This is a genomic window from Paralcaligenes ureilyticus (assembly GCF_004346225.1).
In the GTDB taxonomy this organism is placed as follows: Bacteria; Pseudomonadota; Gammaproteobacteria; order Burkholderiales; family Burkholderiaceae_B; genus Paralcaligenes; species Paralcaligenes ureilyticus.
The window spans coordinates 113,494-171,164 of record NZ_SMAJ01000003.1 but is presented as its reverse complement, the minus strand read 5'-3'; the positions used below and the strand labels follow the sequence as shown (position 1 = coordinate 171,164).

Annotated in this window: 51 protein-coding genes and 1 other RNA gene (2 of these 52 only partly in view); 9 read left to right on the top strand and 43 right to left on the bottom strand. The window is 58.1% G+C overall.

What is annotated here, in order from left to right; genetic code table 11:
* Window positions 1–1,075: the 5' portion of a polyphosphate kinase 1 gene (ppk1, locus tag EDC26_RS05430; RefSeq protein ID WP_132580272.1), read on the bottom strand. 998 nt of this gene lie to the left of the window's left edge; the window shows 1,075 of its 2,073 coding nt (coding positions 1–1,075); it begins with the start codon at window positions 1,073–1,075; its stop codon lies beyond the left edge, outside the window.
* A 199-nt stretch (window positions 1,076–1,274) separates the two neighbouring features.
* On the opposite strand from ppk1, the gene EDC26_RS05425 reads away from it, so the two are divergent.
* On the top strand, window positions 1,275–2,765 hold the full coding sequence (locus EDC26_RS05425; RefSeq protein ID WP_132580270.1) for a Ppx/GppA phosphatase family protein: 1,491 nt from the start codon (window positions 1,275–1,277) through the stop codon (window positions 2,763–2,765).
* A gap of 120 nt (window positions 2,766–2,885) precedes the next feature.
* Here EDC26_RS05425 and EDC26_RS05420 read toward each other — a convergent pair whose 3' ends face one another.
* The 5 genes from EDC26_RS05420 to EDC26_RS05400 all read right to left on the bottom strand — a co-directional run bounded on the left by EDC26_RS05420 (window position 2,886) and on the right by EDC26_RS05400 (window position 8,618).
* Window positions 2,886–3,689 (bottom strand): GNAT family N-acetyltransferase, encoded by an 804-nt coding sequence (locus EDC26_RS05420; RefSeq protein WP_132580268.1) that lies wholly within the window; start codon window positions 3,687–3,689, stop codon window positions 2,886–2,888.
* Between the two features lie 69 nt (window positions 3,690–3,758).
* On the bottom strand, window positions 3,759–5,105 hold the full coding sequence (gene glmM, locus EDC26_RS05415; protein WP_132580266.1) for a phosphoglucosamine mutase: 1,347 nt from the start codon (window positions 5,103–5,105) through the stop codon (window positions 3,759–3,761).
* A complete protein-coding gene (gene folP, locus EDC26_RS05410) occupies window positions 5,102–5,938 on the bottom strand; it encodes a dihydropteroate synthase (RefSeq protein WP_132580264.1) in 837 nt (278 codons plus the stop codon). The genes glmM and folP overlap by 4 nt, the downstream gene beginning before the upstream one ends.
* 22 nt (window positions 5,939–5,960) lie before the next feature.
* Entirely contained in the window at window positions 5,961–7,865 is a 1,905-nt protein-coding gene (gene ftsH / locus EDC26_RS05405) for an ATP-dependent zinc metalloprotease FtsH (RefSeq protein ID WP_132580262.1), read from the bottom strand.
* A gap of 117 nt (window positions 7,866–7,982) precedes the next feature.
* A complete protein-coding gene (locus EDC26_RS05400) occupies window positions 7,983–8,618 on the bottom strand; it encodes an RlmE family RNA methyltransferase (protein ID WP_132580260.1) in 636 nt (211 codons plus the stop codon).
* Window positions 8,619–8,635: 17 nt separating this feature from the next.
* Between EDC26_RS05400 and EDC26_RS05395 the strand changes: the two genes are divergently transcribed.
* A complete protein-coding gene (locus EDC26_RS05395; RefSeq protein WP_132580258.1) occupies window positions 8,636–9,214 on the top strand; it encodes a YhbY family RNA-binding protein in 579 nt (192 codons plus the stop codon).
* A 5-nt stretch (window positions 9,215–9,219) separates the two neighbouring features.
* Here EDC26_RS05395 and greA read toward each other — a convergent pair whose 3' ends face one another.
* Together greA and EDC26_RS05385 are read right to left on the bottom strand one after the other, a co-directional pair.
* Complete coding sequence (gene greA / locus EDC26_RS05390; protein ID WP_132580256.1) at window positions 9,220–9,696, bottom strand: transcription elongation factor GreA; 477 nt, start codon at window positions 9,694–9,696, stop codon at window positions 9,220–9,222.
* Between the two features lie 386 nt (window positions 9,697–10,082).
* Window positions 10,083–11,414, bottom strand: a complete 1,332-nt coding sequence (locus tag EDC26_RS05385; RefSeq protein WP_132580255.1) for a solute carrier family 23 protein — start codon at window positions 11,412–11,414, stop codon at window positions 10,083–10,085.
* Window positions 11,415–11,506: 92 nt separating this feature from the next.
* Here EDC26_RS05385 and EDC26_RS05380 point away from each other — a divergent pair, with 92 nt between their 5' ends.
* Window positions 11,507–11,794, top strand: a complete 288-nt coding sequence (locus EDC26_RS05380; RefSeq protein ID WP_132580254.1) for a hypothetical protein — start codon at window positions 11,507–11,509, stop codon at window positions 11,792–11,794.
* Window positions 11,795–12,144: 350 nt separating this feature from the next.
* On the opposite strand, the gene EDC26_RS05375 is transcribed toward EDC26_RS05380, so the two are convergent.
* From EDC26_RS05375 to EDC26_RS05320, 12 genes are all read right to left on the bottom strand, one after another.
* Complete coding sequence (locus tag EDC26_RS05375) at window positions 12,145–12,903, bottom strand: SDR family oxidoreductase (protein WP_207915078.1); 759 nt, start codon at window positions 12,901–12,903, stop codon at window positions 12,145–12,147.
* A gap of 34 nt (window positions 12,904–12,937) precedes the next feature.
* Window positions 12,938–16,180, bottom strand: a complete 3,243-nt coding sequence (carB, locus tag EDC26_RS05370; protein WP_132580252.1) for a carbamoyl-phosphate synthase large subunit — start codon at window positions 16,178–16,180, stop codon at window positions 12,938–12,940.
* A gap of 12 nt (window positions 16,181–16,192) precedes the next feature.
* Window positions 16,193–17,347 (bottom strand): glutamine-hydrolyzing carbamoyl-phosphate synthase small subunit, encoded by a 1,155-nt coding sequence (gene carA, locus EDC26_RS05365; protein ID WP_165930916.1) that lies wholly within the window; start codon window positions 17,345–17,347, stop codon window positions 16,193–16,195.
* Window positions 17,348–17,401: 54 nt separating this feature from the next.
* Window positions 17,402–18,196 carry an ABC transporter permease gene (locus EDC26_RS05360; protein ID WP_132580251.1) on the bottom strand — a complete coding sequence of 265 codons (795 nt, stop codon included), beginning with the start codon at window positions 18,194–18,196 and terminating at the stop codon, window positions 17,402–17,404.
* A 1-nt stretch (window position 18,197) separates the two neighbouring features.
* The gene (locus EDC26_RS05355; protein ID WP_132580250.1) at window positions 18,198–19,007 is read right to left on the bottom strand and encodes an ABC transporter ATP-binding protein; all 810 of its coding nucleotides are present in this window, start codon (window positions 19,005–19,007) and stop codon (window positions 18,198–18,200) included.
* A complete protein-coding gene (locus EDC26_RS05350; RefSeq protein WP_132580249.1) occupies window positions 19,000–20,040 on the bottom strand; it encodes a substrate-binding domain-containing protein in 1,041 nt (346 codons plus the stop codon). The genes EDC26_RS05355 and EDC26_RS05350 overlap by 8 nt, the downstream gene beginning before the upstream one ends.
* A gap of 132 nt (window positions 20,041–20,172) precedes the next feature.
* Window positions 20,173–20,781, bottom strand: a complete 609-nt coding sequence (recR, locus tag EDC26_RS05345; protein WP_132580248.1) for a recombination mediator RecR — start codon at window positions 20,779–20,781, stop codon at window positions 20,173–20,175.
* Complete coding sequence (locus tag EDC26_RS05340; protein ID WP_132580247.1) at window positions 20,781–21,107, bottom strand: YbaB/EbfC family nucleoid-associated protein; 327 nt, start codon at window positions 21,105–21,107, stop codon at window positions 20,781–20,783. The genes recR and EDC26_RS05340 overlap by 1 nt, the downstream gene beginning before the upstream one ends.
* Before the next feature lie 39 nt (window positions 21,108–21,146).
* Entirely contained in the window at window positions 21,147–23,186 is a 2,040-nt protein-coding gene (gene dnaX / locus EDC26_RS05335) for a DNA polymerase III subunit gamma/tau (RefSeq protein ID WP_132580246.1), read from the bottom strand.
* 102 nt (window positions 23,187–23,288) lie between these two features.
* An RNA gene (gene ffs / locus EDC26_RS05330) (signal recognition particle sRNA small type) lies at window positions 23,289–23,386 on the bottom strand.
* Between the two features lie 72 nt (window positions 23,387–23,458).
* Entirely contained in the window at window positions 23,459–26,806 is a 3,348-nt protein-coding gene (locus tag EDC26_RS05325) for a UvrD-helicase domain-containing protein (protein WP_132580245.1), read from the bottom strand.
* On the bottom strand, window positions 26,796–29,540 hold the full coding sequence (locus EDC26_RS05320) for a PD-(D/E)XK nuclease family protein (protein WP_243700794.1): 2,745 nt from the start codon (window positions 29,538–29,540) through the stop codon (window positions 26,796–26,798). Before EDC26_RS05320 ends, EDC26_RS05325 begins: the two co-directional genes overlap by 11 nt.
* A 51-nt stretch (window positions 29,541–29,591) precedes the next feature.
* Here EDC26_RS05320 and EDC26_RS05315 point away from each other — a divergent pair, with 51 nt between their 5' ends.
* Window positions 29,592–30,422: a TOBE domain-containing protein gene (locus EDC26_RS05315; RefSeq protein ID WP_132580244.1), complete on the top strand. Its 831-nt coding sequence runs from the start codon at window positions 29,592–29,594 to the stop codon at window positions 30,420–30,422.
* Between the two features lie 164 nt (window positions 30,423–30,586).
* On the opposite strand, the gene EDC26_RS05310 is transcribed toward EDC26_RS05315, so the two are convergent.
* Genes EDC26_RS05310 through modA form a run of 3 tightly spaced genes read right to left on the bottom strand, consistent with a single transcriptional unit; the run spans window position 30,587 to window position 32,678 of the window.
* Window positions 30,587–31,288: a sulfate/molybdate ABC transporter ATP-binding protein gene (locus EDC26_RS05310; RefSeq protein ID WP_132580243.1), complete on the bottom strand. Its 702-nt coding sequence runs from the start codon at window positions 31,286–31,288 to the stop codon at window positions 30,587–30,589.
* Entirely contained in the window at window positions 31,285–31,974 is a 690-nt protein-coding gene (modB, locus tag EDC26_RS05305) for a molybdate ABC transporter permease subunit (protein ID WP_132580745.1), read from the bottom strand. Before modB ends, EDC26_RS05310 begins: the two co-directional genes overlap by 4 nt.
* Entirely contained in the window at window positions 31,974–32,678 is a 705-nt protein-coding gene (gene modA / locus EDC26_RS05300) for a molybdate ABC transporter substrate-binding protein (protein ID WP_425012316.1), read from the bottom strand. Before modA ends, modB begins: the two co-directional genes overlap by 1 nt.
* Before the next feature lie 202 nt (window positions 32,679–32,880).
* On the opposite strand from modA, the gene xerD reads away from it, so the two are divergent.
* Window positions 32,881–33,807, top strand: coding sequence for a site-specific tyrosine recombinase XerD (gene xerD / locus EDC26_RS05295; RefSeq protein ID WP_132580241.1), 927 nt, complete (start codon window positions 32,881–32,883; stop codon window positions 33,805–33,807).
* 17 nt (window positions 33,808–33,824) lie between these two features.
* A complete protein-coding gene (locus tag EDC26_RS05290; protein WP_132580240.1) occupies window positions 33,825–34,319 on the top strand; it encodes an aminoacyl-tRNA deacylase in 495 nt (164 codons plus the stop codon).
* A 47-nt stretch (window positions 34,320–34,366) separates the two neighbouring features.
* Here EDC26_RS05290 and EDC26_RS05285 read toward each other — a convergent pair whose 3' ends face one another.
* The 17 genes from EDC26_RS05285 to EDC26_RS05205 all read right to left on the bottom strand — a co-directional run bounded on the left by EDC26_RS05285 (window position 34,367) and on the right by EDC26_RS05205 (window position 52,603).
* Complete coding sequence (locus tag EDC26_RS05285) at window positions 34,367–34,546, bottom strand: hypothetical protein (protein WP_132580239.1); 180 nt, start codon at window positions 34,544–34,546, stop codon at window positions 34,367–34,369.
* A 192-nt stretch (window positions 34,547–34,738) separates the two neighbouring features.
* On the bottom strand, window positions 34,739–35,557 hold the full coding sequence (locus EDC26_RS05280; protein WP_132580238.1) for a M55 family metallopeptidase: 819 nt from the start codon (window positions 35,555–35,557) through the stop codon (window positions 34,739–34,741).
* A 1-nt stretch (window position 35,558) separates the two neighbouring features.
* Window positions 35,559–36,623, bottom strand: a complete 1,065-nt coding sequence (locus tag EDC26_RS05275) for a DmpA family aminopeptidase (RefSeq protein WP_132580237.1) — start codon at window positions 36,621–36,623, stop codon at window positions 35,559–35,561.
* Between the two features lie 9 nt (window positions 36,624–36,632).
* Window positions 36,633–37,550, bottom strand: a complete 918-nt coding sequence (gene gsiD / locus EDC26_RS05270; protein WP_132580236.1) for a glutathione ABC transporter permease GsiD — start codon at window positions 37,548–37,550, stop codon at window positions 36,633–36,635.
* 8 nt (window positions 37,551–37,558) lie between these two features.
* Complete coding sequence (gsiC, locus tag EDC26_RS05265; RefSeq protein WP_132580235.1) at window positions 37,559–38,479, bottom strand: glutathione ABC transporter permease GsiC; 921 nt, start codon at window positions 38,477–38,479, stop codon at window positions 37,559–37,561.
* 52 nt (window positions 38,480–38,531) lie between these two features.
* Entirely contained in the window at window positions 38,532–40,082 is a 1,551-nt protein-coding gene (gene gsiB / locus EDC26_RS05260) for a glutathione ABC transporter substrate-binding protein GsiB (RefSeq protein WP_132580234.1), read from the bottom strand.
* A 51-nt stretch (window positions 40,083–40,133) separates the two neighbouring features.
* A complete protein-coding gene (locus EDC26_RS05255) occupies window positions 40,134–42,038 on the bottom strand; it encodes a dipeptide ABC transporter ATP-binding protein (protein ID WP_132580233.1) in 1,905 nt (634 codons plus the stop codon).
* Between the two features lie 17 nt (window positions 42,039–42,055).
* The gene (locus EDC26_RS05250; protein ID WP_132580232.1) at window positions 42,056–43,021 is read right to left on the bottom strand and encodes an isoaspartyl peptidase/L-asparaginase family protein; all 966 of its coding nucleotides are present in this window, start codon (window positions 43,019–43,021) and stop codon (window positions 42,056–42,058) included.
* Window positions 43,014–43,892 (bottom strand): MurR/RpiR family transcriptional regulator, encoded by an 879-nt coding sequence (locus tag EDC26_RS05245; RefSeq protein ID WP_132580231.1) that lies wholly within the window; start codon window positions 43,890–43,892, stop codon window positions 43,014–43,016. The genes EDC26_RS05250 and EDC26_RS05245 overlap by 8 nt, the downstream gene beginning before the upstream one ends.
* A gap of 272 nt (window positions 43,893–44,164) precedes the next feature.
* On the bottom strand, window positions 44,165–45,328 hold the full coding sequence (locus tag EDC26_RS05240; protein WP_132580230.1) for a mandelate racemase/muconate lactonizing enzyme family protein: 1,164 nt from the start codon (window positions 45,326–45,328) through the stop codon (window positions 44,165–44,167).
* A gap of 62 nt (window positions 45,329–45,390) precedes the next feature.
* Entirely contained in the window at window positions 45,391–46,110 is a 720-nt protein-coding gene (locus tag EDC26_RS05235; protein WP_243700793.1) for an SDR family NAD(P)-dependent oxidoreductase, read from the bottom strand.
* On the bottom strand, window positions 46,110–47,183 hold the full coding sequence (locus tag EDC26_RS05230; RefSeq protein WP_207915064.1) for an ABC transporter substrate-binding protein: 1,074 nt from the start codon (window positions 47,181–47,183) through the stop codon (window positions 46,110–46,112). Before EDC26_RS05230 ends, EDC26_RS05235 begins: the two co-directional genes overlap by 1 nt.
* Before the next feature lie 24 nt (window positions 47,184–47,207).
* Window positions 47,208–48,113 (bottom strand): ABC transporter permease, encoded by a 906-nt coding sequence (locus EDC26_RS05225; RefSeq protein WP_207915063.1) that lies wholly within the window; start codon window positions 48,111–48,113, stop codon window positions 47,208–47,210.
* Window positions 48,110–48,922, bottom strand: a complete 813-nt coding sequence (locus EDC26_RS05220) for an ABC transporter ATP-binding protein (RefSeq protein ID WP_132580733.1) — start codon at window positions 48,920–48,922, stop codon at window positions 48,110–48,112. Before EDC26_RS05220 ends, EDC26_RS05225 begins: the two co-directional genes overlap by 4 nt.
* A 90-nt stretch (window positions 48,923–49,012) precedes the next feature.
* Window positions 49,013–49,957 carry a dihydrodipicolinate synthase family protein gene (locus tag EDC26_RS05215; protein ID WP_132580229.1) on the bottom strand — a complete coding sequence of 315 codons (945 nt, stop codon included), beginning with the start codon at window positions 49,955–49,957 and terminating at the stop codon, window positions 49,013–49,015.
* 43 nt (window positions 49,958–50,000) lie between these two features.
* On the bottom strand, window positions 50,001–50,843 hold the full coding sequence (locus EDC26_RS05210; protein WP_243700791.1) for an IclR family transcriptional regulator: 843 nt from the start codon (window positions 50,841–50,843) through the stop codon (window positions 50,001–50,003).
* Between the two features lie 245 nt (window positions 50,844–51,088).
* A complete protein-coding gene (locus tag EDC26_RS05205) occupies window positions 51,089–52,603 on the bottom strand; it encodes a CoA-acylating methylmalonate-semialdehyde dehydrogenase (protein ID WP_132580228.1) in 1,515 nt (504 codons plus the stop codon).
* Between the two features lie 107 nt (window positions 52,604–52,710).
* Here EDC26_RS05205 and EDC26_RS05200 point away from each other — a divergent pair, with 107 nt between their 5' ends.
* Window positions 52,711–53,634: a LysR family transcriptional regulator gene (locus tag EDC26_RS05200; protein WP_132580227.1), complete on the top strand. Its 924-nt coding sequence runs from the start codon at window positions 52,711–52,713 to the stop codon at window positions 53,632–53,634.
* A 17-nt stretch (window positions 53,635–53,651) separates the two neighbouring features.
* On the opposite strand, the gene arfB is transcribed toward EDC26_RS05200, so the two are convergent.
* The 3 genes from arfB to prpF form a co-directional block, all read right to left on the bottom strand.
* Window positions 53,652–54,047: an alternative ribosome rescue aminoacyl-tRNA hydrolase ArfB gene (gene arfB, locus EDC26_RS05195; RefSeq protein WP_132580226.1), complete on the bottom strand. Its 396-nt coding sequence runs from the start codon at window positions 54,045–54,047 to the stop codon at window positions 53,652–53,654.
* 7 nt (window positions 54,048–54,054) lie between these two features.
* A complete protein-coding gene (locus EDC26_RS05190) occupies window positions 54,055–55,296 on the bottom strand; it encodes a hydantoinase/carbamoylase family amidase (protein WP_132580225.1) in 1,242 nt (413 codons plus the stop codon).
* Window positions 55,297–55,374: 78 nt separating this feature from the next.
* Window positions 55,375–56,547, bottom strand: a complete 1,173-nt coding sequence (prpF, locus tag EDC26_RS05185) for a 2-methylaconitate cis-trans isomerase PrpF (RefSeq protein WP_132580224.1) — start codon at window positions 56,545–56,547, stop codon at window positions 55,375–55,377.
* Window positions 56,548–56,731: 184 nt separating this feature from the next.
* Here prpF and EDC26_RS05180 point away from each other — a divergent pair, with 184 nt between their 5' ends.
* Together EDC26_RS05180 and EDC26_RS05175 are read left to right on the top strand one after the other, a co-directional pair.
* Window positions 56,732–57,079, top strand: coding sequence for a hypothetical protein (locus EDC26_RS05180; protein WP_132580223.1), 348 nt, complete (start codon window positions 56,732–56,734; stop codon window positions 57,077–57,079).
* Window positions 57,080–57,166: 87 nt separating this feature from the next.
* On the top strand, window positions 57,167–57,671 hold the 5' portion of the coding sequence (locus EDC26_RS05175; protein WP_132580222.1) for a DUF2569 family protein. The gene runs 68 nt beyond the window's last position; 505 of the gene's 573 nt are visible here — the first part of the coding sequence; it begins with the start codon at window positions 57,167–57,169; the stop codon falls past the right edge of the window.

Sequence of the window (57,671 nt, the reverse complement as noted above, 5' to 3'; positions counted from 1 at the left end):
GCTGGAAGGACTGATAGGGATGATGCAACAAACGGTCACGCTGGGCAATCGCTGCAAACAGCTCATCGGGCCTGTCCGACACTTCATCAAAGGGGGCCGGGACCCTGGGACGATAGTCGGGAAATATCAGATCGGGACGCTCGACAGCGTTGCAAAGCTGCATCAATCGCGACAAATTGACCGGCCCGCTGACCCGATAGGTATCGCGCGGTTCCAGAGAAAACTCGCCCTGCAGAAACGACGCCAGATCAACCGGCATCAGATGATCAATTTCCAGCCTGACGGCCGCGCCAAAATTGCGTTGCGACAACTCGCCTTGCAAAGCCTGGCGCAAATTGGTGATTTCTTCTTCGTCGACAAACAGGTCGCTGTTGCGAGTAACACGCCACTGATGGCAACCTTTGACTTCAAGCCCCGGGAACAATTCGCCCACATATTCGCTGATCAGCGCGGTCAACAGCATATAGCCGTCGGCAATACCGGCGATCTCGGGTGGCACTTTGATTACCCGCGGCAAGGCGCGCGGTGCCTGAACAATCGCAATCGAGGCCCGGCGGCCAAAGGCATCCTGCCCAGCCAGGGAAACGATAAAGTTCAGGCTCTTGTTGTAGACGCGCGGAAACGGATGCGCCGGATCCAGGCCGATCGGAGTCAGCATGGGCATGACATCGCGAAGGAACGTGGCGTGCGCCCACTCGCGCAGCGCCTCGGTCCAGGCCGGAGGTTCCAGCAAGCCGATGCCTTCGGCCATCAGTTTGGGCAATATCTGGGCCGTCAACAGGAAATTTTGACGCTCGACCAGGCTATGCGCGGCCAACTGAACCCGCTCAAACGCTTCGGCGGGCGTGAAACCATCGTCGCCCACCAGCGAGGAGTTCTGGCGCTGCTGTTCTTTCAGGCTCGAGATACGAATTTCAAAGAATTCGTCGAGATTCGAGCTGACAATGCATAAATAGCGCAAACGCTCCAGCAAAGGAGTGCTGCGGCTTTCGGCCATCGCCAACACCCGTTCGTTGAACTTGAGCAAGGAGAGTTCGCGATTCAGGAGCGTCGATTTGGGAGGAAGAAGAGGCATACGTAAACCCATGATGGCACAGTGCGCAAACTTTTACTGCATTTTTTTTACAGTTATATGACAGTCTACGAGATTGTGGGAAATCGGGCCAAATCGGGACATGATCGATTTTTTTTTGGCCCCCTGAGCGCCCGCGACCTGGCACAGAGGGTTTCGGTCTTTATAATCCGGAAGTATTTATCACGGACGCTTCCCAGGAATGGATCAACTACTTGCTGCGGTCGACCTCGGCTCCAATAGCTTTCGGCTCTCTATAGGCCGAGTCGTGCAAAACGAGGGTATCGCGCAGATTTACGCCATCGACCGGCTCAAGGAGTCTGTACGCCTGGCGGCGGGGCTTGGCCCCGACAAACGGCTCAACCAGGAAGCGATCGAGCGCGCCATTACGGTATTGAAGCGGTTCGGTGAGCGTATCTCAGGTTTTCACCCGGATCGCGTACGGGCCGTCGCCACCAACACCTTCCGGGTTGCGCGCAACGTGGCCGAGTTCCTGCCCCGAGCCGAAGCCGCTTTGGGCTTTCCCATCGAGGTCATCGCCGGCCAAGAGGAGGCGCGCCTGATTTTCTCGGGCGTCGCCAACGAACTTGCGCCCTCGGCCAACAGACGGCTGGTGATCGACATCGGCGGGGGTTCGACCGAACTGATCATCGGCCGGGGCTACGAGCCCATACGCATGGCCTCGCTCTACATGGGCTGCGTCAGCTATGAGCAGCTGTTTTTCCCCGATGGACGCATTACCGAGGCGCGCATGGAACAAGCGCAACTGGCCGCGCGGCGCGAGATCGAGGCGATCTCCAGGCAATACCGTCAAACGGGCTGGCAGGAAGCCTACGGCTCGTCAGGAACGGCCAAAGGCCTATATGCCATTCTGACCGAGAGCGGCTTGTCGAAAAAAGGCATTACACTGGCCGGCCTGGAAGGAATCAAGGCCAAGCTGATACACGACGGCAAAGTGGTTGCAAGCTCCCTGCCGGGGCTAAAGCCCGACAGGGCCATGGTGCTGGCGGGCGGGCTGGCCATTATGCTGGCGGCGTTCCACGAGCTGAAGATCAAGCTCATGATGCCCGGAGAAGGCGCTCTGCGCATGGGCGTACTGTACGATTTGCTGGGCCGGGACTCGCCGCACGACAAACGCGACGAGACCGTGCGTCAATTCATCAAACGCTATCAGGTCGATACGCACCAGTCTTTACGGGTCAAAAAGCTTGCGCTGGCGCTCTTTGATCAATTGGACCTGGCCGGCGACGAAAAGCAGGAGCTCATGCGCAGCCTGTCCTGGGCCGCCGATCTGCACGAGGCAGGCATTTCAATCGCGCATGCCGACTATCACAAGCACAGCGCCTACATTCTCGCTCACGCCGATATGCCGGGCTTTTCCAACGACGCGCAAGCCCTGCTCGCCTGGCTGGTCCTGGGGCATCACGGCAAGATCAACAAATTGCGGGCGCAGGAATCAACCCGGGCGCAATGGCTGACGCTTCTTTGCCTGCGCCTGGCCGTGCTGCTATCACGGCGGCGAGAAGATATGGATACGCTGCCGTTAAAGGTCAGCGCCAACCACGACACCATTTCCGTCCGGGCTCAAACCTCGTGGCTCACCAACCACCCCTTGTCTGCCTATACCCTGCGCGGCGAAATGACCGAGTGGGGCAAGAGCGATTTTAAATTCGAGCTGGTCGAAGCGGCGTAGAGGATTTTTGTAGCGATTTGTGCAGTGGGAAGATGGCAGCCACAAGGGCTGCCGCCACATGAGCGACCGGTAGGTTTTTGTAGCGGCACCCCTTGTGGCTGCCATCTAAACAAACAAAAACTACGACACCATCGCCGGCGTCCGATCAAGACCGAAGTGGCGGCGATAACGGGTGTCCATGCGCGCCATATCCAACAGTACGGGAAAATCGGCCGTATTGAAATCAGGATCCCAGGCGGGCTCGCCGCAAATGGTGGCGCCCAGCTTCAAATAACCTTTGATCAGGGGCGGCACACGCGCAGGCAAGGTATGGTCCAGCCGTTCAACCGGATACCGATGACGCGGCACCACCACCGGCAGTTCAGGAGTCTTTTGCAGGGCTTTGCTCGCCGCGCGCCAAACCTCGGCGGCCGTCACCCCGTCGTCGCGCAGGCTGACGCTGGCGCAGCCCAGAACATAGCGCGCACCGTAATCATGCACCCGCCTGGCGACGCCCGACCACAACAGCATGATTACCGAACCGCTGCGATAATCGGCATGAATGCAGGAACGTCCAACTTCCACCAGACTGTTGCGCACCGGCGCCAGGCTGCTGATATCGAATTCCGATTCGGAATAATAGCCGCCCGCCTTGACGGCATTGGCCGGAGTCAGCAAACGGTAGGTGCCCACCACCCGGCCTGTATCGATTTCTTTCACCATCAGATGCTCGCACCACGTATCGTAGTGGTCGCAATCCAGGCCATCGACGGCATCGGGAAAGACCGCATTCAACTCGTCGGTGAAAATGTTGTAGCGCAAACGCTGAATCGCCTCCAGTTCTTCATTGTTGCGGGCAACGCCCATAACAAGGCCACCGGCTGATGAGCACGGCCAGCCCCCCCCGGCCACCACATCAGACTGTATACGCGCTAGCTCCAACATAAGGATCGCTCCGAGAACATTTCACGACTGATTATGTGCGTTAGATGCTACAGATGTTTGAACGACACATTACCTTTTCATTAAATTTACCGCAACCAATTGCCGCACCCCTTGCTCAGCCAAGGCCGCATCTTCAGCCTCGACCATCAGACGTAATTTGGGTTCCGTCCCCGAGGCGCGAATCAACACGCGGCCACGGCCGTTCAATTGCGCCTCGACCTGGGCCTTGGCCTGGATCAGGCCCGGATGGGATTCCCACTGAACGCCTGCGGCAAGAGGCACATTCACCATTTTCTGCGGATACATTCTTAATCCGGCCACCTGGCTGGCCAGCGTCTCGCCGGCGCGCCGCATGCCCGTCAATACCTGCAAGGCCGCGATAATGCCGTCGCCGGTCGTGTGGCAGTCGAGACACAAAAGGTGCCCCGAACTCTCGCCGCCATAAAGCCAGCCACGCTGCAACATGCGTTCAAGCACATAGCGATCGCCCACGCGAGCGCGGTCGAAACCCACGCCCAAGGCCTGCATCTGCTTCTCAAAACCGAAGTTTGTCATCAGGGTGCCCACCACCCCATCTACCTTGCGCTGGGCCATGCGCCCCCGCACAATCACATAGAGCAGTTCATCACCGTTATACAAGCGCCCGGAGCCGTCCACCATTTGCAGGCGATCAGCGTCGCCGTCCAGGGCAATTCCGATGTCGGCTCCGCGGTTTTGGACCTCGGCGATCAAGCCCTCGGGGTGCAGGGCTCCGACGCCCTCATTGATGTTGAATCCGTCGGGCGCGCACCCTATGGCATACACTTCGGCGCCCAACTCGCGAAACACGTGAGGCGCCACGTGATAGGCGGCGCCGTGGGCGGCATCCACCACGATCTTCAGGCCCGACAGATCCAGTTCGTTGGGAAATGTGCTTTTGCAAAACTCGATATAACGGCCGGCGGCGTCGTCGATGCGCCGCGCACGGCCCAGTGCTTCGGACCCCACGCAGCCCAGCGGCTCTTCGATGGCGGCTTCAATCTGCGCCTCGACTTCATCGGGCAGTTTCATACCCTGGGCGGAAAAAAACTTGATACCATTGTCCTGATACGGGTTGTGCGAGGCGCTGATGACAATGCCTGCCACCAAACGCAAAGCCCGCGTCAGATAGGCCACGGCAGGCGTGGGGATGGGCCCGGCCAGCAAGACATCGATGCCGGCGGCCGATAGGCCCGCCTCGAGCGCGGACTCGAGCATATAACCCGACACCCGCGTGTCTTTGCCGATAATCACCGTGGGACGGCCCCGCCCGGGGTTTTGGGTAGCCAGAACTCGACCGGCTGCATAGCCCAGACGCAGGGCGAATTCGGCGTTGATCGTCGCGCCACCCACCTCGCCGCGCACACCATCGGTGCCAAAATACTTGCGTTGACTCATAAGGAAACTCCGTGTTCGATGGCCTGCCAAACCTTGATGGCATCGGCCGTTGCGCCAACGTCGTGCACCCGCACAATGCTGGCCCCCCGGGCAATGCCGGCCAGCGCCGCGGCAATACTGCCCGCCACCCGTTGATCGGCGGGGCGGCCGATAACATGGCCTATCATCGACTTGCGCGACACGCCCAACAGCAATGGAATATCGGCAATCCGCAGTTGCGCGAGGCGTTGCAACAGTAAATAGTTTTGTGCCGGGGTTTTGCCAAAACCAAACCCCGGATCCAGGACAATACGCCGCCGCGAAATGCCTTGCAGCAGCAATACATCCAGACGCTCTTGTAAAAATTGTTTGACTTCGCCCAACACATCGTCATAATGCGGCGCCTGCTGCATCGTGCGCGGCTCGCCTTGCATATGCATGACGCACAACCCACACGGCGAAGCCGCTACGGCCTCAATCGCCCCGGGATGGCGAAAGCCGTATATATCGTTGATCATGTCGGCACCCGCATCGAGCGCCTGCCGCATGACAGCGGGCTTGAAGGTATCGATGGATAAGGGCACGCCCGCCTCGCGCAAGGCCTCGATGACCGGCTGCAAGCGCCTGAACTCGTCGACCGCGGAAACAGGATCAGCGCCCGGACGCGTTGACTCGGCGCCAATATCCACGATATCGGCGCCCTGGGCGATCAAGTCTTTGGCATGGGCAATGGCGGCATCGGCCTCAAAGTACAGCGCGCCGTCGGAAAACGAGTCGGGGGTGATATTGACCACCCCCATTATCAATGGGCGCTCGAGTGTCAACTCGAAGCGCCCACACTGCAAGCTCGGCATGCCCATTGAATGGCGAACGTGCTTAAACGGGTGTAGTAGCCGTGCTGCTGTTGCCGCCAGCCGGCGAGAGGCCGGTAGGAGGCGGCGTGCTGTCGGAAGCATCCGACGATACCTGGGGTATTTTGGGCGCACGCGGCGGGCGGCCTTCCATAATGTCCTGGATCTGGTCGGCATCGATCGTTTCCAATTCGAGCAAGGCGGCCGCCATGGCTTCCATCTTGTCGCGATTGTCCTCAATGATTTTACGGGCTACCGCATATTGCTCATCGATGATCGAGCGGATTTCCTGGTCGACCTTTTGCATTGTCGATTCGGACACATGCGTGGTTTTGGTGACGCTGCGCCCGAGGAATACCTCGCCTTCGTTCTCGGCATATACCACCGGCCCGAGCGAATCGGTCATGCCGTAGCGTGTGACGATGTCGCGCGCAATCGCTGTGGCCCGCTCGAAGTCGTTGGAGGCGCCCGTAGTCATTTGATGCATGAACACTTCCTCGGCGATACGCCCGCCAAACAGCACCGCAATCGTATTGAGCAAACGTTCTTTATCCATGCTGTAGCGGTCGCCCTCGGGCAACTGCATGGTCACCCCCAGAGCCCGCCCGCGCGGAATAATCGTGACCTTATGCACCGGATCGGTCTTGGGCAGCATGCGCGCCACCAGAGCGTGGCCGGATTCATGGTAGGCCGTGTTTCTGCGCTCTTCCTCAGGCATGACCAGAGTGCGGCGTTCGGCACCCATGATAATTTTGTCTTTGGCCTTTTCGAAATCACTCATTTCAACTGCACGGCCATTACGGCGCGCAGCAAATAAAGCCGCTTCGTTGACCAGATTGGCCAGGTCGGCGCCGGAGAACCCGGGGGTTCCACGCGCCAGAATCAGGGCATCGACGCTGGTTGCCAAGGGCACCTTGCGCATGTGCACTTTAAGGATTTGTTCGCGGCCGCGAATATCGGGCAAGGACACAACCACCTGGCGATCGAAACGCCCCGGGCGCAGCAACGCGGGATCGAGTACGTCGGGACGGTTGGTGGCGGCAACGACCAAAACGCCTTGGCCGGTCTCGAAACCATCCATTTCAACCAACAACTGATTCAACGTCTGTTCGCGTTCATCATTGCCGCCGCCCAGCCCTGCGCCCCGCTGACGGCCCACGGCATCAATTTCATCGATAAAGATAATGCACGGCGCCTGCTTCTTGGCATTTTCAAACATGTCGCGCACACGCGCCGCACCGACGCCGACGAACATTTCGACGAAGTCCGAACCCGAAATACTGAAGAAAGGCACTTTGGCTTCGCCCGCAATGGCCTTGGCCAGCAAGGTTTTACCGGTACCGGGCGAGCCCACCATTAAAACGCCACGCGGGATACGCCCACCCAAGCGTTGAAATTTGGTCGGGTCGCGCAGAAAATCAACGAGCTCCTGCACGTCTTCTTTGGCTTCGTCGCAGCCGGCGACATCGGCAAAGGTAATATTGTTCGTGTTTTCATCGAGCATGCGCGCGCGCGACTTGCCAAAGCTGAATGCTCCGCCTTTGCCGCCGCCCTGCATCTGACGCATAAAGAATATCCAGACGCCGATCAGCAGCAGCATCGGGAACCAGGAAATAAACAGGCTGGTCAGAAATGAAGGTTCTTCGCGCGCCTTGCCCGAGACCTGCACGCCATACTTGACCAGTTCGGGCACCATCCAGAGATCGCCCGGCGAGGTCAGGCTATAAGCGCGGCCAGCGTCAGGCGTGACATAGAGCGTATCGCCCTGGATGTCGACTTTGCTGATGCGCCCGGCCTGCGCATCGGTCATGAATTGGGTATAGGTGACGGTTTCGGCGGTTGCGGTACGGCCGTCAAACTGCTTAAAAACCGTAAACAGCACCAGCGCGATCACCATCCAGATCGCCACCTTGGAAAACGAGTTGTTCAAAGCCAACCTCCACGTGTACTTTCATACTTGTCAAGCGCCCCCCGGCACCTATGGCAGCAAAACAAGCGTATTAATAAGTCATTCTAACCTGACGGGGAAAATCATGTTCAGTACTCGTTAAGACTTTAGCCGGCGCCCAACCAGGAACGTTTCCGACGATTTATCGCGCGACGCCTTGGGCTTGCGCTCGACCACCCGCTGGAAATGACGCTTGAACGATTCGACAATTTGCGAAAATCCGCTGCCATGGAATGCCTTGACAATAAGTGCGCCGTCCGCGGTGAGATGCCGGCAGGCAAAATCGAGGGCAATATCGCATACATGCTGGATACGCGCCGAATCGGCCGACCCTACCCCTGACAGATTGGGGGCCATGTCCGAAATTACAAGGTCAACCGGCTGGTCGCCCAGCTGTTTTTCCAATTGCGCCAGCACCGCATCTTCGCGAAAATCGCCTTGTATGAACTCCACCCCCGCAATGGGCTCCATCGGCAGCACGTCCAGGGCAATCACACGCCCCAAGATCACTCCGCCCGCGCCCAACATGCGTTCGCGCGCCACTTGCGACCAGCTTCCTGGAGACGAGCCCAGATCCACGACCGTATTGCCGCGCTGCATCAATTTTTCGGTATCGAGGATTTCAATCAGCTTGAAGGCGCCGCGGGCCCGATACCCTTTTTGCCGCGCCATTTTGACGTATGGATCGTTAATATGTTGCTGTATCCACTCTTTTGAAAATTTATTTTTGGCCATTCCCGTACAATCTCATTATGCCCAAACTCGACATCACATCCCAAGAGCGCAGCGCGCTACGCGCCGCCGCCCACCCTCTGCACCCCGTCGTCCTGATCGGCGACCGGGGCTTATCCGAATCGGTGCTTAAAGAAATCGATCGCAGCCTGACGGCGCACCATCTGATCAAGGTACGCGCCGGGGGTGAAGATCGCGCCGCCCGCGAAGCCATGCTCGATACTATATGCGACTCGCTATCGTGCGCACCGGTGCATCATCTGGGCAAAACCCTGATTATCTACCGCCCAGACACCGAAGCCCTGCGCGCCCAGGCCGAAGCGGCCAACGCCACACGCGCACAGCGCAAGCCTTCTGACCCGCATACGCCCAAAAAACAGGCGGCAACGGGGATCACACGCACGCGCCGTGTTGAAAAAGCCGAACGCGCCGCCAAACGCGCCGAACGCAACGAAACAGCGTCGCCCAAAGCACGGCGAGCAGCCGCCGCAGCCAGTGAAAAGCCGGCCCACGGCATTCCACGGCGCAGCGGCAGCGCCATGTCGCTGCGCGCCGGCGCACGCAGAAACAGTACGGACCGTGGCGGCATCAAGCGCTAACCCGATCAGAGATAGCTAACCCCCAAAACCTCGTATTCGCGGATTCCCGCCGGGGCCTTGACTTCGACCACATCGCCTTCGCCCTTGCCTATCAGGGCGCGAGCAACCGGGCTGGACACCGAAATCAGGTTGGCGCGGATATCGGCCTCCACATCGCCCACAATCTGATAAGTAACCCGTTCACCGGATTCCAGATCCTCGATTTCGACGGTCGCGCCAAATACCGCCTTACCCTCGACGTTGAGAGCCGACGGATCGATGATTTGCGCATTGGATAGGGTGCTTTCAAGCTCCTGGATGCGCCCTTCGACAAAGGCTTGGCGTTCGCGAGCGGCATCGTATTCGGCGTTTTCCGACAAATCGCCCTGTGCCCGGGCCTCGGCAATCGAGCCGATGACGTCGGGACGCTCGATAGTTTTCAGACGATGTAATTCGGTTTGCAAGCGCTCAGCGCCGCGAGCAGTCAACGGGATCGCAGACATAGTATTCCTGATTAAAAGTAAAAGACGCTCCTCACAAAGAAGCGCCTAGTTTTTGACATCCCCTTCGCGTAACGCGAAGGCTCCTGCGGCGCGACAAAAGGGGAAGCCCTGTGTCTATCGCTCTGGTGGGTTCCCGGGCCGAGTGTGCGACAGCGCTCTCGTACCACGGGCCTGACTTTCCGCATGCCCTGCGGTAGGTCTTTGGCACCAAGACCCGGCTATTCTAAGTTTTAGCTCAAGCTTGATTCAAAACGAATCCCCGGCTCCGCTAGAACCGGGGACTTGACGCTATTGTCGGCAAAGTCAGGCCAAATTGCAAGCCGCAGCACAAATTCTAGGGTTTTCCCTTAGTTACACGTCTAATATTATGAAAAAACACAGGTTTTTTATTCAATTTTGGAAACAGGCCGGCTGCCAATTTTCAATAAAGCATACAAAATGATGGAGCCGAAGGTGGCCGTGCCTATGCCGTCCAACTTGAACGCACCAAATTGGACCGAAAAATTGCCGGCCCCCAGAATCAAGGTAATCGCCGCCACGATCAAGTTGCGGTTATCGCTGAAATCGACCTGATTCACCACCCATATCCGGGCGCCGGCCACCGCAATCAGGCCAAACACCACAATCGACATGCCCCCCAGAACCGGCCCGGGTATGGTCTGGATCAGGGCGCCGAACTTGGGCGAAAACCCCAGCACAATCGCAATCAGCGCGGCAATGACAAACACCAGGGTGGAATAGATTCGCGTTACCGTCATGACGCCGATATTTTCAGCATAAGTGGTCACCCCGGTGCCGCCCACCGCGCCGGAAATCATCGTGGACACTCCATCGCCCACAAAGGCGCGGCCCAGGTATTTATCCAGATTCTGGCCGGTCATGGCGCTCACCGCCTTGATATGCCCCAGATTTTCCGCCACCAGGATCACCGCAACCGGCACGATGACGCTCATGGCATGGACGTTGAACACAGGGGTCTGGAATCGGGGCAGGCCCAGCCACGGGGCGGCTGCCACGCCATTGAAATCGATCGGATGCCCAAAACCCAGCACGTTCGTCAATAACCCATACACTACGCAAGCCAGCAACAAGCCCACCAGGATCAGCAAACGCTGCACGGTGCCACGGGTGTATACCGCGACTCCGCCCACGCATACCACGGTCATAAGCGCCATCAATGCCTCGAAAGTGCTGCCTCCCATAGCGCCCTTGGCCGCGATCGGCGCGAGATTCAACCCAATGACCGCCACGATCGCCCCAGTCACCACCGGCGGCATCCAGGCGTCGATCCAGTCAGCCGCCCCGCCGGAGCGGACATTAAGCCACCAGACCAGGCAGCCTATCAACGTGTACACAAAGCCACAGGCGATGATCGCCCCCAGCGCCACACCCATATTGCCATTGGCGCCCGCGCCGGCGTACCCCGTCACGGCGATGACACCGCCAATAAAGGCAAAGCTCGAACCCAGATAGCTGGGAACCCGCCCTCCTACAAACAGGAAAAATATCAGCGTACCTATACCTGACATCAAAATGCAGACGTTGGTGTCGAAACCCATCAACAATGGCGCCAGGATGGTCGAGCCAAACATGGCGACGACGTGCTGCGCCCCCATGGCAACGCTTTGCGGCCAGGACAAACGTTCATCGGGCTGCACCACCAGCCCTGAAACACCGCTTTGCACCGGCGCCCAACGGGGAAAATACGAATCCGACATGCTGTAGCCTTTAAAAGAGTTTATGTGTTGGCGAAAAGGATTCCATGGGTCGTCCTCCCGCAGCGAGTTTACGGGTCGACTAAAGAAAGCTTATGGATTGGCCAAAGGCGAAAGTGTACGTTTTGCACTGGCTGGGCGGCAAGGTTTTTGTGGATGCTGTTGTAGATGCCGTTTTTGTAGCGGCACCCCTTGTGGGTGCCATTCGCAACGTCGATCATCCAGACGGGCAATTTGAACCATGGGAGGGTGGCAGCCACAAGGGCTGCCGCTACATAATTGACGGGTACGTTTTTGTCGATACCGCCGTGAACGTCAAGGCTTTTGTAGCGGCACCCCTTGTGGGTGCCATTTCCAACAGTGGTAGCGGCGTGGGTGCTTAAGGTAGGGCGGGCGACTCGGGCACGCCGCGCGAATGAATTGCTTCGGGGATGCAAGGCGTGCGCTGTTTGAGTGGGACGTTTGCGATCAGTCCAGTGGACTGATCGCCCCACGAGTTCGCACGCCGCCCCGAAGCAGTTCATTCGCGCGGGAAGTTCTGGCGCAGCCAGAACCGGGCACGTCGGAGCCCGAACTACCTTAAGCGGCCACGACGCGGGGATTGAACCGGCACGATACGCGGCATATAGTCGAACGCGGTAAGCACCCACGACGCGGGGATTGAACGTATGTTCCAGCCACGGTTACGTAATCGCCACGATGGCAGCCACAAGGGCTGCCGCTACAAAACCTATCAGCGCACTTGTCTGGGTTTACGCTGCCGGCGCACCGCCAGATAGTCGTACAGACGATTGGGCACGAGCGCAAGCAAACGCGCCACCCAGCGCATCTGCCAAGGCAGCACGATATAGGAAACGCCGCCGTCGATCGCCCGAACCGCCTGCTGGGCGAAGCGTTCGACCGGCATCAGGAAAGGCATTTTGTACGGGTTGCCTGCCGTCATCGGCGTACGGATAAAGCCCGGCGCCAGGGTCACGACCTTGACGCCCGATAAACACAACTCGACCCTCAAGCTTTCGCAATAGCTCTTCACGGCCGCCTTGGATGCGCTATAAGCGCCGGCCCCCGGCAAGCCTCGCACCGCAGCCACGCTGGCAATACCCACCAGACACCCACGCCCGCGTTTCTTCATGGGAGCGATAAAGGGTTCAAAGGTGGATACGGTCGCGTTCAGATTGGTCGCAATAATAGACTCGAACACCTCGAAATCATCGGGATATTCCGTCGAAGTGCCTACACTGATGCCCGCGCTGGCGATCACCACATCAACGGCGCCTGCAGCCAGGAAATCGGCTGCCGCCGCATGCAAGGCGGCGCGGTCCCGCACGTCGACCGCATAAATCCGGTGTTCGCCGGGCAACGAATCCGCCAACGCCTGCAAGGCGTCCTGGCGGCGCCCCAACAAGGCCAGTTGCGCCCCGCGCTGCGCGTAAACCGCCGCCAGCGCAGCGCCGATGCCGCTGCTCGCCCCTGTGATAAAAACGCGGGTCACGGGACTCATAGCCGCGGCGCCCTGACCCGAAGCGTCAATGCGTACGCAAAGAAGCGTGCAACCCTTGCAGGGAATACACCTTCAAGCCACCGCCGTGGCGCAGGTATTGCATGCCCTCGACCGCAGCGCTGGCGCCTGCGATAGTGGTAAAAAACGTGACGCGCGAGGCCAAAGCATGCGTGCGGATCTGGCGCGAATCGGCAATTGCGTTGCGGCGTTCCTCGACGGTATTGACCACCAGGGAAATCTCCCCAGTCTTGATCATATCGACAATATGCGGGCGTCCTTCCGTCACCTTGTTGACCACCTGCACCGGCAGGCCCGCCGCCTCGATGGCCGCCGCCGTACCGCGCGTAGCCACTACCTTGAATCCCATCTCGACCAGGCCGCGCGCCACTTCAACCGCTCGCGGCTTGTCTTGCGCCCTGACGCTGATGAACGCCACCCCCGAAACCGGCAACTGCACGCCGGCCGCCAATTGCGATTTGACAAAGGCTTCGCCAAAGCTATAGCCCACCCCCATGACTTCGCCAGTGGATTTCATTTCCGGCCCGAGTATGGTGTCGACGCCCGGGAATTTAACGAACGGAAATACGGCTTCCTTCACCGCGAAATAAGGTAGCTTCACCTCAGCCGAAATGCCTTGTTCGGCAAGCGATTTGCCGGCCATGACGCGTGCGGCGACCTTGGCCAGTTGCAGCCCGGTCGCCTTGGATACGTAAGGCACGGTCCGGGATGCGCGAGGATTGACTTCAAGTACGTAAACGTCGCCATCCTGAATTGCAAACTGCACGTTCATCAGGCCCTTGACCTTAAGCGCGCGCGCCATCAGCGAAGTCTGGCGCTTGATCTCGTCGATCACTTCCGGCGACAAAGAATACGGAGGCAGACTGGCCGCCGAATCGCCCGAGTGCACGCCCGCCTGCTCGATGTGCTCCATAACCCCGCCGATAAACACCGCTTCATCATCGGCCAGACAGTCCACATCCACTTCAGTGGCGTTGCTTAAAAAGCGATCCAGCAATACGGGCGAATCGTTGCTGACTTTGACCGCCTCGCGCATATAGCGTTCGAGATCTTGCTGTTCATGCACAATCTCCATGGCGCGCCCGCCCAGCACATAGCTGGGACGCACCACCAGCGGATAGCCGATTTCCTGCGCATGCGACAAGGCTTCACCCTCGGTGCGCGCGGTGCGGTTGGGCGGCTGGCGCAGGCCCAGCTTGTTGAGCAATTTCTGGAAGCGTTCGCGATCTTCGGCAACATCGATGGACTCCGGGCTGGTGCCGATAATCGGCACGCCGTTGGCCTCCAGGGCGCGCGCCAGCTTGAGCGGCGTTTGGCCGCCGTACTGCACGATCACGCCCACCGGATTTTCCTTGTGCACGATTTCAAGTACGTCTTCGAGAGTCACCGGTTCGAAATACAAACGATCCGACGTGTCGTAATCGGTAGACACGGTTTCGGGATTGCAATTGACCATGATGGTTTCAAAGCCATCTTCGCGCAGGGAAAGCGCGGCATGCACGCAGCAGTAATCGAACTCGATGCCCTGGCCAATGCGGTTCGGGCCACCGCCCAACACAATGATTTTCTTGCGATCGGTAGGCGCCGCTTCACACTCTTGTTCGTAAGTCGAGTACATATAAGCGGTGCGCGTGGCAAATTCAGCCGCGCACGTGTCCACCCGTTTGTATACCGGCCGCACGCCCAACTGATGACGCAGCTTGCGCACCTCGGCTTCGGACGTATCGAGCAGGAACGCCAGGCGACGGTCGGAAAAGCCGCGGCGCTTGAGCTGCCAGAGCGTTTGCTGATCCAGGTCGGCCAGGGTTTTTTGCTCGAGCGCCAATTCGATATCGACGATTTCCTTGATCTGGGCCAAAAACCAGGGATCGATGCGGGTCAGGCCATGGACTTCTTCCAGGCTGAACCCTTGGGCGAACGCGTCGCCCACATACCATATGCGTTCGGGGCCGGGCTCGCCCAGCTCCACCTGCAGCTTCTCGCGATCGGTCGTTTTCTGGTTCAGGCCATCCACCCCTACTTCAAGCCCTCGCAAGGCCTTCTGAAAGGACTCCTGGAAGGTGCGGCCTATGGCCATGACTTCACCCACCGACTTCATCTGCGTGGTCAGGCGGGAATCGGCCTGAGGGAATTTCTCGAAAGCAAAACGCGGCACTTTCGTGACCACGTAATCAATCGACGGCTCAAACGAAGCGGGCGTCGCTCCCCCTGTAATTTCGTTCTTGAGTTCGTCCAGCGTATAGCCCACCGCCAGACGCGCCGCCACCTTGGCTATGGGGAAACCCGTAGCCTTGGAGGCCAGCGCCGAAGACCGGGACACCCGCGGATTCATTTCAATGACGATCATGCGGCCCGTGTCGGGATGAACTGCGAACTGCACGTTCGACCCCCCGGTATCAACGCCGATCTCACGCAGCACCGCGATCGACGCGTTGCGCATGATCTGATATTCTTTATCGGTCAGGGTTTGCGCCGGCGCTACGGTAATCGAGTCGCCCGTGTGCACTCCCATGGGGTCCAGGTTTTCGATGGAGCACACAATAATGCAGTTATCCGCCTTGTCGCGCACCACCTCCATCTCGAACTCTTTCCAGCCCAACAGCGACTCTTCGATCAGTAGTTCGCTGGTGGGCGACGCCTCGAGCCCACGACGGCAGATGGCTTCAAATTCTTCGGGGTTATAGGCAATACCGCCGCCCGAGCCGCCCATCGTGAAACTGGGGCGGATCACCACCGGAAAGCCCGCGGTATCTGCCTGTATGGCAATGCGCCGCTGTACTTCCCAGGCCTCATCCAAAGAATGCGCCACACCCGATTTGGCCGACTCAAGCCCGATGGCGGTCATGGCCACTTTGAACTTCTGGCGATCTTCGGCTTTTTCGATGGCCTGTTCGTTGGCTCCGATCAATTCGACGCCATGTTTGGCCAGCACGCCGCGATGTGCCAGATCCAGCGCGCAATTCAGAGCGGTTTGCCCGCCCATCGTAGGCAGCAAGGCATCGGGCTTTTCGATCTCGATGATTTTCTCGACCACCTGCCAGGTGATCGGCTCGATGTAGGTCACATCGGCCATCTCGGGGTCGGTCATGATGGTGGCCGGATTGCTGTTGACCAGAATGGTGCGATAGCCTTCGGCCATCAGCGCCTTGCACGCCTGAGCTCCCGAGTAATCAAACTCGCAAGCCTGGCCGATCACGATCGGGCCGGCGCCAATAATAAGAATGCTTTTTAGATCTGTACGCTTTGGCATAGTGCTCTGTTTTTAGTTCTTTGCGGCCATCAGGCTGATGAATTTATCGAATAACACCGCAATATCATGCGGGCCTGGGCTGGCTTCCGGGTGTCCCTGAAAGCAGAAAGCCGGGCCATCGGTCAACTCAAACCCTTGCAGCGTTCCATCGAACAGCGATATATGCGTGGGTCGCGCGTTGGCGGGCAAGCTTGCCGCGTCCACCGCAAAACCATGATTCTGGCTGGTGATGAACACTCGGCCGGTGGCCAATTCCTGAACGGGATGATTGGCGCCATGATGGCCCGTCTTCATCTTGACGGTCTGGCCGCCCAGGGCCAAACCCATGATTTGCTGGCCCAGGCAGATTCCAAACAAGGGGATTTTTTTGGCAAACGCAACCTTGGTGGCCTCTATGGCGTAATCACAGGGTTCCGGATCACCCGGGCCATTGGATAAGAACAGGCCGTCTGGATTGAGCGCCAGGACATCGGCCACCGGCGTCTGGGCGGGCACCACCGTAACGCGACAACCCCGGTCAACCAGCAGCCGCAGAATGTTCGTTTTCACGCCGAAGTCGTAGGCCACTACATGGTATTTGCCGGCGCTGGGGTGGCTATAGCCCTGGCCCAGTTGCCAGCTGCCATTGACCCATTCTTGCGAACTCCGGGTCGACACGACACGGGCCAGATCCTGCCCCGACATCCCCGGAAAGCCGCGAGCCAAATCGATGGCCTGTTGATCATCAGTGCCGACCAGGATGCAGGCACCCTGGGCGCCACCATCGCGCAAAATGCGTGTCAACTTACGGGTATCAACGCCCGATATGGCCACCACACCTTGAGCCTTGAGGTAGTCAGGCAATGACCGTGTAGCCCGAAAGTTGGAAACCCGCAGCGAACAATCGCGAATCACAAGCCCGGCTGCATGAATGCGCGAAGACTCGACGTCTTCGTCATTAATGCCGGTATTGCCAATATGTGGGTAGGTCAAGGTAACAATCTGGCCGCTGTAGCTGGGGTCGGTCAGGATTTCCTGATAACCCGTCATGGCGGTATTGAAAACGATCTCGGCGACGCAATAACCTTCAGCGCCAATCGAGACGCCCCTGAAGATCGTGCCGTCCGCCAAAGCGAGAATTGCAGGAGGAAACGCGTCGGATCCCTCGGGAAAAAGTGACGACAGCACAGTAAACCCCGGTAATAAAGTCAGTAAGTAAACCTTGGGATTATACCGTGATATCTAAAGCTTCTCGGTCTCCCCCGACTTGGGCTTCCAGACCAGCATGCGGTTTTCGACCCAACTGACGACAGCGTCGAGCAGCAGCGCAAAAACGGTGAGCACCACAATCCCGGCAAAGACAGTGTTCACATCCAGGGTACCTTCGGCTTGCAGAATAAGGTAGCCCACGCCGCTTGCCGACCCCAGGTATTCGCCCACCACCGCACCTACAAAAGCCAGCCCCACCGACGTATGCAGGCTCGAAAACACCCAACTGGTGGCCGAGGGGATGTACACATAACGCAGCAATTGCTGGCGATTCGCGCCCAACATGCGCGCGTTGTCCAGCAAGGTGGTGCTGACTTCGCGCACGCCCCGATAGACATTGAAAAATACGATAAAGAACACCAGCGTCACCGCGAGCGCCACTTTGGACCAGATACCCAGGCCGAACCACATGCCGAAAATCGGCGCGAGGATGACGCGAGGCATGGAATTGGCCGCCGTGATGTAGGGATCGAGCAGCGCACTTGCGCCGCGCGATAGCCCCAGCCACAACCCGAAGCCCAGACCCGTTACCGTCCCGATCACGAAGGCCAGCACGGTTTCTGTCAGCGTAACGCCCAGGTGCTGATAGATATCCCCATTGGTCACGAACCAGGCCCAGATAACTTTGGCGACCTCGACGGGCTGGCCGAAGAAGAACGCAAAATTGATATTCCGCGCCGCGATGTGCCAGGCAAGCAGGATTGCCACCAACAGCGCAATTTGCAGAATGCGCATGGGGGCCGAATTGGGTTTAAGGAACTTGAACATCTCAGGCCCGCTTCTGTTGGGCGTAGCCCTTTAGCACTTCCTCACGCAACACGTCCCAGATCGCCCGATGCAACTCCACGAACCGGGGGTTGGTGCGAACTTCGGCTACGTCTCGCGGGCGAGCCAGGTCGATGTTGAATTCTCCGATAGGATGCGTGGCGGGGCCCGCCGAAAGCACCACGACCCGGTCGCTCATGGCGATCGCTTCATCGAGGTCATGCGTTATGAACAGAACCGCGCGGCGTTTGGCCATCCACAATGCGAGTACCTCGTTTTCCATCAATTGCCGGGTCTGCACGTCAAGAGCTGAAAAGGGCTCGTCCATCAGGATGATGTCGGGGTCGCGTATCAGTGTTTGCGCCAGCATGGCGCGCTTGCGCATGCCGCCCGACATCTGGTGCGGATAACGATTCTCAAAGCCTCCCAAGCCCACCCGCTTTAGCCATTCGTTGCCCAGGCGCTGGGCGTCGGCGCGCGGCACATGCGCAAACTCCAGGCCGGTGGTAACGTTATCGAGCGCATTGCGCCAGGGCAGCAAGGCCTCGCCCTGGAACATGTAGCCGGCGCGACTATTGATGCCCAGCAGCGGTTCGCCAAAAACCTTGACCTGCCCCGACGAAGGGGCCAAAAGGCCCGCCCCGACATTGAGCAGGGTGGATTTGCCGCAACCCGTTGGGCCCACGACCGAGACGAATTCGCCCGGCGCTATCGCCAGCGTTGCATCTTTGACCGCGGTGTAACGTTGTTGACCGCCCTCGTGCGATACGAACGTACAGGTAATGTTGTCGAGCGTCAGCGCGGCATCAGGCATGAGGGTATTTCTTATTGGCTTTGATCACGAAATCGTTGGTCCATATTTTGGAGACATCGATTTTGCTTATCGGGAAATTCGGAATATACGCGGCCTGCGCCTTGAGTGCCGTTTCGGGGCCGTCCGCCGGCACCATGCCATCGGGCGAGAGCGCTTCTTTATTGCCTTGCAAGGCCAATTTATACAAGTCGGGATCGCCCAACAAATAGCCTTTGGGCACCGTTTTGGCGATATCGTCGAAGCTGGCCGCCTGTATCCATTTGTCGGCGCGCACCATGGCATTGGCCATGGCCTGAACCGTATTGGGATTTTTATCGATGAAAGCCTGCGAGGTATAAAGGCAGCCCGACGGCATGTTCCCGCCAAAAATTTCCTGCGTATCTTTAAGCGTCCGTGTGTCGGCGATGACCTTGAGTTCTTTAGTGTGCACCAGCGTGCTGATCACCGGATCCAGGTTGGCGATGGCATCGATCTGCCCGGTACGCAAAGCCGTAATGGCGCCCGCGCCGGCTCCCACTCCAATAAAGGAAACATCGGCGGGCTTGAGGCCGTGCTTGGCCAGGAAGAAGCTGGCCATCATATTCGTGGAAGAACCAGGCGCCGTAACGCCGATTTTCTTGCCCTTGAGGTCGGCGGGCGTTTTATAGTGGGCCATGGTTTTGGTCGATACGCCCAAGACAATCATGGGCGCACGGCCCTGCTGTACAAAGGTGCGATAGAACTGCCCTTTGGACTGCAAGATAATGGTATGTTCGAAGGCGCCCGAAACCACGTCGGCGCTGCCCCCCACCACCGCTTGCAAGGCTTTGGAGCCACCCGCAAAATCGATGACTTTGGCGGTGAGCCCTTCATCCTTGAAGTAACCCTTGAGTTCGGCGATAGTCAACGGCAGGTAATAAATAAGCGCTTGGCCGCCTACTGCAATTTGCACCTCTTTCTTCTCGATCCCCTGCGCGCGCACCAAAGCGGGAAAGACCGCCGCAGCGCCCGCTACACCAGTCAACTTAAGTAAATCACGACGAGATATAGACATAGAGACCTCCTGAGCCGTTAATTGAGTAAAGCCTGCGCCACGCGCCTGTTCCGATATTACAAGACAATTTCGCCCAATCTAATTGGGTAAAGCACTAACTCTTATCACTTTTTACCGCTACGCAATTCAGCTCTACGTAATGCGCCGCTCCATAATTGCCCAGGCAATGGTGCCCGCATCGACATATTCCAGTTCGCTGCCCGCCGGCACGCCCCTGGCCAGACGCGTCACCGACAAGCCCTGGGCCCGAAACAGCTCGGACAAATAATGCGCTGTCGTTTCACCTTCAGCCGTAAAGTTGGTGGCCAGAATGACTTCGCGCACAAGCCCATCGCTTGACCGCTGCAACAAGCGGTCGAACTGCAGCTCTTGCGGCCCCACTCCTTCAAGAGGCGCCAGGCGACCCATCAAAACGTAATACAAACCCCGATAACCATGGCTGGACTCGATCATGTTCTGGTCGGCAGGGGTCTCCACCACGCAGAGAAGCGAGGGGTCGCGCTTGGGATTAAGGCAGGTGACGCAGACTTCATCTTCGGTAAAGCTATTGCAACGCGCGCAATGCCGCAGGCCCTGCACCGCGCCCGACAAGGCGCGGCTAAGCAGATCCGCGCCGGTCAAGTCATATTGCAGCATGTAGTACGCCATGCGGCGCGCCGAACGCACGCCGACGCCAGGCAAACGACGCAAGGCTTCGATCAATGCCTTGAGCGGTTCGGGCTCGGGTAGCGGAGCATCCATCAAAACGGCAGCTTCATCCCGGGAGGCAGGGGCATGCCGGCGGTCACCGACGCCATTTTTTCTTGTGAAGTCGCTTCCGCCTTGCGCAGTGCATCGTTGAAGGCTGCGGCCACCAGATCTTCGAGCATGTCTTTATCGTCGGCCAATAGCGCCGGATCGATCGTGACGCGCTTGACATCATGGCGGCACGTCATGGACACCTTCACCAGGCCCCCGCCCGAGGCGCCTTCGACCACGATCTCCGCCAAGGCGTCCTGGGCCTTCTTCATGTTTTCCTGCATCTGCTGGGCTTGTCGCATCAAACCTGCAATCTGGCCTTTCATCATAATGATCCATTCCTGAATAAAAAATTTTATGCGCGCCGCCTAGGCCGCCTTGGAAATAACAGAAGCCCGAATCGAACCAGGCACTACCTGAGCCCCGAAATCGCCGATCAGGGCCTGGACCACCGGGTCGTCGCGAACGGCACGTTCGGCCTCCTGCTGCAGGCTAGCGCGACGCGCCTGCTCGACCGCGTGGGCGGTTTCGTCCCCCGTTTCGCCGTATTCGACCTGCAGCGAAATCACGCTCCCGAAATACTCGGAAAGCACCGTACAAAGACGAGATTTTCCGGGGCTTTCGGCCAGCGACCGCACGGCCACGCGCAGGTTGACCTGATCTCCCTGGGCTCCCAGCCATTCGCTTTGGCGCGCCAGTTCGGCCGCCAGGCCGGTCAAGGGCAACTGCGCGGCCAACGCAGGCCACGCCTTCGCATTCATGCTGCGCAACTTGGGAGTCTTGGCCCTGCTGCGTTCAGCCGCAAAGGCAGGCGCCATGTCGGCCTGCAGATCGAGGGGTGCCCCCAGGTCGTAATCATCCGGAGCCGCCGCATCCATGATGTCGGCTTCGTCGACCGGCGCCACGTCGACGCCCGGCTCATCGTCCCAGGCAGGAACCGTATCCGGCCGCGGCGCAGGCGCGAGGGCTGGCGCAGAAACAGATTCGGGCACAGATTCAGAAACAGGCGCGGGTTTAGAGGCAGAAACAGATTTAGAGGCAGGTATGGCTTCGGGCGCAATTATGGATTCGGTGGCAGATAGGGGTTCGCGGCCAGACAATTCGGGTGGATTCGTGTAGCGGCGCCCCTTGTGGGCGCCATCGACAGGAAGCGCAGATGCCGGAAGAGGCGCCGACACAGGCGACCTTTCAGGTAATGGAACAGGCTGCGGCGCCGCAGCGGTAGCGACCGGCTCCGCTGGGGCAGCGACCCGCAGCGAAAGATCCGGCGCCGCCTGCGCGGCCGGTGGTATCGAGCGTCTTTCGCCGCCCCCTTCCCCGGTGGGCGCAGGCGCCAGAGCCAGCATGCGCAGGCACGCCATGACAAATCCGGCGTACTCGTCGGGAGCCAGCGTCAGCTCGTTGCGGCTATGCACCGCCACCGAATAAAACAACTGAACCAGATCGGGATGCATCTGCCCCGCCAGCCCCACCATGTCGTCGGCCAAGGGGTCGTCGTGAGAAATGGTGCCGCCCACGCGTTGCTCGATCGCGATACGCGACAACAGTACCGCCAGATCGGCCAGCGCACCTGAATACGACAGGCCGCGCGTGGCGAGTTCATCGGCCACCAGCAAGACCTCTTGCGCGCTCGCCGCCGACAAGGCCTGCAGCAGGCGTATCAAATGGCGCTGGTCGATAGTGCCCAGCATGCCTTGCACGGCCTCGACGGTAAGATTACCCGCGCTATAGGCAATAGCCTGATCGGTGAGCGACAAGGCATCGCGCATCGAACCCGCCGCGGCCTGCGCAAGCAAACGCAAAGCCGGCGTCTCGCACGGAATGTTTTCGTGCTCGAGCACATTTTGCAGGTAAGCCACCATGGACTCTGCGGTCATCAGCTTCAGATTGAACTGAAGGCAGCGCGACAAGATGGTGACGGGGATTTTTTGCGGGTCGGTCGTGGCCAGAATGAATTTGACATGAGGCGGCGGCTCTTCCAGCGTTTTGAGCATCGCATTGAACGCATGCCCCGAGAGCATATGCACTTCGTCGATCATGTAGACCTTGAAGCGGCCGACGCTGGGCGCATACACCGCCGCTTCAAGCAGCTGCGTCATTTCGTCGACACCTCGATTGGAGGCGGCGTCGAGTTCAAGATAATCCACAAAACGGCCTGCGTCGATTTCGGTGCAGGCGCGGCACACGCCGCAGGGGGTGGCGGTAATGCCGGTTTCACAATTCAGGGATTTGGCCAGAATGCGCGATAGCGTCGTCTTGCCTACGCCGCGGGTTCCGGTAAAGAGCCACGCATGATGCAGGCGTTGCGTCGACAGCGCGTGTGTCAGCGCCCGAACCACATGGTCCTGCCCGATTAGAGTGTCAAATGAACGAGGCCGCCATTTACGCGCCAGTACCAGATACGTCATGCGAGAGTATGAACCCCAGAATTACCGCGGGTGAAACGAAAAGTTTACCGGATTCGGGCGGACTTGGGGGGTATTTGAAAGCCAAACATGGCTAAAACAAGAAAAGGCGAGCCTGACTTCGGCACTGATCCTAAGCGACTATGGCTGCTTCGTTCCCGACCTGACCAGGTTCACCGCCGAACCATGCGAAGGGGCCCGCCGATTGGAAGTTTAACAGGTGTTGGGCGCCGCCACGCCGGCATGCCAATGGCCCCACGCAAAGCACTGATTCGTCACGGCTTTTGATACTCCACCCAGATATCAGCCCGCGGAAAATAAAGCGCGCCGCGGGCAGCGCGGCCGTCCAGGGCCGATACCTGGGCGCAATAACGCTGGATCTGCGGGCCATGGCGCTCGCGCATGCGCGAGGCAAAAGCCTCGCGGCTTTCGTCAGGCCGGGGAATCCCGGTTTTATAGTCGACCACCAGCCAGCCGTCTTCGCGCGAAATGGCCAGATCGATCACCGATACCCGCCCCGTCATATCCAGCAAGGACCACTCGCGGTAAGCCTGGGCGGCGCTCAGCAGCCACTGCCCGCGCGTGCTCGCCACAGTCGCCAGCAGCGTTTGGGCGAGGGTGCCGGCGGCGGCATCGAGCGCCGGTTCGGCCACACCGGCTCGACCAAGCTGTTTTCTCATGACCGCCAGACTTGCACTGATGCGGGCGGCCGGCCACCGATCCACGCCGTCTTTGCCCATGCGCTCGAGCCAGGCGTGCGCCACTGTGCCGATGATCGCCTCGTCGCCCGCGTCGGCGCGCCACTCCCAGGCGGCGCCGCGCGCCGGCGCAACCGCAAGCAATTCAGGCGCGGGCAGGTGATCGGAATGGATACGAATCAATCGGCGCGGGCCTGCCGCAGGAGTCGACGCCTGCACGGATACCGTTTGCGTCATGCCTTCGGACGGCCCTGCCCGCGGAGCAGACGGCTGCTCGATGTGGTCCCACAAGCGCCCCAATAAGCTGCCCGCCGGAGGCTTTTTGATCGCGCCCGAGTCATCCAGGCTTAGCCTGGCAATTAAATGCAGCCGCTCGCGCGCCCGAGTGACGGCCACATAAAGCAGACGATCCGTTTCGTAGCTGGCGCGCTTTTTTTCCCGCTCGGCAAGATAAACCGAAACAGGCTCGGTCTCTTCCGAGGCACGATGCCGGATCGGCCCCAGCAACAAGCGGCCCTCGCTTTGCTCAAAACGTATCAATGGCGGCGTGTCGGAATGCGGACGGCGCTCCAGGCCCATCAAAATGACCGTATCGAACTGCAGGCCCTTGGACTTGTGTATGGTCATGACCTCCACGGCATGGCTGCCACTGTTGGGCGCCGCATACAGGCCGTCCAGGCCGGCATCCAGATCGGCCGGATTCAGTGATCCGTAGGGCGCCAGCTTTTCAATCAGGCGAAACATCTGCTCCGCGTCGGCCCGATCGCCCGCCCCCGGATAGACGGCAAGACCCCCCAACCGCGTCCAGCAATTTTGCAGCCAGGCCGCAAAAGGCACCGTACCCGCCTGGTTGCGGGCATCCAGCAATATGGGCGCGCTGCGCCGCAGGCGCAACGCTTCAGAAGGCGCAAGACCAGCTTCGCCTTGCGCATCGCGCGCAAGCCACGCCGACAATACGGACGGCACGCTCACGTAGTGATCGGCGCCAAACAGGGCGTGCAGGCTGTCCAGCGTGAGGCCGCAAACGGGCGAGCGCAACACCGACAGCCATGCCAGCCGGTCGGCCGGGTGCGATAAAGCCCTGGCCAACTGCACCAGGTCACTGACCACCTGTCGCGATCTGAGCGACACCAGCTCGACCGCTCGACACGCAATATTCTCTTGTGCAAAACGATGCACCAGGCCTCCAAGATGAGAGCGGGCCCGGACCAGGACGGCCACGGGATGCTCGCTGTCGGGATGACGCTGCAAGGCCTCCCGGGCCAGCTCGACCGCAATGGATTCAGCCTGGAACGAAGCGCTGTCCGCCTCGGCAATATCGTCCCCGACGTCGCCCCATACCGGATGCAACATCATCGCAGAATCCGGCAAGGCTTCATTGAATGCGCTGGACGGCGAGTAGGGGATCGCGCCCATGGCAGGATTGGCGTCGGCGGGAAACAGTGGTCTGAAGGTCTGGTTCACCCATTTCACGACACCGGCCTGCGAGCGAAAATTATCTTTCAACGACAAAGACGTCAGGCTCACATTGCTCAAACCCTGCGCCTGTACCTTCAGAAACAGGCCGACCTCAGCCTTGCGAAAACGATAAATGGATTGCATGGGGTCGCCCACCAGAAACACCGTTCGCCCATCATCGGGCGTCCAGCCCGCGGTCAGGCGATCCAGCAAATCGATCTGCGACTGGCTGGTGTCCTGGAACTCGTCGACCAGCAAATGCTTGATGGCCACATCAAGTTTCAGCAACAAGTCGCTGGGATCGTCAACCTCGCCCAGCGCCTGGAGCGCACGCTGGGCAATTTCGATGAAATCGACCTCGCCTGTTTCCGTAAAACGCACACGCAATTGCGCCGAGGCCAGCCACAGAACCTGGATAAGCGCCTGCAGGGTTTCGATCTGATCGGAGCTATAACCTTCGGCAGGCGCACAACGCACATCAGCCAGAGGGGCTATCCAGCCCGCCGCGTCATCAACCCCATTTATCCAGGCCGAAAAATTTTCCTTGTAATCGGACTTCGCCTCAAAACCCTGCCGCTTGTCGACCTTGCGGCGCATGCTATTGCCCGCGGTCAGCAAAACCCGGGAGAGCGCCTGCCATTTTTCAAGATCAGGCAGGCTGGTGCCGAAGGACTCACCCTGCCAGCCTCGCAAGGCGCTCAAATCCAGAGAGCCACTGCCCGCCGCCAGGTTCTCTGCCGCGCGGGAAACGCTGGACGCCAGTTGCTCGGCCCAGCCCGCCGGCATGGTTTTCGCCAAACGCTGCAAATCCTCTTCCAGGGTTTCGTTCAGGAACTCCAGCAATTGTTGCGCGTCGGCGCCTTGACCCAGCAAAGGCAGCCATTGATCGCGACTGGCCAGCATATCGGCCAGCAGGCTTTGCGCCGCCCGCGTGTCGACGTCCATATGGGCGACGAAATGCGCGACAGGCTCTGAATCGTCAATCATCGCCAGGGTTGCACTGGCGGCCGCCTCATAGTGTTCGCGCGCATCGTCGGTAATGACAGGCAAGCCGCCCAGGGCGCTTAGCCACGGCATGGCGCGCGCCAGATGAGCACAAAAGGAATCGATGGTGCGTATGCTCAGGCGAGCCGGGTACTGCAACAGATTCCAGCCCAGATCGGCATCACGCTGCATGGCTTGCCGGGCCAGCTGCCAGCTGTGCTGCTTATGGGGCTCGTCGGGCGCAGGCGCCTGTCCCGCCTGCAGCTTGGCCAGGACGCGCGCATGCATTTCCGAAGCGGCTTTGCGCGTAAAGGTGATCGCCACAATCTCTTCAGGCCGCCTGACGGTGGCCAGCAAGGCCAGAATGCGATCGGTCAGCAACTCGGTTTTACCCGATCCGGCCGGCGCCTGAACGATAAATGATCGCGCAGGGTCGACCGCCGCCAGGCGTTGGGCGCTATCGCTTGGCTGCTTAATTGTCATGCCGGGCCTCTTCGTTCAGGCGCAGGAACGGCAACACATCGCAATAGTCCATATCCGCAGGCTGCACAATCCGGTTGCTGGCCACGCCCGCCGCGTATTCCTGCGCCAGGAGCTCTATGGCGCCTCGCCATTGCTCCAGAACCTGCGCCCAGGAGTACGCCGAAAACTCCGGCCAATCGGACGGAGAATCCAGGCCATCAAAGCCGTAACCGCCATCGGCCAAGCCCTTGACCTCAACCTGCCTGGCATGCAGCCTGGCCAATATCAGCGCCGCCACCGTCGCCTCGTTCCCGGCCAAAACGGCCGCATACAAAGGCAGTTGTACGTCGATCGGACGCCGGCGCATCCAGTTGGCTTTGGGATCGATGCGCCCCGAACCTGATTTGTAGTCGATGATGGCCAGGCGTCCGTCGGATAATTCATCAATACGATCCACGCGTAAATTCAGCTCCAGCGCACCGTACGACCAACGATACCCGTGCTCGATTTCACGAACCCGAAACGGCTCTCGAGCCATTTCCACCTGCAGCCAGCTATTCACCACGCTGTATGCCCGCTCGGTTTCCAGCCGTTTGAGCACGGCGCCATAATGACCCAGGTGCTCTTGCGCGGCCTGCTGCACCGACTGCTCCACCAATTCCTGCAAACGCGCGTCGATCTGCAAAGAATGCAAGTGCGACTGGTCGCCGATCATGCTCCAGACGAGTTCAACGGCACGATGCAGGAATATCCCGCGCGCATTTTGATCGGCCGCCTCGGCATAGCCCTCGAGCTGACTGGCTCCCAAACGATATTTCACAAATGCCCACATGGGGTTGCGCGCCTGCGTGTCGATAACACCGATGCCACCTTTAGTAGCGCTGCCCGCGTCGAGCGCGGGGCCTTGCTCGTCGAGCAGGCTGTCCAACACCGCCGGGATGCATGGGGCCGACTGCGGGGCGCACTCCTCGGCCGCCAGATCGGCGATGAAAGGGCTAGGACGAAGCAGCCGCTCGCCTTCGAATTGAGCATGGCTTACCCATACCTGGGGCGCGCAGCAGCACAAGGCCACATACATATCGTGCGCCCATTGCAATTCGCGCTCGGCGGTGGCTCGGGGCGCATTGGCGCGGCGTAACGCGGCCGGCGCGATAAAGGGATTGGGCTTGGGAGCCGCCGGCAAAATCTCGTCGGTCAATTCCATAACCCATACCCCATCCCAAACGCCCCCTTCCGCTTCCAGAAAACCCAGCACATCCAGGCGGGCTGCCGGGTCGCGTTGCGGTTGAAACGGCGTTTCAACCGCCAACTGCCTGAGCAGATTCACGGCCGCGTAAAAATCCACCCCGCCCAGCACAGCCGCCTGCCGGCTCAAGCGCGACAACACGTCTTCGAGCGCCTCCATCACTTGATAGGCATGGCTATCCAGCACCGATTCGCCGGGAAAGCCCAGGCCCTGCAACATCCGCCTGAACCGCTGTACCCAGAAATCCATGGCGGCCGGCCCGGTATCGCAGAGCACACCGTCGACGAGCCGTTGCCAGGCTCGTCCCAGGTTCGGCGCAAACTGGGCCAGGGCTTGGTTGAAGTCGGCCCCCGATACCTCGATGCACGCCTTTTTACGCCAGCGGGCGTCGATTGCCGCACGCCCCGATGCCTCGGGCGCCTCGCCCACGCAATGCCCTGCCAACAAGGCTTGGCCCATTATTTCAGGCAGACAACGCTTGCCCTGCGCCAGCGCACAGAACGCATCGAGCCATGCCAGCGCCGCATGCGCCAGGGGCCAATCGGCGAGCGGCCGCCCAACGGCCACGTTATAAAGCAAAGGCGTATCGGCCACGGCCGCGTCCAGTGCCTCGCGCACAACCCGGTGTGCAAACGCCACGTCGGTTTCAAGCCTGGCCGCCACGATGGCATAACGCCCCTGCGGATCGCAGCTCAGACGTTCTGCTGCCCACTGGGCCGCCAGGCGCCACTCCGAATCCGGATCGCTGGCCATAATGCGCCGGACACTCTCGGCCTGATGCGTGTGAATTCGCAATTCACTGATCTCGACCCCTTGCTGCCGCAGGGCTTGCAGCAGCTCCAGGAAGCGGGGCGACCAGTCGTTAAAACCCGCCAGCACCAAGGTTTGAAACGGCACCCTCAATTGCCCGGCGCCAATGGCCTGGCAGACGCGTTCATAGGCAAGATTGCCATCCTCGGCATCCAGTGCCGCCAAACGGCTTCGATAGCTGCTGCGCCACGCTTTGAAGCGCCGAAAATCGCGCGTTTCGTCTTCGGCATCAATGGTTATTTTCCATTCCGACAGCAGGCGGTCGGCATCGCTGGCCAGGCGCGCCGCCTGTGCGATATCCAGCAAAATACGATCGGACTCCGCTTGCGCAATCACTTGCTGCCAAAGTTGCTGTGCGCCAAACGAATCCAGCGCATGCGCGGCCAGCGTAGCCTGCGGCAGAAAGGCAAGCAGATCGCTTGTTTGTTGCAGCCAGGCACTCAAAGGCAGGATTTCAGGTAACGCCATAACCTGCTGCGTGCCGCTTATCCTTGCAGACAATTCAGACACAATCCGACGTGCATAGCGATTATTGACAGTCAGCACCACCGTCTGCGCACAGTCCAGATCGGTAAAGCCGGCCAGTGAAATAGAAGCAAATTGGGTGTCCATCGTTTTTGTATCGCCCAGGTCGTACACCGCCACAAGGTCACGCAACAGCGTCGCGCACATCTCGTCCGTGCCGCGCTGTTTCCGCATAGTAAAGCAAGCAGCCCCGCTATCGTGCCACAGGGCTTACACTTATACGCCATGGCTACTCGTCCAAGCAAACCCTCTGGCGCCGCTGCAATCACCCTCACCGGCTCGATCTTCCTCAGCTCGGGCGACCAGAACTGGGGAAGCCAAAGGCGCATGGCACTCCTGGCCGCCATCGGGCAAGAGGGCTCCATCACCGCCGCGGCAAAAAAAATCGGCATCAGCTATAAGGCTGCCTGGGATGCGGTGGATGCCATGAACAACCTGGCGGGCGAGCCATTGGTGTTGCGCAGCACCGGCGGCCAGCGCGGCGGCGGCGCCCTGCTGACTGCTCGCGCTCGCGAGCTGATCGACATTTACCAAAAGGTAGAGGCCGAACACCGCCATTTTATTGCCAGAGTGACCAACGCCGGCGATAAATCCACACCAAATCTGGAGCTGATTGGGCACATGATGATTCAAACTTCGGCCCGCAACAAACTGGCCGCCACCGTCAGGCAAATCAAGGCCGGAGCGGTCAACGATGAAGTGATTCTGGACATGGGCGATGGTTGCGAGCTGGTGGCATCGATCACCCACGAAAGCGTGCGCAACCTGAAACTTAAACCCGGCCGGCGCGCACTGGCCTTCATCAAGGCCACATCCGTCATTGTCGGCCGGCCCGGTGCCGGACTGGCCTTGTCGGCGCGCAACCAATTGCCGGGGCACATCAGCCGCATCACGGTAGGCGCCGTGAATTCCGAAGTATGCATCGAGATAGGGGCCGGCCGCGTCATCGCCGCCATGGTCAGCCGCGAAGGCGTCACAAAGCTGGGCCTGAAAAAAGGCGATCCGGCCATCGCCATCTTCAAAGCCTCCAGCGTGATGCTGGGCGTGACGGATTGATCTTGTTGATCGACGCGGAGGATCGGGGCCCGCGGCGCGTGGCACCCACAAGGGGTGCCGCTACAAAGACGTGGCGGTCGATCATGGAGCGGCACCCCTTGTGGGTGCCATCACCATTTGGCATGCCACCAAAACCCCGCCAATCAAATCAATAACGCCCTGACTCAATCCCCACGGGCGAATAGCTCGCGAGGACTGGCCGACCCCGTAATCACCCCGTCGCCTATTTCGTAAACCTCATCGGCCAGCTCCAGCACATCCGCGGGATCATGAGTAATGACGATCATGGGAATTTCCAGCCGTTGTTGAAGCGCGGCCAGTTCCATACGTAATTTTTTACGTAGCGCCGCATGCAGCGCGGCCAGCGGCTCGTCGAGCAGCAATATATCGGGCTCGACGGCCAGAGCGCGCGCCAGCGCAACACGCTGCTTCTGGCCGCCGGATATTTCCGCAGGGAGGCTGTGGATAATGGCCTCCAGCTCAAACGTGTCTATCCAGCGCCGCGCCGCCTCGGGAATATCGCGCCGCCCCGGATTGCGCCAACCTTTTTTCAGGCCAAAGCAGATATTCTGCAGCACCGTCAAATGCGGAAATAGTCCATAGTCCTGAAACAGATACGCGACCTTGCGCGCGGCGGGTGCCACATCTATCTGCTTTTCAGAGTCGAACAAAACCCGGCCATTGATGGCGATGCGCCCCTGATCGGGCCGCATCAGCCCTGCAACCGCCTGAATGGTCAAGGTCTTGCCCGCACCCGATGGGCCGAACAACGCCACTCGGCGCGTATCGGTATCAAGCGTCACATCAAGAGCAAACTCGCGATCACGCGAAACGAGGCGGCGCCGAATGCATAGTTCAATCTTCATCGCAGCCCCCGCACGCCCGTGGCATTACGTGCATGCGGGGGCACCAGCCGGCTGGCGGCCCACAGCACGACAACACACGTCAGCGAAACAATCAGCACCAGCAACGTGGCCAGGCCATCGTCGCCTGCCTGAACCGCCTCGTAGATGGCAATCGACAAGGTCTGCGTTCGCCCGGGTATGCTGCCGGCGATCATCAGAGTGGCGCCGAATTCGCCAAGGGCACGCGCAAAGGCCAACAGAACGCCGGCAAATATTCCACGCAACGCCAGGGGCAGTACCACCCTGAAAAACAACGCCGTTTCACTAACGCCCAGAACACGCGCTGCGTTTTCCATCTGCGGATCGATCTCTTCGAACGCGGCCCGGGCCGACTTCAAAACCAGAGGGAATGCAACAACCGTCGCGGCCATCACGGCGCCCTGCCACGTAAACACCAGGTCAATTCCCCATCTGGCCAGAAACTCCCCCAACCAGCCACGGCGACCGAACAGAACCAGCAGGTAATAGCCCATCACGGTAGGCGGCAATACCAGGGGCAGCGTCAGCACCGAATCGACCAAATCGCACCAGACGGAACGCCACCGCGACAAACCAAACGCCAGGCCAACGCCAAGCACCATCGCAAACAAGGTTGCCCAACCGGCAACCTTCAGCGACAACAATAAGGGAATGCTAAGTTCGTGTATCAAGGCTTCTTGAACCCGTACCGCGCCAGAACCGCCTGGCCTTGCGGCGAAAGCACGAATTTTATAAACGCCTGGGCATCCTGGTTGTGCTGCCCGCGCAAAGTCAAGGCAATCGGATACAGCACCGGCTGCGGCGACGCCAGGTGCTGCACGACTTTTACGGTGGTGGGCATGATGGCGGCATCCGTGCCAAACACAAAGCCCGCATCCACTTCATCGCGCGCAACGTAATCCAGCGCCTGGCGCACATTTTGCGCCAGTATCGATTTGGCCTGCAAGGACTCCCACAGGCCAGCCTTTTTCAGCGATGCCATGGTGTAGCGGCCCACCGGCACCGATGCCGGATTGCCATAGGTGACGCGCTTGACGTCAGCGCGCTTTAAATCGTCCACCGATCGTAAACCCAGTTTGCTGTCTGCCGGCACAATCAGAACCACCTCATTGCGCGCAAAATCCTGACGCGAGGCGGGCTCGATCACTTTGGCTGCAACCGCTTTGTCCATCGCCTTCTGGTCGGCCGAAGCAAACACATCGGCCGGCGCCCCGTTGATGATCTGCTGCAGAACAACGTCCGAAGCGCCAAAAGTCAGCAGAATCTGAACGTCATGATGATCCGACTCAAACGCCACGGCCGCCGCCTTGAAAGCGTTGGTCAGGCTCGCCGCCGCAGACACCACCACCTGGCCGGCAGATGCCGTGGACATGTACCCGAGAACCGTCAAAGCCATAAACACTGCCGATAGCCGTCCTTTCACCGCTTACCCCTTTTTATTGGCTGGATGGCACCCACAAGGGGTGCCGCTACAAAACCCTTCGTACAAAATATCATCCGGCCTGAAGCGAAATATATACAGGTATATAACGGTAGTCAATCCAAACCGTTTAGAATTGACTCGCAATACCGGGATGTTCTTACCCCCTACGGAAACCCTTTTGACATTCTCGCCGCCCGCCTCAATCGATTCGTTCATAGACGCCGTCTGGCTCGAAGACGGATTGGCCGACAACACCCTGGCCGCCTACCGCCGCGACCTTACCGCTTTTGCGCAATGGCTGGCTGGCCACGGAAGCACCGGGCTGGACGCGGCACAGGCAGCGGACATCCAGGAATGGTTTGCGGCCCGCCACGCCACGACCAAGGCCAGCACCTCGAACCGGCGCCTGGCGGCGCTGAGGCGTTATTACCTATGGGCGATGCGGCAGGGCCACGTCATCGACGATCCGTGCCTGACCCTGCGCGCGGCCAAGCGTGTTGCCCGTTTTCCAAAAACCTTGTCCGAAGATCAGGTCGAACAGTTGCTGCAAGCGCCTCACGAACGCACCGACCTGGGCCTGCGGGATCGGGCCATGCTGGAAACCCTGTACGCCACAGGCTTGCGCGTATCAGAGCTGGTCAATCTGAACCTGCTTGATGTCAGCCTGAACGAAGGCGTGGTGCGTGTCATCATGGGCAAAGGCGGCAAAGACCGCCTGGTCCCCATGGGGGCCGAAGCGGCTTACTGGATCGAACAATATCTGGCGCAGGCCCGCCCCGCCCTGCTCAGATCCCGCCGCTGCGATGCCCTCTTCGTGACCGCCCGGGCGGCGGCCATGACACGCCAGTCATTCTGGCTGATCGTCAAGAAATACGCGTTGCAGGCCGATATACACACACCCCTGTCCCCTCACGTTTTACGCCATGCGTTCGCCACGCATCTGCTTAATCACGGCGCCGATTTGCGGGTGGTTCAAATGCTATTGGGGCATGCCGATATTTCGACCACGCAGATTTATACTCATGTTGCACGCGAACGACTCAAGTCCTTGCATGCCAAACACCACCCGCGCGGGTAAAAACACGCTGACCTCTCATGAACAAATCCAGACACGTTTCCGAAACCCCCGCCACGCAATTTTTAAAGCAGCACAAAATTGCCTTTGACGAGTATCCCTACGAGTATCTGGACCACGGAGGCGCCGCCGAAGCGGCGCGGCAACTGGGCGTAGACCCACATGTAGTGGCCAAAACACTCATCATGGAAGATGAGCACACCCACCCCCTGATCGTACTCATGCATGGCGATTGCGAAGTATCCACTAAAAATCTGGCCCGCCAGATCGGCGCCAAAAAAATCGCCCCCTGTTCGCCTGACATCGCACAAAAGCATTCGGGCTACCAAGTAGGCGGCACTTCACCCTTTGGAACACGCAAGAAAATGCCCGTCTGGGTGGAAGCGAGCTTGCTGGACTATCCAGTCATTTACCTCAATGGCGGACGCCGTGGCTATATGATCAGCGTACCGTCGGCAAGCCTGGTTGCCCTGCTTGCCGCGCAGCCCGTACACGTAAATTTGCCTAAAGCCTGAACGCCGGCAGATCGCCCTGCGCGCCGCTCCAGACGTTGGCCATCGCTTCAATAGTACGGCCCATAGTAATAAGGGCGACGATAGGGGCGAGCCACCACGACAGGCGGCGCATAAGGGCGAACGGCGACGACTCCTGGGCGAACTACGACGGCCTGATGCCTCGGCACATAGACGGCGCATCCACCCAGCAGCGAAAATAATGCGGCGATGGTCAATACTTTTTTCACGATATAAACTCCCGGAAATTCCTTAGAAGCATGGTGCCGGCCGAACCTGTCGAGACCATTTTCATGATCGCGAAGGCAAGCGCCATAGCTCGATGCAATGGATAATATGCCTAAGGTTTTTAAATCGCGAGAGCTTGAAGAAAAGCAGTTATTTCGTCGCGTTACGATGCGCTGCACCGTGTTATTGCGCCCCTAGCGCAGCATCGCCGACATGGCCGACAAACAGTTGAGGATCCGGACCGCCGACTCAACCGTATCGGCATGAAACCTTACCGTTACCCCGTCAATACGCTCCAGCGTTGGCCACTGGCAAAATAAATCTGCCATGCCACTGGTTGTCGTAGTCAGCACACAATCGATAGGTGCGGCGATGACAAAGGGTCTTGACTGGGCAACTCGCGATATTGCCTGCTCAGCGGCACTGCGTATCGCTTCCTGGGACGCAAGCGGCGTCAGGGTGCAGGCACTATTCAGGCCTGAAGCCTGTTTGGTCTCCACCCACATAGCGCTGGATAAAAGGTCTGCATTTTCTTCGATAAAAACATTATCGCCCGTACCCAGTACGACAGGAACACCACGCTCGCCAGCCAAGGCCGCATATAAGCCCGGCTCGCCCAATTCGAGACCATTGAATACGACGCGAGAAAACGCAAAACTGCTGATTGTGTGCGCCAATACGCCCCGGCCCTGCGCCCGGGAATGGAAGCCAACCATAAAGACAGCATCGCAATCATATTCGAGCCCGGTCATCATGCCCAGATACCGTGGCTTGCCCTGTATATAGCGCGCTCTCCGGTCCAGATGATCAAGCAAAAGATTGCGAAAGTTTCCATGCGAATCATTGACCAGAACCTCGGTGGCGCCGCCATCAAACGCCCCCTCGACGGCCGCATTCGCTTCTTGCGTCATCCACAGGCGGGCTCGCTCGTACTCCGGGTTGCCGGGACGGGTCTGCTCGGCATGAAAAACTCCCGCAACGCCTTCGATATCCGCTGAAATCAAAATTCTCACGCTAATCCCCTGTCGTGTTCAACCATTGCTGCCAATCCGGTATCAGGTCGGCAATACTCGTGCGCCAATGCCCATTTCGTCCCTGGATCGATTCGGCACTCCATAATGCGTTCACGATGGCTTGCTCCACCGCCTCGGCACACGCCTGAAACAAAGGGTCCAGAAGCACATCATGCAATAACGCCACGCACGGCATCTTGCGCACAGGCAAATGCGGGATGGTATAAGCCGTTGAAAAGGCCAAAGCCACATCGCCGCTGCCATGGCCGAAGACCGACCCCGTCCGGCTCAAGCCAACGCCAGCACGCAAAGACAAGCGCCGCAACTGCCGCGAGTCCAGCGGCGCGTCGGTGGCGACCAGAATAATAATGGAGCCCTTTTCCACGGAATCGTCGTGGCCGCCAATCTTCGCCTGCAAGCGCGGCCCGACCAAATGGCCACCAACCGTCAACATGGGTAATTTGCCGAAGTTGGCAAGCACCAACGCGCCTACCGTATAAGGATCGGCACCTGGCGTTTGCCGTGAAGCCGAGCCTATACCCCCTTTCAGTTGAAAGCACGACATGCCCCGCCCTGCCCCGATAGCGCCTTGCCCGAAGCGCTGCTGCGCAGAATCGAACGCCATCAGGTAATCATGCTCGGTCAGCGCCATCGCCTGAATGTCGTTCAGGTAGCCATCGTTGCACTCGAACACCAGCGGGTTGACCGTCGGCAGCAAACGGCCGATTTCCGGATTGGCGGCAATCGCCTGGCGAACCTGCCCCTGCGCCACCGCCGCGACGCTAAACGTGTTGGTCAATGCAATTGGGGTTTCAAGCACCCCCAGTTCATCGAGTTGCAACAACCCTATGCTTTTGGCAAAACCGTTCAGTACGGTAGCGGCCGCCGGAACCTTGTCTTGAAATAAGTCTCCCGCATGAGGCCGCAGTACCGTCACACCTGTTTGTATCTGCGCATCGGCGTGCGTCGCATGGCCCACCGTAATGCCCGGGACATCCGAGATCAGGTTCAAAGGCCCGGCCTGCAACACCCCGATGCGAGGGGCGCTTTGTTTTAGTTGAGTCATTGCCAGTGCTTATTTTGTATCGAGCTTGGGATCGAGCGCATCGCGCAAGCCATCTCCGAGCAGGTTAAACGCCAGCACCGTTACGAATATGGCCAGGGCCGGAAAAATCGCCACATGCGGTGCCAGCACCATATCGGACCGGGCCTCGTTAAGCATGGCGCCCCACTCTGGCGTAGGCGGCTGCGCGCCCAAACCCAAAAACGACAGGCTCGCCGCCGTAATAATCGAGGTGCCCACGCGCATGGTGCCGTACACCACAATGGGCGAAATCGTGCCGGGCAAGATATGCCGGAAAATAATTGTCCAATCGGATGCGCCCACGCTGCGCACCGCTTCTACATAGGTCATGTGTTTTATCGACAAGGTATTGCCGCGAACCAGGCGGGCAAATGCAGGCACGCTGAATACCGCCACCGCCACAATGACATTGATCATGCCCGATCCCATCGCAGCGACCACGCCAATCGCCAGAAGAATGCCTGGAAAGGCCAGCAGCACATCGGATATCCGCATGGTAATCCGTTCCCACCAGCCCTCGTAGTAACCCGCCATCAAACCCAGGAAGGTACCGACAACCCCTCCTAGCGCAACGGACAGGAAGCCCGCGGCCAGAGAGATTCGAGACCCCATCAATATCCGGCTATATATATCGCGCCCCAGCGAATCCACGCCCAGCCAATGCAGCAACGACGGCCCGGCATTCAGAGAGTCGTAGTCGAAAAAATTCTCGGCGTCGTAAGGAACAATCCAGGGGGCAATAATGGCGACAACGACCAGAAATACCAAAAACAGCCCCGCTGCGACGGCGAGCTTCTGCTTGCGCAACTTACGCCAAAATTCGGACCACGGCGTTCTGACGGTATTCGATAATCGCACGCCCGCCGTTTGTACATGCGCCGTAATTTCATTCTGAGCGATGGTATCCATCAATATCCTTATTTATATCGGATGCCGGGATTAATCGCGCCGTACAGCACATCGACCACCAGATTAATCGCAATGAACTCGAAGGAAAACAACAAGACCAGGCCCTGTATGACGGGGTAGTCCCGCGCGGTGACGGCGTCGATCAGCAAGCTGCCCATGCCAGGCCAGCTAAACACGACCTCGACCACAATCGACCCGCCAAGCAGGAACCCGAATTGCAGGCCCATCATGGTGACCACCGGGATCATGGCATTGCGCAAGGTGTGCTTGGCCACGACCAGCAACTCGGATACGCCTTTGGCGCGAGCCGTACGCACGTAGTCTTCTTGCATGACCTCAATAAACGAAGCCCGGGTGAATCGGGCCATCACCGAAGCCACGGCCGCCCCCAGCGTGATGGAAGGCAGAATGTAATGGCTGGGACTGGAGGCGCCCACAGTAGGCAACCACCCCAATTGCACCGAAAAAATCTGTATCAGCACCATCCCCAAGGCAAAGGCTGGAAACGAAATGCCCGAGACGGCCAGGGTCATGCATAAGCGATCCGGCCAGCGATTGCGCCATACGGAAGACACGATCCCGATTACCATGCCAAAAATAACCGACCAGACCATACTGATGAGCGTCAGCCACATCGTCGGCATGAAGCGCTCGGCAATCACGACCGCCACCGGACGTTTCGTGCGTAGCGATGTGCCCAGATTACCGTGCAGCAAATCCACCACGTATCGGGTCAGTTGAACCGGCAATGGCTTATCAAGCCCCAGTTCCTGGCGCACCAGATTAACGGTTTCCAGGTCGGCGTCTTGCCCCGCGGCCAGTCGAGCAGGGTCGCCCGGCAGCATACGCACGAATAAAAATACGGCCAATACCACCAACAACAACGTTGGAAGCATGCCCAGAATTCGTTTAACAATATAAGTGAACATCTTGGATCCTATGTACGGGAGAACGCTCTCCCGTACATGCAACAAGGTTTATTTACGGCTTCAGATCGATATCCCGAAAATAAAAGTTGCCGTCAGGCATGGTGTACATGCCGCTGAGCTTCTTGCTTTTGGCCGAAATATTGCTGGGCACTGCCAGAAATGCCCAAGGCGCATCCTTCCAGACCTGCTCTTGAGCATCCTTGTAGATGGCCGCCTTTTGAGCCCTGTCGGTGATGACCAACGCCTTGGCAATATCGTCATCGACCTTGGCGCTTTTATAGTAGGCCGTGTTGTTCAACACCGGAGGCCACGAGTGGGAATCGAGCAAAGGCCGCAAGGCCCAATCGGCCTCGCCGGTCGAAGACGACCAGCCCTGGTAGAGCATGCGCACTTTAGCCTCTTTAGGACTTTGCACCTGCTGGACCTGTTGCACGCGCTGGCCGGATTCCAGCACCTGTAGCGACACCTTGATTCCGACCTGCGCCAGCTGCTGCTGCAAGAACTGCACGACCTTTACGGACGTCCCATCGTTATAGGCCGACCACAGGGTGCTCGTAAAACCGTTGGGGTAGCCGGCCTCTTTCAGCAGGGCTTTGGCCTTGGCGGGATCATAAGGCCATGGCTTCATTTTCACGCCGTAGTCCACGCTTGTTGGAATCACACCGTCCATGGTGCCCCCGTAACCGCCAAATGCCACCTTGATCAGCGCTTTCTTGTTAATAGCGTAATTAATGGCCTCACGCACCTTCAGTTGGTCGAACGGCTTTTCCAACACATTGAAAGTCACGTACTTCACCGAAATCGACGGGCTGACCACCACATCCAGTTTTGGGTTCTTCTTCAGGATTTCCGCCTGCTCGTACGGCACGGGATAAACAAACTGCGCTTCACCGGTCTGCACCACTGCCGCACGCGTATTGTTATCGGTGACGGTGCGGAAGGTCAGGGTATCTATTTTCGGCAAGGTCTTATCCCAATAGCCGGCGAATTTTTTTACTTTCAGGTATTCGGATGGTTTCCAATCAACGAACTCGAACGGACCCGTGCCGACGGGATGAAAAGCAATATCCTTACCGTATTTTTTGAGCGCTGTGGGGGAAATCATCATCGCCGATGGATGCGCCAGCGAATTGATGAACGGTGAAAATGGCGCGGTCAGGGTAATCTTGACCGTGTAAGGGTCGAGCGGTTCAACCGTTTTGATACGGTTGAATTGGCTGAATCGAGCCAAATGATTAGCGCGGTCCATGACCCTGTCCAGATTGGCTTTCACGGCATCGGCATTGAAATCCGTGCCATCCTGAAACTTGACGCCATGCTTTAACTTGATCGTGTAGGTCATCCCGTCGGCGCTGACGTCATAGCCGGTAGCCAGCAAATTGACGATCTTCAAATCCTTATCGAAAGCAAACAGCCCTTCGTAATAGGATTTTCCCACCGCCATGCTCAACGTGCTGTTGGTGTTGTAGGGATCGAGGGAATCAACCGCAATCGGCACCGCCACGGTCACGTCCTTGGCCGCCAACGCAGCCGGCGCATTGAACACGCCGAATGCCAGCACCGCCGCAGAAATCAAACTCGTCGTCTTGAATTTTTTTAACATCGTCACTCCTCCTGGAACCATAAATAACAAAAAAGATACTTCCTCGTACTTTCAACTACTCCCGCCCACTGCATGACGGGCCACAAAATGGTCGGGACCGCACTGCACCAGCGGCATCACTATGGGCTCGTCGCCCACCCGTCTGATCGGGCTTGGAATTTCGCCCGATAAAAGCGTATGCGCCCTGTGGCGGCGCTGCGGGTCTGCGACCGGCACCGCAGCCATAAGCTTTTTTGTATAAGCATGTTGAGGATTCTCGAAAATGGCCCGGCGCGGCCCTATCTCGACGATTTGCCCCATATACATGACGGCCACGCGGTGGCTGATGCGCTCTACCACCGCCATGTCATGCGAAATGAACAGGAACGCCACCCCCAAATCTTGCTGAAGCTCCAACATCAGGTTCACGATCTGCGCCTGTATGGATACATCCAGGGCCGAAACCGATTCATCGGCAATGACCACCTTTGGGTTAAGCGCCAAGGCACGCGCGATACAAATGCGCTGACGCTGCCCGCCCGAGAATTCGTGCGGATAACGATGCGCCATTTCCGGCGGCAGGCCGACGCGTTCCAATAATTGTTCGACGCGAACCTGTGCCTGGGCGGGACTGGCCACCTTATGAATGAGCAGCGGCTCCATAATGGAGAACCCCACCGTCACGCGAGGATCCAGAGACGCAAACGGATCCTGGAAAATAAACTGGATATTGCGCCGCAAGGCTTGCAGCTCAGGGCCGGCCAAATGACTGATCTGGCGACCGTTAAACGTGATGGAACCGCGCTGCGTCTCGACCAGACGCAACAACGACCGCCCGGTGGTCGATTTTCCGCAGCCCGATTCGCCCACCAAGGCCAGCGTTTGGGCTGGATATAAATCGAAGCTGACCTGTTCGACGGCATGGACGCGACGCTTGACGCGACTGAAAATGCCGCCACGCACATCGAACCGGGTCACCAACCCTCGAACCGACAAGATGGGCTCAGACGCAACAGGCCTCGCAATCGCTTCATCTGCGGGCGGCTGCGCGATATCGGCCGGCGCCGCCTTCTGCGCTGCGATCAACAAGGGGAATGCGGCTGGGTCGTCCGTTCCGTTCATCGCTCCCAACCGCGGCACCGCCGCCAACAGGGCCTGGGTATAAGAGTGGCCGGGCGAATGAAAGATGTGCTCCGAAGTACCCTCCTCCACCTTCGCGCCTCGATACATGACCAAAACACGATCGGCCACTTCAGCCACCACACCCATGTCATGAGTGATGAATATCACCCCCATGCGCATCTCTTGCTGAAGCTCACGTATCAATTGCAATATCTGCGCCTGGATGGTGACGTCGAGCGCCGTGGTGGGCTCGTCTGCGATCAGCAACGCGGGCTTGCATGCCAGGGCCATCGCAATCATGACACGCTGGCGCATCCCGCCCGACAGTTGATGCGGGTGTCGTTCTATCACAGAACGGGCCTCGGGAATCCGCACCCGCTCAAGCATGCGCAAGGCTTCGGCGCGCGCGGCGTCAGACGACTTGCCCTGATGCAGGCGTATGGATTCCGCGATCTGTTCTCCAACCGTGAAAACAGGATTCAGGGAAGTCATGGGCTCCTGAAAAATCATGGCGACATCGGCGCCACGCACGGATCTTAAGGTAGCGGCATTGGCGCGCGCCACATCCAGAAGGGTGCCGTTACGCCTGCGCAGCCATAGTTCGCCACTGGCAATTCTTCCTCCGCCATACTCGACCAGGCGCATCAACGCCAGAGAAGTCACCGATTTCCCTGAGCCCGACTCGCCGACAATAGCCAGCGTCTCACCCAAGTCGACATGAAAGGACAGATTATTTACTGCCTGAACCGTTTCCCCGTGCGAAATAAAATCGACGCTTAAATCCTTGACCTGCAGCACCCTCTGTTCGGGAAAACAGATGTTGCCGGGCTGCGCGTGATCGACAGTGTCAGTCATAGCTATTGGCCCGATCTCTAGCGGTAAATAGCGACAAACGGTGCTTCACCTTGTTTGGCATAGCCGCGATACATGCCTTCCGTATTGAAAGGCATCGTCACATTGCCCATGGCATCCACCGCGATCAAGCCTCCCTGCCCCTGGATAGTGGGCAGCTTTTCATGTACGACCTTATGAGCCGCCTGCTCAAGGCTTAGCCCGGCATACTCCATCATGGCGGCCACATCGTAGGCGGCGACCATGCGAATAAACATCTCGCCCGTGCCCGTCGTTGAAACGGCCGCGGTCCGGTTGGCTGCATAACAACCCGCACCAATAAGCGGCGCATCGCCAACCCGCCCAATCTGTTTGTTCGTAACGCCACCCGTTGATGTCGCGGCGGCAAGATTCCCGTTCGCATCCACAGCCACGGCGCCTACCGTGCCAAATTTCCGGTCGGGATCCAAGGGGGCCTGCTCGGCCACCGCGAGCGCCGCATCGTGATCCAGAATGGCCTGGCCCGGGAAATCGTTGACAACACGCAACCACTGTTCTCTTCTATGAGGCGTGGAGAAGTAATCGTTGGCAACCATCTCCAGGCCTTGCGCCAGAGCAAACTCTTCGGCGCCCTCTGCGACAAAGAACACATGTTTGCTATGTTTCAGGACGGCCAGCGCAGCCAGCACCGGGTGCTTGACATGAGCCAAATTGGCAACCGCGCCACTATTCAGCGTGGCGCCGTCCATAATGGACGCGTCCAACTCATGTGTTCCTGCGCTGGTAAATACAGCCCCTTTTCCTGCATTGAACAGGGGGCAGTCTTCGAGCAGGCTAACGGCGTGTACAACACAGTCAAGCGCACTGCCGCCCTTGGCCATAACAGCCTGGGCACCCAGTAAAACATGGCTCAACGCATCGCGATAGCCCCGCTCCGCATCGGCGGACATGGCCGCACGCGACATCGCGCCTGCGCCGCCATGTATGGCGACTACGGGTTTAATCATCAGAATCTCCTTCAAATACTAGCCAAGGCATGACCGACACAGCGAGTCCGGCCGCCGATTGCAACGAATCTTTCGCCTTATAGGCCGTAGCCGCGCACAAGGCTTCTATGAGCCCCAAGGCAGCGGTTTCCGAAGTGGCACTAAAGTGACGCTCGCTACTTGCATACAAGGCCACGGTGGCGTCTGGCGCCAAGGGGGAAGTGGGCCTGTCTGTCAACAAAAGCAAAGAGGCTCCCGCGGCCCTTGCCGCACGCGCCAGGGCCACGGTATCGGCCAGATAGCGCGGAAAAATAATGGCAATGACCAAATCTTTCTTCGTCAGCCTGGACATACGGCGAGCGGCATGAGAAGCCCCCCCCGCGCTGGCCAGGCACTCAACATAATCACAAGAGGTGCACAACCCGCGCTGCAGCAAAGCCGCCAGGAAGCCGCTGCCGCCAAACCCCACTGTAAATATCCTGTGGGCCGACAAGATAAGGTCCACCGCGCGCTCGCAGGCTTTCCCATTAAGGCCCGCCTGTGTCTCCTGGAAGTTGTGGATGTCTTCCTGCAGCGACGCCGTAAATACCTCGGCGACACTGGTAGGGTTGGCCAGTTCGGACCGCAGCTTCTCGACAGGAGCCAGGGCCGCATGAAACCCGCGGGCCAGTGCCGACCGAAAATGCGGATAACCGTCAAAATCCAAATGCCTGGCGAACCGGTTTGCGGTGGCTATCGACGCATTGACCTCTTTGGCGAACTCATCAATCGTCATGGTGGCGACCTTGAACTGATGCGACAACACGTAATCGGCCATGCGCCTTTGCGTGCGGCTCATGGTTGCAGAGGTCTTTTCAACACGTTCGGCAATGCTCGGCGACTTTATAGCCATGATGAAAATGGAGCCTGTTTGTTTTGAAATAATATTTACATGGATAATATATTAAGAAAAATTATTTTCAAAATGGGGTTTACCATTAGCCAATGGATAAAAAAACGGCACCCACGAGGGGTGCCGCTACAAAATTCACGGGTATGTTGTGGATACCTTCTTGATTGCCGACGATTTTGGCAGCCACAAGGGCTGCCGCTACATTAACGACGGTTCCGCATTTGTAGTGGCAGCCCTTGTGGCTGCCACCATGGCTCTACGTTCGAACCGCTTTATTCCGCCAGATTACGCATTTCCCGATAGAGCGCCTGCTTGCCTTCGAACCCTATGCCCGGCAATTCCGGCATAGTGACATAACCATTTTCAACGGCAACGCCATCGGGGAAGCCGCCATAGGGCTGGAACAAGTCCGGATAGCTTTCGTTACCTCCCAGTCCCAGACCCGCGGCAATATTCAAAGACATCTGATGCCCTCCATGCGGAATGCAGCGATCGAAAGACCATCCGGCAATTTTCAGCTCGTCCAGGGTTCGCAGGTACTCGCATAGACCATACGAAAGCGCGCAGTCGAACTGCAGCCAATCCCGGTCCGGCCTCATCCCGCCATATCTCAACAGATTACGGGCATCCTGATGGCTGAAGAGGTTTTCTCCGGTTGCCATGGGGTTGGGATAATAATCAGCCAACACCGCCTGAAGCCGGTAGTCCAGGGGATCCCCTGCCTCTTCATACCAGAACAAAGGATAGGCTCTCAGCATCCTGGCATAATCGATTGCCGTATCCAGATCGAACCGTCCGTTGGCATCTACAGCCAATTGCGCCTGGCCGCCAATCTCGGCCAATACCGCTTCAATCCGTTTTGCGTCGTCGGACAGGGACGCTCCGCCGATTTTCATCTTGACCACGTTATAGCCACGGTCGAGATAACTGCGCATCTCTGCCCGCAACGCCGATAGATCCTTGCCCGGATAATAATATCCGCCGGCTGCATAGACGAATACCTTCGGGTTGGCTTCGTGCTTGTAGCGCTCGGCCAATAGCCTGAACAATGGCTTGTTCGCTATTTTTGCGACCGCGTCCCAGACTGCCATATCTATGGTTCCGACAGCCACGGATCTCTCGCCATGCCCTCCCGGCTTCTCATTGGTCATCAATGTCGACCATACCCGGTGAGGGTCCAGATTGTCTTGTTGATCGTTCAGTAACGACACCGGGTCGGCGTCGACTATCCGCTGCATGAAGCGCTCACGAATCAGCCCGCCCTGCCCGTAGCGGCCATTCGAATTGAACCCGTAGCCCACAACCCGCTTGCCGTCCCTCACCACGTCGGTGACAACAGCCACAAGACTGGTCGTCATTTTCGAAAAATCAATGTAGGCATTTCGAATCGGCGATGCAATCGGCTTGGTTACTTCACGAATTTCAAGTATTTTCATATCGCTCATCTCTCTGAATTGCTCTTGGGGAAATCAATAATTCAATAACCCTCACTGGCCACTCAAAGAGAACTTCCTCCACATAAGGTAATTTGTTGACCGGTAATTGCGGCGGCGAAAGGGCCCAATAAATAAGCGGCAAGTTCCGCAATCTCGCCAGGCTGAATGAATCGACCGATTGGCGGCAATCTTGGCGGATTTCCCCGGCGAGCGGGGTCATGCAACATCGGCGTTTCGGTAGCTCCCGGAGCAATAATATTCACCGTGATGCCTCGATGCGCGAGCTCCAGGGCACACGATCTGGCAAGCCCGAGCAAGGCGGCTTTAGTGGCGGCATATTGGCTGCGCCCCGCTGCGCCCATTGCAGTCCTGCTTCCTATCAAGACAATTCGTCCCCCATCGGGCATGATGGGGACCGCTGCATTGATCATGGCCTCGGCAGCCAGAACATGAACGCGCCACATGGCTACACTGTCTTGCACATTGAACGCACCGACCGGATTGACACGCATGAAGCCGGCCGCGTGGACCAACGCATCAATATCCCGGTAACCCGAAAACAACACAGAGATAGCGTCAGTATCAGCAAGATCAATGCGCCGAAATTCGTAGCCTTCAATCTCCCGGTTGTCAGCGGCCGGCAGGCGATCAAGCCCCGTAACTCGCCAGCCATGCGCAAGGAGGCACTGAGCTATCGCGGCGCCTATTCCCGAACTGGCCCCGGTGACGATCGCGCGCCTAGCTATGGCCCTCCCACCCTTTTCGAAGCGCCCTGCACTCACTAGCTGTATTCCTTGGCCTGGCGGCGAATTTTGTCAAGATCGAAATTGTTGATCTCGTCAATCAGATCGTTGGTATAGAAGAGGCCATAGTCGGAAATATTCCAGTGATTCATCGCCGCCTCGGTTTGCAACTCCCGGACATTGATGCTGCCCATTTTGGCGCCGGGATAAGGCGGGGAATACAGTTTTATGCGCCGGTTAATGGCTCGATAAATCGATTCTACAGCCTGATCCTGTGAACTTCCTCGGGGAGCCGCTTCGGGGTACATGCGAAGAAACGCCAACGCACCCGCTTTAGGATTGGCGAGAATGAAATTCGAGGACTTGCATACAGCGCGCCCCAGACCTATGACCTGAGCCTTGTTCTTCTGTAATCGATCCGTCTGCGTTTCCAGGAATTGTCCTCCGATCAACGGCAGCTTGGCCGGACGAGGCACCAGTCTGAATGGCAGGCCTGCCGCTTCGATCAAACCGAACCCGACGTCGTAATAAGCCAATGCATCGATCTGACCACGCTCCAGGGCCACACCCGCCGGCACCCCACCGCCGACCGCAACCCATTTGAAATCTTTGTCGGGATCAAAGCCAAGCGACTGCAGAACATTCTTGGTGACAGGGTAATCGGTTGCTCCAAAACCGGAGACTCCGATCCGTTTGCCCTTCAGATCTTCGTACCCGTTAATGGACGACTTCGGCAAGACCGCAATGTCCCACTTATACGGATACGTATATTCATAAAAATTGATCGATTTTTTCCACTCGCCCTGGGCCAGAACCGGCAAACCGAACGAGGGCACGCCAACGCCGAAATCAACTTCGCCGCGATCGACTGCTACCTGGACATTGGCATTCGATCCCAATACCTGAGTCGTGACCGAGAAGCCTTCTGCCTTGTTATAGCCAAGCACCTCGCCAATGACGAGATTGATTACGATCGGACTCATGGCCTTTAAGCCAACACCCAGCTTTATTTTCGGTAATCCAGCCGCCGCCATGGCAAGTTTTGGGCCTACGGCCAGACTTGCCGCAATGGCACCCGAAGCCATCACAAATTCTCTGCGCGAAATTTTCACGTTTGTCTCTCCTTTAAATATGCTTTAGTTTTTGTTGCGTTCCGTCCAGTGGACGACACGCTTTTCCACACCATGCACCAATGCATGCAAGGCAATACCCATTGCGCCCAAAATAATCAGGGCGGCAAAAACACCGGCCACATCGGTAACGGCCTGGGCCTGCGTAATCACCACGCCCATGCCTTCCTGAGCACCTAGGAATTCCGCCACGATGGTTCCCAGCAAGGCATAAACCACAGCCATATCCAGGCCGGCAAAAATATAAGGCGCAGCATTGGGCAGTTTGACCAGCCGGTAGGTCTCGAACGCCGACGCGGACAAAGACTTCATCAAGTCGATCCGTTCCGGCTCAACCGAGCGCAGTCCGGTAAAGCTATTGATCAAGATAGGGAAAAAGGCCAGCAGCGCGGCAATGGCAACCTTCGATCCATCGCCAAACCCCAGCCAAATGACGACAAGCGGCGCAATCGCTACCTTTGGCAGGCTTTGCAAGGCAAAGGCATAGGGCATCACCAATTTTTCCACCGTACGGCTTTCGGCCATCAATGAGCCTAGAACCAATCCCGCCGCTGTTCCAAAAAAGAACCCTATGGCCGCGTTCGAGAAGGTGCTCCATAAAGGAACGTAGAAACCTACCGGGCTGGTAATGGACACGGCCAATCCAGACCATAACGCATAGGCAACTGCCTCCGGGGAGGGGAGAATGTATTTGGGAACGTGCAGAAAGCGAACGCTTAAATCCCAGGCAATGATGATCACGATCAAACCAAGAGTCGTGATGAGCGGCCCGTTCACACCCTTGGGCTTGCGCCGCCTGAACTCGCTGGAGTCCGCCTTCTTTAGCGTACTTGATGCCGCATCGCGGCCCTGAGCCATCGATAGCGCCGAAGATGCTGAATTTGCGGCGGACTGCGACAGAATCGTATTCATTCAATACCTCCTTCGGCGTTCAAGAGCCCGCGAATTTCGCGCGACAATTCTGCGTAGCACGGATAGTTGAGGATGGTGTCGAAGGCCCTTGGACGGTCGATATCGACTTTCAAGTCTTGCAATATGGTGCCCGGGCGCGACGACATCACAATGACTCGATCGCCAAGGAACACGGCTTCTGAAATACTGTGGGTAATCAGGATGACGGTTTTATTGCTTGCCCGCCAAATACGTTGAAGCTCCAGATTCATGCGCTCACGCGTCAAGGCGTCCAAAGCGCCAAACGGCTCGTCCATCAGCAATATCCGGGGGTTGCGCACAAGAGCCCTGCAAATTCCGGCACGTTGCTGCATCCCTCCCGACAGCTCATAGGGATATTTATTGCCGAAGTCGGCCAGGCCCGTCATCTCCAACAACTCATCGACGTCGGCATAGCCATCGCTGCCCCGTTTCCCAACACGGGTAGGCAGCAATACGTTTTGCCGCACCGTAAACCAGGGCAGCAGATTAGCCGCCTGGAATACAACCCCCACATCATGCGACGAACCCTGGATTTGTTTCCCATCCAAGGCAAGAACGCCCTCCTCGCAGTCCTCAAGACCCGCCAACATGCGCAGCAAGGTACTTTTCCCGCAACCCGAAGGGCCGACAATCGTGACGAATTCTCCACTGGCGATATCCAGGGAAATAGTGTTCAAGGCTTTTACGTCGCCCGACTGCGTATAGTATGTTTTGCTTAAATTCCTGATTTCAATAATCGGGTTTGCCGCGGGTCCATCCGCAGTCGCGCTTTGCAGGGGCGCCTCCATTAAAACGGCCATTTATGTCTCCAATCTTAGGAAGTGGCATTGCCGGATCGCTATACATCGGCCCGATCGCAGCTCTGCCAAGCCTGAAAGTTACGCGGCATTTTTCTTCAATAGGCCTGCGTTCAAAAGTGCTGCATCGATGGCTTTCAGCTCGGCCACAGATGGAGAATGAGTAGGAGGCCGAACCGTATCGCTACGGAGGATTCCGGCTCGCGCCATGGCCGATTTCATGCGGCCATGCGCTTCACCGGTAGGCTCTCCCGCACCGTACACGGCATCTTTCAAAGGGTCGATCAGCGCCTGGACTTTCATCGCTTCCTTAAGATCGCCCTTTTTCACCGCCTGCAATAAATCATAGATAAGGCCCGGCACCAGCGACGCAAAGCCGACCAGTGCACCGTCGATGCCTTGCACCATTGAGGCCAGAAGATATTCATCATGGCAAGTCAAAAGCGCCTTGGACGCATCAACCTCCCTGATTGCCTTCAAATCGCGGGCGTACTTATTCATTTCGCGCGTTCCGATCTTGAATGCGCTGACATACGGAAGCTTTGCCAATTCGGCCAACAGCACGCTGGGAAAGGAAGCGCGAGTCCACGCGGGATAAATGTGCGCAATCAGCGGGAGCCCGCTGGCTTCGCCTATGGCTGTGAAATAATCAATACAGTGCTCCGGCTTGAAGCCAAAGCGCAACCAGTGATGGGGGGGCATGACGTCCAATGCCTGGGCGCCCGCCTCTTTTGCCATCGCCACATGCTCTTTGGCCTCGCTGATCCCTTCGCAGACAATGGATGAAATGACGGGACAGATATCCTTGACCGCATCGGCCGTGATGCGAGTGACCTCCGCGCGTTCACGAGGAGTCAGGGAGAACACCTCACCCGTGTGGCCATTGGTCATTAATGCCGTAATACCCTTTTGCTGGGCTAACCAGCGTGCGAAACGACGCAGCTCGGGCTCGTCAATACTGAAGTCGCGATTGAATGGAACCGCAATGGCGGGAATAATCCCGTGAAAATTTACGTTCGACACGATGTCTCCTTTTGAAATTCTGATTCGGCCAGCAGCTGTCTTTCACTTATGAATGATTCGACAAGGTAAAACCGCCATTGGTTTGCAAAGCTTTCGATAATTTTGATGCCGCGTCCATCACAGGGATGATCGCGTCGCTCTTGAACTGGTTCAGGGTCGTATTAAAGGCAGGTGTGGCCACACTCAATGCCGCCAAGGGCACACCGTCAATATCGAGAATCGGCGCCGCGACGACGTACAGTCCCGACACGGTTTCCTGGTTGGATACGGCATAGCCCTGCGCCCTGACCTCTTCGAGGCGTTGTATCAATTCGTCCAGGTCGACCAACGTAGTGGCTGTGAGCTGCTTTCTTGGCGCCCCTTTAAGGACTTGGATCTGAAACTCTTTTGGGCACCACGCCAAAATGGCATGGCCTATCGCCGACGAATAAACGGGAACCCGGCTGCCTATCCGTATATCGACTCCCAGCCGGGTAAGGCCGGCCTGGACGCGTTCCGCATAGAGCACCTCGGAGCCCTCGAGCACACCTATGGAGGCAACCTCGCGCACCTCGCCAACCAGGCTCCTCAAGATCGGGCGGGCGTTGGTGCGCAAATCGGAATGCGCAATGGCGTTGAATCCCAGATCCAGCACTTTGAAAGACAAACGGAACAAGCGGGTATCGGCGACCTTTTCCACATAGCCGAGATTGACCAGCGTATTTAGAAACCGAAATGCCGTGGCGTTATCGATCCCGGATCGCCTGGCCACCTCAGCCATGGTCAACTCAGGCTGAGCCGCCGTAAATGCCTCAAGAATTCTGAATCCCTTGGCGAGCGACATAACCGTATTCTTCGACGAAGAACGATCATCGTCATCTTTAGCCACTTCAGACTTGATCAGATTCACTGTAGCTTCCTTTTATTCGGATTGCGAATTTTTATTTTATTACTAAAGAAACCGAAAACCTGATTGCTTTTCTATCTCCATAAATTCCTCAATGTTCGGATTGCGAATTTTTATTTTTAAAATATATGGCAAATTCTAGGGAGGAATCCAGACTGCATCAAATTAAATTACATTCGCTTTCATTTTATTCAGTCGAAATGAAATGGGGCCGAAGCCCCATCTCTACAGCACTACAGACGCGATGCCTACACCGTAGGCATTACAAATTCGTTGCCTTTGCCGATACTTTCAGGCCAGCGCTGCATCACCGACTTTTGCTTGGTGTAGAAGCGCACGCCCTCTTCGCCGAAGGCATGCGTATCGCCAAACAGGCTGCGCTTCCAGCCGCCAAAACCGTGCCAGGACATGGGAACGGGAATAGGCACATTGATGCCAACCATACCCACCTGGATACGATGCGCAAATTCGCGCGCAATATGGCCGTCGCTGGTAAAACACGAAACGCCATTGCCGAACTCGTTGTTGTTGATCAAATCGACGGCCTGGCCAAAGTCTTTGACATGCACACATGCCAGGACGGGTCCGAATATTTCTTCTTTATAAATAGTCATGTCCGGCGTTACGTTGTCAAACAGCGTCCCACCCACATAAAAGCCGCTTTCGTGGCCTTCCACCTTATATCCGCGGCCGTCCACTCGCAGTGTCGCACCCTCTTTCACGCCGATTTCAATATGGTTTTCGATACGCTGTTTAGCCTGTTGAGTCACCACCGGACCCATTTCCGCATCCAGGTTCATGCCATCCTTGATTTTCAGGTTGCGGGCGCGTTCTTCCAGCATGGGCATTATTTTTTGGCCCACATCTCCCACTAGAACCGCCACCGAAATGGCCATGCAACGCTCGCCCGCCGACCCATACGCGGCGCCAACCAGCGCGTCGACAACACGCGGAATATCGGCATCAGGCATGACGACCATGTGGTTCTTTGCGCCTCCCAAAGCCTGCACGCGCTTGCCGAAATGGGCGCCGCGTTCGTGCACATAGTGAGCAATGGGCGTGGACCCCACAAAGCTGATTGCGGCCACGTCAGGATGTTCGATCAGGGCATCCACCGCGGCCTTGTCGCCCTGCACCACATTGAACACGCCATCGGGCAAGCCCGCTTCTTTCAACAGTTTGGCAATATAAAGGGAAGGACTGGGGTCGCGTTCGCTGGGTTTGAGAATAAACGTGTTTCCGGCCGCTATGGCCACCGGAAACATCCAGCAAGGCACCATGCAAGGAAAATTGAACGGCGTGATTCCAGCCACCACACCCAGGGGCTGGCGCATGGTCCAGTTGTCAATGCCATTGGCGACCTGCTCGGTGTAGTCGCCCTTTAGCAGTTGAGGGATGCCGCAGGCAAATTCGATAATGTCGATGCCGCGTGCCACTTCGCCCTGGGCATCGGTAAATACTTTCCCATGCTCGGCGGTAATCATCGCGGCCAGCGCGTCGGTATGCTCGTTCATCAGGTTCAAGAACTTGTTCATGATGCGGGCGCGGCGCACCGGCGGTGTATTGGCCCAACCCGGCGCCGCCGACTTGGCGGCGGCTACGGCCGCATTAACGTCTTCGACCGACGACAACACCAATTGGCGGGCCACTGCGCCACGCGAGGGGTTGAATACATCCTGTTTACGGCCGCTACCCTTTACAGGCTTGCCGTCAATAAAATTCAACACATCATTTTGATCGTCGTAGGCCTTTGCAGCACTCATGTTTTTTCCCGATGAAGTGACTCAAGAGGCCCAGTATAGGCATCGCAACAGGCACGAACAAGGCTATAATTTTTAATTCATTGTTTAAATTAATAGACAATATCGTAATGAAAGAACGCAAAAGCGAACTGGCGTGGTCGCATATCTATTGGCTTAACATGCTGTCCACCGCAGGCAGCTACACCGCCGCGGCAAGGCGCCTGGGTGTCAGCAAAGGCGCCGTCAGCCTGCGCATCGCCGAGCTTGAGCAGCTGGCCGGCGTAGCTCTAGTACGCCGCACCACGCGCAGCGTGCGTCTAACCGAACCTGGCATGGCACTGGTAAATAATACGCAGCGCAGTTTCGATGCGATCGAACAGGGATTCGCCGGCATTAAAGACCTGGCCGACATCCCAAGCGGGGTTGTCCGCGTCACCGCGCCCATGGCGCTGGGGCGGCAGAAAATCGTTCCCTTGATCGCGAAATTTTTAAGGTCATACCCGCAGATCCGCATCGAAATCGAACTCTCCGATCATCTAAGCTCGCTCGCCCAAGAGGGTTTCGACCTGGCCATACGCCACACCGCCAACGTGCCCGAAACACATGTCGCCTGGTTATTGCGCCCATCCAAAACCTTGCTGGTGGCCACCCCGGCCTATCTGAAAAAAAATGGCACACCCGGAAACCCCGAAGAGCTAAGCGGCCATAATTGCCTGACCTATCTGCGCCCATCAGCCAAACATACCTGGGTTTTCGAATCGAACCAGCGCAAAAAAGAAAGACGAAGCGTCGCCATAACGGGAAATTTTTGTGCAAACAACAGCGAGGCCTTGCGCGAGCTGGTGGCGGCCGGTGCAGGCATCGCCTTACTGCCCGACTTCAGCGCCCAGCAAGATGTCCAGGCGGCGCGCCTGACCCATCTGCTTCCTTCCTGGAAACCTGTGGGGGTCTTTGGCGACGCCATTTACGCCTTGCGACCCTACAGCACGCATGTGCCGCGTGCCGTGCGGCTCTTCGTCAGTTATCTGAAGGAAGCGCTGGCTCCCGTATAGCAACGGCCCGGTCCGCCCTACTCCGTTACCTTGCCTCGCGTCGACTTGATCTGACCACGCATCACTTTCGTTTCGACACGCTTGCGCTGCGAGCTGCGGGTGGGCTTGGTCGGCCGGCGCACCCGCGGCAACACGGCAATGCTCGCCACCAATTCCTGCAAGCGCTCACGCGCATCGTCCTTGTTTTTCTCCTGGCTGCGATGCACCTGCGCCTTGATGATCACCACGCCTTCTTTCGTAATGCGCTGATCGTTCAACGCCAGCAAACGTTCCTTGAGATGCTCGGGCAAGCTCGACGCGCGAATGTCGAAACGCAAATGAATGGCGCTCGAAACCTTGTTCACGTTTTGGCCACCCGCGCCTTGTGCGCGAATGGCAGTGAACTCGATTTCAGCCTCAGGAATGGTCGGCATCGAACACCTACAAATACGCCATTCGGTACATGCCGGCGGCCAAAACATTAATGCCCATCACCGCATGCTCGATCGATGTGAATTCTTCCGGCGTATGGCTGCGGCCCGCACGGCTTTGCACGAAAATCATCGCCATTTTGGCGATATGGGCCATGACCTGAGAATCGTGGCCCGCGCCGCTATGCATGAGCATACAGGCCGTCCCCTGCTCACGGGCGACGGCTTCCAGCAAATGCACGGTGTCCATATCGCAGGCGCAGGTTGCATGCTCTGCCAGTACGGTCCAGCGCAACTGCAAGCTGCGACGGTCGGCAACGACACGCAACCATTGCTCGTGCCTGGAATAAAGCTCGGCCAGACACTCCGGGTCGGGATGGCGCGCGTCGATCGTAAAGCTAACCTTGTGCGGGATGATCGCTGAATAATTCGGCTCCACCTGCATGCGTCCGATAGTGGTCACGGCCGGCCGGCCCATATTTTCCGCCGTGCTCAAGAGGCCGGAAATCATCTCGGCCGCACCCGCCATGGGGTCATGCCGCAGATCCATGGGGCACGCCCCCGCGTGATTCGCCTCGCCCGTCACCTCGACCAAATAGTGCCGAAGCCCGGTAATCCCCGTGACGATACCCACAGGCAAACCCGCATGCTCAAGCACCGGCCCCTGCTCGACATGCAGTTCGACGAACGTGTCAATGTCGTGCCGCACCGCCTGCGCAATACACGCCGGATCCAGTCCAACAACCCGCATGACGGCCTCCATGCTCTGCCCATCGTAGTCTCGCAGCGTAGAAGCTTCGTCCGCGGCAATGCGCCCTGTCACCGCGCGCGAACCCCAATAATTGGCCGCCGGAAACCGGCTGCCCTCTTCTTCGCAAAATGCCACCGCCTCGAGCGAACGTTTGGGTGTTCCGAACTGCGCCTTCAGGGTACGAATAGCGATCAGCGCGGCCAGGGCGCCCAAGGCACCATCGTACCGGCCGCCCGGCAATTGCGTATCGATGTGCGACCCGGATGCAATCGACCCGCCCGGCGCCGAGCCATCAAGGCGGCCCCAGACATTGCCCACCGCATCGCGCCGCACCTGTAAACCTCCCTCATCGCACCAGCGTGCGTACTGATCGGTGGCGGCGACCCATTCCGGGGAATAGACGGTACGCTTGACCCCGCTCTCGCCGACGGCGCCGAAGCGGGCCAATTCCATAATGTAGCGTTCTACCAGTACCGGGTCTACGGCTATCTTGGGTGTCATAAGTCTCTCTTCATGCGTATCCGGAAAAACAATCGGGCTATCGCGGCGGTTACCTTATCATAGACGTCAGTGGCATCCTCACGGCTGCGGAATCAGCACACTGCCTTCCATTAGTCGACGGGCGCTGCGGCTCATGACGGCCTTGCTGACAGACCAGCCTTCGGCCGTCTGCTGCGTATAGGCGCCTACAGCCAACGTGCCGGACGGATGGCCAAAGCGGATACTTGTCTTTACGTCGCCCAATATCTTGTTGACGACCGTACCTGGAATAGCGGCGGCGGCTGCAATCGCGACGGCACCCGTACCCGTCATGGCATGATGCAACTTACCCATGGACACAATGCGGGCCAACAAATCGATATCTTCGGCCCGCACAGGTTTGCCACTACTGGACATATAGCTTGCCGGCCTGCCGAAGAACGCGATTTTGGGCGTGTGCTGGCGTTTAAGGCTGGCATATTCCACGCTTTCCGCCAAGCCCATCGCCACGGCGCCATGAGCCCGAATAGCTTCAAAGCGAGCGAGCAGCGCCGCATCCTTATTAAGGTCTTCAGGTGACTCGGCGCCGCTTAAGCCCAGCGTTTCGGCCGCAATAAACACGGCAGGATTACCTGCATTGATAAGCGTGACCGTCACCTCCCCCACGTCAGGCACCGACAGCACATCCGTGGTATTTCCTGTTGGGAACATAGCCGCGCCCGCATCCCGTACATTATCGTCGGCGCCCAGATCGAGATATTCGAGCCGAATTTCAGCCGCCGGAAACGTTACGCCATCCAATTCAAAATCGCCCAGTTCCTGCACCTCGCCGTCTCGCATCGGCACATGCGCCACAATTCTTTTCTGCACATTCGCCTGCCAAAGAGTGACAACAGCCACGCCATCGCGCGGCGCATCGACCAAACCCTTACGTATGGCAAAAGGCCCCACCGCGGAAGTCAGATTGCCGCAATTGCCACTCCAGTCCACCAATGGCCGATCAATGGCTACCTGCCCGAACCAATACTCCACATCACAACCCGGCCGCCGGCTTTTGCCAACCACCACTATTTTGCTGGTGCTCGACGTCGCGCCCCCCATGCCATCGAGCTGCTTTTCATACGGATCGGGGCTGCCGATAACGCGCAGCAAAACAGCATCGCGCGCAAGCGGATCAGTCGGCAAATCTTCGGACAGAAAGAACACGCCCTTGCTGCTGCCGCCACGCATATAGACCGCGGGAATCCCGACTTGACGCTGAGCTGAATTCATAACAGAGTTCATCCTGTAAATTTGCAGAGGGCGACTTTGCCGCCGCCAACAGACACTATGCGGATAATTGCACGGGTTTGGCATGCACTAAAAACTTGATACTTTTGCCCCGCGGCATTACAAACACACAAGCTTCACAACAAGGGCAAGTATTGCGGCCCAAACCACAAAAAGAACTGGAAACATGAAAACTATCACGAAGCTGCTGCTTGCCCTGGCCGCCCTGACTATGACCCTGCCTGCGCTGGGACAACTACGAATGCCAAATTTCGGCGGTAGTAATGATAGCAACGAGCAGCCACCAATGCAGAGTAGCCCCGATTCGTTCCGGCTGCCCAGCTACGGCTCCCAGGACAACAGCAGCGACAAACCCTATTCCGGTTCCGACAAACGCGACAGCCAGCGCGACGACCTTGGCAGGTCGCCCACGGACAACCAGGATCAGCCCAATAGCTCGTACGGTGAATCCCCCGCGACAGGAACCCGTTCGAATGACAATAGTTCATTCGGGACTTATCCACGCTTACACTGATGCGATCACCCACACTTGGCAGGCATCGCAGTATCAACAGAATCACATTTAAACAAACCACCCGGTCTTATAACGCAAGAGGATCAAATGGGAACATGGAACACATGGCACTTTATTGCTTTTATCGTTGTCGCGGGCGTGGGGGTTTTAGCGTCCAGATCGGCCGGCAAAAAGGGCCACAGCGGTGCAGCCGGCATAAAAGGCTATGGCGGATGGCTTATTGTTCTATCGGTTTTTCTGCTCTTCTGGGCCGCGCAAGAGCTTGCTGAACTCTATCGCGTAAAGACACAAATAGAGACCCTTGTTCCATCGGCGTTGGGCAACCCCAAGTACCACGAATACATGCGCTACGCCATGAGCATGACATGGTGCGAAGCCCTGCTGCTGGCCGCGGGCGCCTTTCTGCTTGTCAAGAGCCGGGCAACGTGGACGATAAAGGCAATGATTGCCGTGCTATGGATTGCGGGCCCCGTATCCGCCGCCGCAGAGTTGGCCATGGCGAATTCATATTTTGGCGAATATATATTGGAGCAGGATTATTCAGCGTTGGCGGCCACCACCCTCTTTGCTACAACCTGGACTTGTTATTTGT

Bases quoted from the DNA above. Each gene is read 5' to 3' on its own strand.
- EDC26_RS05425 (WP_132580270.1), top strand. From the start codon at position 1,275: ATGGATCAACTACTTGCTGCGGTCGACCTCGGCTCCAATAGCTTTCGG.
- EDC26_RS05420 (WP_132580268.1), bottom strand. From the start codon at position 3,689: ATGTTGGAGCTAGCGCGTATACAGTCTGATGTGGTGGCCGGGGGGGGC.
- glmM (WP_132580266.1), bottom strand. From the start codon at position 5,105: ATGAGTCAACGCAAGTATTTTGGCACCGATGGTGTGCGCGGCGAGGTG.
- folP (WP_132580264.1), bottom strand. From the start codon at position 5,938: ATGCCGAGCTTGCAGTGTGGGCGCTTCGAGTTGACACTCGAGCGCCCA.
- EDC26_RS05400 (WP_132580260.1), bottom strand. From the start codon at position 8,618: ATGGCCAAAAATAAATTTTCAAAAGAGTGGATACAGCAACATATTAAC.
- EDC26_RS05395 (WP_132580258.1), top strand. From the start codon at position 8,636: ATGCCCAAACTCGACATCACATCCCAAGAGCGCAGCGCGCTACGCGCC.
- greA (WP_132580256.1), bottom strand. From the start codon at position 9,696: ATGTCTGCGATCCCGTTGACTGCTCGCGGCGCTGAGCGCTTGCAAACC.
- EDC26_RS05385 (WP_132580255.1), bottom strand. From the start codon at position 11,414: ATGTCGGATTCGTATTTTCCCCGTTGGGCGCCGGTGCAAAGCGGTGTT.
- EDC26_RS05380 (WP_132580254.1), top strand. From the start codon at position 11,507: ATGGATTGGCCAAAGGCGAAAGTGTACGTTTTGCACTGGCTGGGCGGC.
- carB (WP_132580252.1), bottom strand. From the start codon at position 16,180: ATGCCAAAGCGTACAGATCTAAAAAGCATTCTTATTATTGGCGCCGGC.
- EDC26_RS05360 (WP_132580251.1), bottom strand. From the start codon at position 18,196: ATGTTCAAGTTCCTTAAACCCAATTCGGCCCCCATGCGCATTCTGCAA.
- EDC26_RS05355 (WP_132580250.1), bottom strand. From the start codon at position 19,007: ATGCCTGATGCCGCGCTGACGCTCGACAACATTACCTGTACGTTCGTA.
- EDC26_RS05350 (WP_132580249.1), bottom strand. From the start codon at position 20,040: ATGTCTATATCTCGTCGTGATTTACTTAAGTTGACTGGTGTAGCGGGC.
- recR (WP_132580248.1), bottom strand. From the start codon at position 20,781: ATGGATGCTCCGCTACCCGAGCCCGAACCGCTCAAGGCATTGATCGAA.
- EDC26_RS05340 (WP_132580247.1), bottom strand. From the start codon at position 21,107: ATGATGAAAGGCCAGATTGCAGGTTTGATGCGACAAGCCCAGCAGATG.
- dnaX (WP_132580246.1), bottom strand. From the start codon at position 23,186: ATGACGTATCTGGTACTGGCGCGTAAATGGCGGCCTCGTTCATTTGAC.
- EDC26_RS05325 (WP_132580245.1), bottom strand. From the start codon at position 26,806: ATGACAATTAAGCAGCCAAGCGATAGCGCCCAACGCCTGGCGGCGGTC.
- EDC26_RS05320 (WP_243700794.1), bottom strand. From the start codon at position 29,540: ATGCGGAAACAGCGCGGCACGGACGAGATGTGCGCGACGCTGTTGCGT.
- EDC26_RS05315 (WP_132580244.1), top strand. From the start codon at position 29,592: ATGGCTACTCGTCCAAGCAAACCCTCTGGCGCCGCTGCAATCACCCTC.
- EDC26_RS05310 (WP_132580243.1), bottom strand. From the start codon at position 31,288: ATGAAGATTGAACTATGCATTCGGCGCCGCCTCGTTTCGCGTGATCGC.
- modA (WP_425012316.1), bottom strand. From the start codon at position 32,678: ATGTCCACGGCATCTGCCGGCCAGGTGGTGGTGTCTGCGGCGGCGAGC.
- xerD (WP_132580241.1), top strand. From the start codon at position 32,881: ATGTTCTTACCCCCTACGGAAACCCTTTTGACATTCTCGCCGCCCGCC.
- EDC26_RS05290 (WP_132580240.1), top strand. From the start codon at position 33,825: ATGAACAAATCCAGACACGTTTCCGAAACCCCCGCCACGCAATTTTTA.
- EDC26_RS05275 (WP_132580237.1), bottom strand. From the start codon at position 36,623: ATGACTCAACTAAAACAAAGCGCCCCTCGCATCGGGGTGTTGCAGGCC.
- gsiD (WP_132580236.1), bottom strand. From the start codon at position 37,550: ATGGATACCATCGCTCAGAATGAAATTACGGCGCATGTACAAACGGCG.
- gsiC (WP_132580235.1), bottom strand. From the start codon at position 38,479: ATGTTCACTTATATTGTTAAACGAATTCTGGGCATGCTTCCAACGTTG.
- gsiB (WP_132580234.1), bottom strand. From the start codon at position 40,082: ATGTTAAAAAAATTCAAGACGACGAGTTTGATTTCTGCGGCGGTGCTG.
- EDC26_RS05255 (WP_132580233.1), bottom strand. From the start codon at position 42,038: ATGACTGACACTGTCGATCACGCGCAGCCCGGCAACATCTGTTTTCCC.
- EDC26_RS05250 (WP_132580232.1), bottom strand. From the start codon at position 43,021: ATGATTAAACCCGTAGTCGCCATACATGGCGGCGCAGGCGCGATGTCG.
- EDC26_RS05245 (WP_132580231.1), bottom strand. From the start codon at position 43,892: ATGGCTATAAAGTCGCCGAGCATTGCCGAACGTGTTGAAAAGACCTCT.
- EDC26_RS05240 (WP_132580230.1), bottom strand. From the start codon at position 45,328: ATGAAAATACTTGAAATTCGTGAAGTAACCAAGCCGATTGCATCGCCG.
- EDC26_RS05225 (WP_207915063.1), bottom strand. From the start codon at position 48,113: ATGAATACGATTCTGTCGCAGTCCGCCGCAAATTCAGCATCTTCGGCG.
- EDC26_RS05220 (WP_132580733.1), bottom strand. From the start codon at position 48,922: ATGGAGGCGCCCCTGCAAAGCGCGACTGCGGATGGACCCGCGGCAAAC.
- EDC26_RS05205 (WP_132580228.1), bottom strand. From the start codon at position 52,603: ATGAGTGCTGCAAAGGCCTACGACGATCAAAATGATGTGTTGAATTTT.
- EDC26_RS05200 (WP_132580227.1), top strand. From the start codon at position 52,711: ATGAAAGAACGCAAAAGCGAACTGGCGTGGTCGCATATCTATTGGCTT.
- arfB (WP_132580226.1), bottom strand. From the start codon at position 54,047: ATGCCGACCATTCCTGAGGCTGAAATCGAGTTCACTGCCATTCGCGCA.
- EDC26_RS05190 (WP_132580225.1), bottom strand. From the start codon at position 55,296: ATGACACCCAAGATAGCCGTAGACCCGGTACTGGTAGAACGCTACATT.
- prpF (WP_132580224.1), bottom strand. From the start codon at position 56,547: ATGAATTCAGCTCAGCGTCAAGTCGGGATTCCCGCGGTCTATATGCGT.
- EDC26_RS05180 (WP_132580223.1), top strand. From the start codon at position 56,732: ATGAAAACTATCACGAAGCTGCTGCTTGCCCTGGCCGCCCTGACTATG.